Origin of the sequence: Pseudomonas koreensis, from assembly GCF_036668835.1 — a bacterium.
In the GTDB taxonomy this organism is placed as follows: domain Bacteria; phylum Pseudomonadota; class Gammaproteobacteria; order Pseudomonadales; family Pseudomonadaceae; genus Aquipseudomonas; species Aquipseudomonas koreensis_I.
Genome location: NZ_JAZEVW010000002.1, coordinates 855,299 through 911,144 on the forward strand (window position 1 = coordinate 855,299; position 55,846 = coordinate 911,144).

General features: G+C 59.5%; 51 protein-coding genes and 3 pseudogenes (2 of these 54 cut by a window edge). 29 read left to right on the forward strand and 25 right to left on the reverse strand.

What is annotated here, in order from left to right; genetic code table 11:
- The 5 genes from V6F91_RS08870 to V6F91_RS08890 all read left to right on the forward strand — a co-directional run.
- Positions 1-278 carry the end of a MurR/RpiR family transcriptional regulator gene (locus V6F91_RS08870; RefSeq protein ID WP_332763502.1) on the forward strand. 631 nt of this gene lie to the left of the window's left edge, so 278 of the gene's 909 nt are visible here — the last part of the coding sequence; its start codon lies beyond the left edge, outside the window; its stop codon occupies positions 276-278.
- 62 nt (positions 279-340) lie between these two features.
- On the forward strand, positions 341-946 hold the full coding sequence (locus V6F91_RS08875; RefSeq protein ID WP_332763503.1) for a glutathione S-transferase: 606 nt from the start codon (positions 341-343) through the stop codon (positions 944-946).
- A gap of 2 nt (positions 947-948) precedes the next feature.
- Positions 949-2,055: a DNA alkylation repair protein gene (locus tag V6F91_RS08880; protein ID WP_332763504.1), complete on the forward strand. Its 1,107-nt coding sequence runs from the start codon at positions 949-951 to the stop codon at positions 2,053-2,055.
- A gap of 138 nt (positions 2,056-2,193) precedes the next feature.
- Positions 2,194-2,844 (forward strand): hypothetical protein, encoded by a 651-nt coding sequence (locus tag V6F91_RS08885; protein ID WP_332763505.1) that lies wholly within the window; start codon positions 2,194-2,196, stop codon positions 2,842-2,844.
- A gap of 40 nt (positions 2,845-2,884) precedes the next feature.
- Complete coding sequence (locus V6F91_RS08890; RefSeq protein ID WP_332763506.1) at positions 2,885-3,478, forward strand: hypothetical protein; 594 nt, start codon at positions 2,885-2,887, stop codon at positions 3,476-3,478.
- 444 nt (positions 3,479-3,922) lie between these two features.
- Here V6F91_RS08890 and V6F91_RS08895 read toward each other — a convergent pair.
- The 4 genes and pseudogenes from V6F91_RS08895 to V6F91_RS08910 all read right to left on the reverse strand — a co-directional run bounded on the left by V6F91_RS08895 (position 3,923) and on the right by V6F91_RS08910 (position 7,288).
- A pseudogene (locus V6F91_RS08895) lies at positions 3,923-4,581 on the reverse strand (DUF2931 family protein).
- Positions 4,582-4,592: 11 nt separating this feature from the next.
- On the reverse strand, positions 4,593-5,249 hold the full coding sequence (locus tag V6F91_RS08900; protein WP_332763507.1) for a DUF2931 family protein: 657 nt from the start codon (positions 5,247-5,249) through the stop codon (positions 4,593-4,595).
- The gene (locus V6F91_RS08905) at positions 5,249-6,790 is read right to left on the reverse strand and encodes a DUF2235 domain-containing protein (RefSeq protein WP_332763508.1); all 1,542 of its coding nucleotides are present in this window, start codon (positions 6,788-6,790) and stop codon (positions 5,249-5,251) included. Before V6F91_RS08905 ends, V6F91_RS08900 begins: the two co-directional genes overlap by 1 nt.
- Before the next feature lie 135 nt (positions 6,791-6,925).
- Positions 6,926-7,288 (reverse strand): annotated as a pseudogene (locus V6F91_RS08910) (DUF6124 family protein).
- Between the two features lie 887 nt (positions 7,289-8,175).
- On the opposite strand from V6F91_RS08910, the gene V6F91_RS08915 reads away from it, so the two are divergent.
- The 5 genes from V6F91_RS08915 to V6F91_RS08935 all read left to right on the forward strand — a co-directional run bounded on the left by V6F91_RS08915 (position 8,176) and on the right by V6F91_RS08935 (position 13,257).
- The gene (locus V6F91_RS08915; RefSeq protein ID WP_332763509.1) at positions 8,176-9,576 is read left to right on the forward strand and encodes an amino acid permease; all 1,401 of its coding nucleotides are present in this window, start codon (positions 8,176-8,178) and stop codon (positions 9,574-9,576) included.
- A 135-nt stretch (positions 9,577-9,711) separates the two neighbouring features.
- The gene (locus V6F91_RS08920) at positions 9,712-10,545 is read left to right on the forward strand and encodes an oxidoreductase (protein ID WP_332763510.1); all 834 of its coding nucleotides are present in this window, start codon (positions 9,712-9,714) and stop codon (positions 10,543-10,545) included.
- A gap of 30 nt (positions 10,546-10,575) precedes the next feature.
- Positions 10,576-11,517: an AraC family transcriptional regulator gene (locus tag V6F91_RS08925; protein ID WP_332763511.1), complete on the forward strand. Its 942-nt coding sequence runs from the start codon at positions 10,576-10,578 to the stop codon at positions 11,515-11,517.
- 664 nt (positions 11,518-12,181) lie between these two features.
- Positions 12,182-12,925 carry an S-type pyocin domain-containing protein gene (locus tag V6F91_RS27410; RefSeq protein ID WP_423815323.1) on the forward strand — a complete coding sequence of 248 codons (744 nt, stop codon included), beginning with the start codon at positions 12,182-12,184 and terminating at the stop codon, positions 12,923-12,925.
- Positions 12,922-13,257 carry a hypothetical protein gene (locus V6F91_RS08935; RefSeq protein WP_332763512.1) on the forward strand — a complete coding sequence of 112 codons (336 nt, stop codon included), beginning with the start codon at positions 12,922-12,924 and terminating at the stop codon, positions 13,255-13,257. Before V6F91_RS27410 ends, V6F91_RS08935 begins: the two co-directional genes overlap by 4 nt.
- Before the next feature lie 65 nt (positions 13,258-13,322).
- On the opposite strand, the gene V6F91_RS08940 is transcribed toward V6F91_RS08935, so the two are convergent.
- Positions 13,323-13,661 (reverse strand): FKBP-type peptidyl-prolyl cis-trans isomerase, encoded by a 339-nt coding sequence (locus V6F91_RS08940; RefSeq protein WP_332763513.1) that lies wholly within the window; start codon positions 13,659-13,661, stop codon positions 13,323-13,325.
- 139 nt (positions 13,662-13,800) lie between these two features.
- Here V6F91_RS08940 and V6F91_RS08945 point away from each other — a divergent pair, with 139 nt between their 5' ends.
- Positions 13,801-14,847 (forward strand): M4 family metallopeptidase, encoded by a 1,047-nt coding sequence (locus V6F91_RS08945; RefSeq protein WP_332763514.1) that lies wholly within the window; start codon positions 13,801-13,803, stop codon positions 14,845-14,847.
- Between the two features lie 14 nt (positions 14,848-14,861).
- Positions 14,862-15,173, forward strand: coding sequence for a protealysin inhibitor emfourin (locus V6F91_RS08950; protein WP_332763515.1), 312 nt, complete (start codon positions 14,862-14,864; stop codon positions 15,171-15,173).
- A gap of 21 nt (positions 15,174-15,194) precedes the next feature.
- Here the strand turns inward: V6F91_RS08950 and V6F91_RS08955 are convergent, their stop codons facing one another.
- Entirely contained in the window at positions 15,195-15,503 is a 309-nt protein-coding gene (locus tag V6F91_RS08955) for an RcnB family protein (protein ID WP_332763516.1), read from the reverse strand.
- Between the two features lie 781 nt (positions 15,504-16,284).
- On the opposite strand from V6F91_RS08955, the gene V6F91_RS08960 reads away from it, so the two are divergent.
- Positions 16,285-17,577, forward strand: a complete 1,293-nt coding sequence (locus tag V6F91_RS08960; protein WP_332763517.1) for an MFS transporter — start codon at positions 16,285-16,287, stop codon at positions 17,575-17,577.
- Between the two features lie 12 nt (positions 17,578-17,589).
- Complete coding sequence (locus V6F91_RS08965) at positions 17,590-18,360, forward strand: substrate-binding domain-containing protein (RefSeq protein WP_332763518.1); 771 nt, start codon at positions 17,590-17,592, stop codon at positions 18,358-18,360.
- Here the strand turns inward: V6F91_RS08965 and V6F91_RS08970 are convergent.
- Positions 18,350-19,264, reverse strand: coding sequence for a LysR family transcriptional regulator (locus V6F91_RS08970; RefSeq protein WP_332763519.1), 915 nt, complete (start codon positions 19,262-19,264; stop codon positions 18,350-18,352). The two genes, V6F91_RS08965 and V6F91_RS08970, sit on opposite strands and share 11 nt — an antisense overlap.
- A gap of 247 nt (positions 19,265-19,511) precedes the next feature.
- Between V6F91_RS08970 and V6F91_RS08975 the strand changes: the two genes are divergently transcribed.
- Complete coding sequence (locus V6F91_RS08975; protein WP_332763520.1) at positions 19,512-21,320, forward strand: monovalent cation:proton antiporter-2 (CPA2) family protein; 1,809 nt, start codon at positions 19,512-19,514, stop codon at positions 21,318-21,320.
- 120 nt (positions 21,321-21,440) lie between these two features.
- Here the strand turns inward: V6F91_RS08975 and hcnC are convergent, their stop codons facing one another.
- The 4 genes from hcnC to V6F91_RS08995 form a co-directional block, all read right to left on the reverse strand.
- Entirely contained in the window at positions 21,441-22,700 is a 1,260-nt protein-coding gene (gene hcnC / locus V6F91_RS08980; protein WP_332763521.1) for a cyanide-forming glycine dehydrogenase subunit HcnC, read from the reverse strand.
- Positions 22,693-24,102 carry a cyanide-forming glycine dehydrogenase subunit HcnB gene (hcnB, locus tag V6F91_RS08985; RefSeq protein ID WP_332763522.1) on the reverse strand — a complete coding sequence of 470 codons (1,410 nt, stop codon included), beginning with the start codon at positions 24,100-24,102 and terminating at the stop codon, positions 22,693-22,695. The genes hcnC and hcnB overlap by 8 nt, the downstream gene beginning before the upstream one ends.
- Positions 24,099-24,413 carry a cyanide-forming glycine dehydrogenase subunit HcnA gene (gene hcnA / locus V6F91_RS08990; RefSeq protein WP_332763523.1) on the reverse strand — a complete coding sequence of 105 codons (315 nt, stop codon included), beginning with the start codon at positions 24,411-24,413 and terminating at the stop codon, positions 24,099-24,101. Before hcnA ends, hcnB begins: the two co-directional genes overlap by 4 nt.
- Positions 24,414-24,902: 489 nt before the next feature.
- Positions 24,903-25,832, reverse strand: coding sequence for a hypothetical protein (locus tag V6F91_RS08995; protein ID WP_332763524.1), 930 nt, complete (start codon positions 25,830-25,832; stop codon positions 24,903-24,905).
- Positions 25,833-26,130: 298 nt separating this feature from the next.
- Here V6F91_RS08995 and V6F91_RS09000 point away from each other — a divergent pair, with 298 nt between their 5' ends.
- Both V6F91_RS09000 and V6F91_RS09005 read left to right on the forward strand, forming a co-directional pair.
- Complete coding sequence (locus V6F91_RS09000; RefSeq protein ID WP_332763525.1) at positions 26,131-26,814, forward strand: response regulator transcription factor; 684 nt, start codon at positions 26,131-26,133, stop codon at positions 26,812-26,814.
- A complete protein-coding gene (locus V6F91_RS09005; RefSeq protein WP_332763526.1) occupies positions 26,792-28,186 on the forward strand; it encodes a HAMP domain-containing sensor histidine kinase in 1,395 nt (464 codons plus the stop codon). Before V6F91_RS09000 ends, V6F91_RS09005 begins: the two co-directional genes overlap by 23 nt.
- Before the next feature lie 130 nt (positions 28,187-28,316).
- On the opposite strand, the gene V6F91_RS09010 is transcribed toward V6F91_RS09005, so the two are convergent.
- The 3 genes from V6F91_RS09010 to V6F91_RS09020 all read right to left on the reverse strand — a co-directional run bounded on the left by V6F91_RS09010 (position 28,317) and on the right by V6F91_RS09020 (position 30,134).
- Positions 28,317-28,727 (reverse strand): SRPBCC family protein, encoded by a 411-nt coding sequence (locus V6F91_RS09010; RefSeq protein ID WP_332763527.1) that lies wholly within the window; start codon positions 28,725-28,727, stop codon positions 28,317-28,319.
- Positions 28,728-28,997: 270 nt separating this feature from the next.
- Positions 28,998-29,666 carry an HAD family hydrolase gene (locus V6F91_RS09015; RefSeq protein WP_332763528.1) on the reverse strand — a complete coding sequence of 223 codons (669 nt, stop codon included), beginning with the start codon at positions 29,664-29,666 and terminating at the stop codon, positions 28,998-29,000.
- Between the two features lie 54 nt (positions 29,667-29,720).
- A complete protein-coding gene (locus tag V6F91_RS09020) occupies positions 29,721-30,134 on the reverse strand; it encodes a response regulator (protein WP_332763529.1) in 414 nt (137 codons plus the stop codon).
- A 200-nt stretch (positions 30,135-30,334) separates the two neighbouring features.
- Here V6F91_RS09020 and V6F91_RS09025 point away from each other — a divergent pair, with 200 nt between their 5' ends.
- Entirely contained in the window at positions 30,335-31,276 is a 942-nt protein-coding gene (locus V6F91_RS09025; protein WP_332763530.1) for a class I SAM-dependent methyltransferase, read from the forward strand.
- 59 nt (positions 31,277-31,335) lie between these two features.
- Positions 31,336-31,638, forward strand: a pseudogene (locus V6F91_RS09030) (hotdog fold domain-containing protein); the annotation flags it as partial.
- A 162-nt stretch (positions 31,639-31,800) separates the two neighbouring features.
- On the opposite strand, the gene V6F91_RS09035 reads toward V6F91_RS09030, so the two are convergent.
- From V6F91_RS09035 to V6F91_RS09045, 3 genes are all read right to left on the reverse strand, one after another.
- The gene (locus V6F91_RS09035; RefSeq protein ID WP_332763532.1) at positions 31,801-32,487 is read right to left on the reverse strand and encodes a GNAT family N-acetyltransferase; all 687 of its coding nucleotides are present in this window, start codon (positions 32,485-32,487) and stop codon (positions 31,801-31,803) included.
- A gap of 75 nt (positions 32,488-32,562) precedes the next feature.
- Positions 32,563-33,120 (reverse strand): YceI family protein, encoded by a 558-nt coding sequence (locus tag V6F91_RS09040; protein ID WP_332763534.1) that lies wholly within the window; start codon positions 33,118-33,120, stop codon positions 32,563-32,565.
- Positions 33,121-33,203: 83 nt separating this feature from the next.
- The gene (locus tag V6F91_RS09045; RefSeq protein ID WP_332763536.1) at positions 33,204-34,559 is read right to left on the reverse strand and encodes an MATE family efflux transporter; all 1,356 of its coding nucleotides are present in this window, start codon (positions 34,557-34,559) and stop codon (positions 33,204-33,206) included.
- A gap of 195 nt (positions 34,560-34,754) precedes the next feature.
- On the opposite strand from V6F91_RS09045, the gene V6F91_RS09050 reads away from it, so the two are divergent.
- Positions 34,755-35,315: a chorismate mutase gene (locus V6F91_RS09050; RefSeq protein ID WP_332763538.1), complete on the forward strand. Its 561-nt coding sequence runs from the start codon at positions 34,755-34,757 to the stop codon at positions 35,313-35,315.
- Positions 35,316-35,452: 137 nt separating this feature from the next.
- A complete protein-coding gene (locus tag V6F91_RS09055) occupies positions 35,453-37,096 on the forward strand; it encodes a diguanylate cyclase (RefSeq protein WP_332763540.1) in 1,644 nt (547 codons plus the stop codon).
- Between the two features lie 54 nt (positions 37,097-37,150).
- Here the strand turns inward: V6F91_RS09055 and V6F91_RS09060 are convergent, their stop codons facing one another.
- Together V6F91_RS09060 and V6F91_RS09065 are read right to left on the reverse strand one after the other, a co-directional pair.
- Positions 37,151-37,537, reverse strand: coding sequence for a cytochrome c family protein (locus V6F91_RS09060; RefSeq protein WP_332763542.1), 387 nt, complete (start codon positions 37,535-37,537; stop codon positions 37,151-37,153).
- A gap of 51 nt (positions 37,538-37,588) precedes the next feature.
- Positions 37,589-38,920 carry a PLP-dependent aminotransferase family protein gene (locus V6F91_RS09065; RefSeq protein ID WP_332763544.1) on the reverse strand — a complete coding sequence of 444 codons (1,332 nt, stop codon included), beginning with the start codon at positions 38,918-38,920 and terminating at the stop codon, positions 37,589-37,591.
- Between the two features lie 91 nt (positions 38,921-39,011).
- On the opposite strand from V6F91_RS09065, the gene V6F91_RS09070 reads away from it, so the two are divergent.
- Positions 39,012-39,905 carry a DMT family transporter gene (locus V6F91_RS09070; protein WP_332763545.1) on the forward strand — a complete coding sequence of 298 codons (894 nt, stop codon included), beginning with the start codon at positions 39,012-39,014 and terminating at the stop codon, positions 39,903-39,905.
- Here V6F91_RS09070 and V6F91_RS09075 read toward each other — a convergent pair whose 3' ends face one another.
- Positions 39,906-40,724, reverse strand: a complete 819-nt coding sequence (locus V6F91_RS09075) for an AraC family transcriptional regulator (protein WP_332763546.1) — start codon at positions 40,722-40,724, stop codon at positions 39,906-39,908.
- A gap of 206 nt (positions 40,725-40,930) precedes the next feature.
- Between V6F91_RS09075 and V6F91_RS09080 the strand changes: the two genes are divergently transcribed.
- Both V6F91_RS09080 and V6F91_RS09085 read left to right on the forward strand, forming a co-directional pair.
- Positions 40,931-41,449 (forward strand): carboxymuconolactone decarboxylase family protein, encoded by a 519-nt coding sequence (locus tag V6F91_RS09080; protein WP_332763547.1) that lies wholly within the window; start codon positions 40,931-40,933, stop codon positions 41,447-41,449.
- Between the two features lie 189 nt (positions 41,450-41,638).
- Positions 41,639-43,870, forward strand: coding sequence for a response regulator (locus V6F91_RS09085; RefSeq protein WP_332763549.1), 2,232 nt, complete (start codon positions 41,639-41,641; stop codon positions 43,868-43,870).
- Here V6F91_RS09085 and V6F91_RS09090 read toward each other — a convergent pair.
- Entirely contained in the window at positions 43,838-45,283 is a 1,446-nt protein-coding gene (locus tag V6F91_RS09090; RefSeq protein WP_332763550.1) for a SulP family inorganic anion transporter, read from the reverse strand. The genes V6F91_RS09085 and V6F91_RS09090 overlap by 33 nt on opposite strands.
- Positions 45,284-45,437: 154 nt before the next feature.
- Between V6F91_RS09090 and V6F91_RS09095 the strand changes: the two genes are divergently transcribed.
- The gene (locus V6F91_RS09095; protein WP_332763551.1) at positions 45,438-45,740 is read left to right on the forward strand and encodes a DUF7693 family protein; all 303 of its coding nucleotides are present in this window, start codon (positions 45,438-45,440) and stop codon (positions 45,738-45,740) included.
- Positions 45,741-45,824: 84 nt separating this feature from the next.
- Here V6F91_RS09095 and V6F91_RS09100 read toward each other — a convergent pair whose 3' ends face one another.
- Together V6F91_RS09100 and ggt are read right to left on the reverse strand one after the other, a co-directional pair.
- Positions 45,825-46,361 carry a cysteine hydrolase family protein gene (locus tag V6F91_RS09100; RefSeq protein ID WP_332763552.1) on the reverse strand — a complete coding sequence of 179 codons (537 nt, stop codon included), beginning with the start codon at positions 46,359-46,361 and terminating at the stop codon, positions 45,825-45,827.
- A gap of 66 nt (positions 46,362-46,427) precedes the next feature.
- On the reverse strand, positions 46,428-48,155 hold the full coding sequence (gene ggt, locus V6F91_RS09105) for a gamma-glutamyltransferase (RefSeq protein WP_332763553.1): 1,728 nt from the start codon (positions 48,153-48,155) through the stop codon (positions 46,428-46,430).
- Between the two features lie 149 nt (positions 48,156-48,304).
- Between ggt and V6F91_RS09110 the strand changes: the two genes are divergently transcribed.
- Positions 48,305-48,820, forward strand: coding sequence for a methylated-DNA--[protein]-cysteine S-methyltransferase (locus V6F91_RS09110; RefSeq protein WP_332763555.1), 516 nt, complete (start codon positions 48,305-48,307; stop codon positions 48,818-48,820).
- Between the two features lies 1 nt (position 48,821).
- Here V6F91_RS09110 and V6F91_RS09115 read toward each other — a convergent pair whose 3' ends face one another.
- Positions 48,822-49,412 carry an NUDIX domain-containing protein gene (locus V6F91_RS09115; RefSeq protein ID WP_332763557.1) on the reverse strand — a complete coding sequence of 197 codons (591 nt, stop codon included), beginning with the start codon at positions 49,410-49,412 and terminating at the stop codon, positions 48,822-48,824.
- A gap of 195 nt (positions 49,413-49,607) precedes the next feature.
- Here V6F91_RS09115 and V6F91_RS09120 point away from each other — a divergent pair, with 195 nt between their 5' ends.
- Both V6F91_RS09120 and V6F91_RS09125 read left to right on the forward strand, forming a co-directional pair.
- A complete protein-coding gene (locus V6F91_RS09120) occupies positions 49,608-54,455 on the forward strand; it encodes an RHS repeat-associated core domain-containing protein (RefSeq protein ID WP_332763559.1) in 4,848 nt (1,615 codons plus the stop codon).
- A gap of 2 nt (positions 54,456-54,457) precedes the next feature.
- A complete protein-coding gene (locus tag V6F91_RS09125; RefSeq protein WP_332763560.1) occupies positions 54,458-54,868 on the forward strand; it encodes a hypothetical protein in 411 nt (136 codons plus the stop codon).
- A gap of 88 nt (positions 54,869-54,956) precedes the next feature.
- On the opposite strand, the gene V6F91_RS09130 is transcribed toward V6F91_RS09125, so the two are convergent.
- Positions 54,957-55,397 carry a hemerythrin domain-containing protein gene (locus tag V6F91_RS09130; RefSeq protein ID WP_332763561.1) on the reverse strand — a complete coding sequence of 147 codons (441 nt, stop codon included), beginning with the start codon at positions 55,395-55,397 and terminating at the stop codon, positions 54,957-54,959.
- Positions 55,398-55,543: 146 nt separating this feature from the next.
- Here V6F91_RS09130 and V6F91_RS09135 point away from each other — a divergent pair, with 146 nt between their 5' ends.
- On the forward strand, positions 55,544-55,846 hold the 5' portion of the coding sequence (locus V6F91_RS09135; protein ID WP_332763562.1) for a GNAT family N-acetyltransferase. It continues 123 nt past the right edge of the window; 303 of the gene's 426 nt are visible here — the first part of the coding sequence; the start codon lies at positions 55,544-55,546; the stop codon falls past the right edge of the window.

Genomic DNA, 55,846 nt, shown 5'->3' on the forward strand with positions numbered 1-55,846 from the left:
TCATCGCCATCAGCTTCGTCCCCTACGCCAAGGAAACCCAACACTGCCTGCGCTTCGCCCGCGAGCAACAGGCCAACACCCTGATCCTCACCGACAGCCACCTCTCGCCGCTGGTCAAACAGGCCAACAGCGTGCTGCTGGTCAACGAAGGCCGCGCCCTGGCCTTTCGCTCGTTGAGCGCGACGCTGTGTTTGTGTCAGGCGCTGTTTGTCGCAGTGGCGTATCGGTTGGGGCTGAATGTTGAAGAGATTCACGAGCAGGCCGGATTCGACGACTGACAATTGCCGCCACCTCGGCTAGGTTATGCCTACCCCACCGGTTCGACTTGAAGGAACGCGTCATGAAACTGATCGGCATGCTCGACTCCCCTTACGTGCGCCGCGTGGCGATCTCCGCCAAATGCCTGGGCATCGACCTGGAACACCAGTCGGTCTCGGTGTTCCGTCACTTCGAACAATTCCAGCAAATCAACCCGGTGGTCAAAGCCCCGACGCTGATCCTCGACAACGGCCTCGTGCTGATGGACTCAACGCTGATCCTCGACTACCTCGAAGCCAGTTCCGGCAAGACCCTGCTGCCGACCGAACTGAGCCAACGCGCCCACGCCCTGCGCCTGATCGGCCTCAGCCTCGCCGCCTGCGAAAAGGCCGTGCAGCTCTATTACGAACGCAACCTGCGCCCGGCCGACATCCAATACCAGCCGTGGGTCGAACGCGTCGAAGGCCAACTCGCCGCCGCCTTCACCGCCCTCGAACAGGAACTGGAAAAATGCGCCTTGCCCACCGACGGCGCCCTCCCCCAAGCCGGCATCAGCCTCGCCGTGGCCTGGAGTTTCACCAACCTTGTCGTCCCCGATCAAATCGACGCCAGCCGCTACCCGCACATCGCCCAATACACCGCGTACGCCGAAACCCTTGAAGCGTTCGTCAGCACGCCGATGACCTGAGCATGAGTGCGCCCGAAACCGCCGCTCCGGCGTTAAAGGAAATCTTCAACGCCGAACGCCTGCAACACATCGCCAGCGAAATGAGCGCGGTGTACCCGGCGTTCAAGGCCAAGGCGTTTCTTGAACATGCCCAGGACGGCCTCGCAGAATTATCCGTGATGCAACGCATGGCGCGTGTCAGCGAAAGCCTGCATGCCACGCTGCCGATGGATTACGAAGATTCCCTCGAAAGGCTGTTCGAACTCGCCCCGCGATTGAACAACGGCTTCGTCAGCATGTGCCTGCCGCACTACGTCGCCAGCTACGGCGCACACGCGTTCGATACATCGATGAACGCGCTGAAATACTTCACCACCTTCGGCTCCTCCGAATTCGCCATCCGCCACTTCCTGCGAAGCGACCTCGAACGCACCCTGGAACACATGCACGACTGGGCCCACGACGAAAACCACCACATCCGCCGCCTCGCCAGCGAAGGCAGCCGCCCTCGCCTGCCGTGGTCGTTTCGACTGGAACCGATTCAAGCCAATCCACAATTGACCGCCGGGATACTGGATCGGTTGAAGGCAGATGAGAGTTTGTACGTGCGCAAGTCCGTGGCGAATCATTTGAATGATGTGACGAAAGTGCATCCGGGGTGGGTGTTGGACGCGATTGAAGGTTGGTCGATGGAGAACAAGCACACGGCGTGGATTGCGAAGCATGCGTTGCGGAGTTTGATTAAGCAGGGGGATTTGCGGGCGCTGACGGTGATTGGTGCGGGGGCGAAGGCTGAGGTTGAGTTGTTGGATGTGCGGGTTGAACCGGCGGTGGTGCGGTTGGGGGATGCGATTACGTTGTCGTTTGTGGTGAGGTCGACGGTGGCGCATAAGCAGCGGTTGGTGATTGATTATGCGATCGACTATGTGAAGGCGAATGGCGGGGTTTCGCGGAAGGTTTTCAAGTTGAAGATGGTGGAGTTGGCGGGGTTTGGGAGCGAGGTGGTGAAGCGGAGGCAGGTGATTAGGGATTTTACGACGCGGAAGCATTTTGTGGGGCGGCATGGGGTTCGGGTGATGGTTAATGGGGAGGTATTGGGTGGTACTGCGTTTGACATCGTTGCTGGATAAGGACACGGATGGATTCCGTTGATCTGGCAGTGCTTGGACATATATGGAATTACGGATGGGGCCGCTTTCGGGAGAGTGTCGATTTTTTCGGCCAAAAAGCAGCCATTCAATGCTCTACAACAGCAGGGGTAATTCACAATGCAGGATCACGTACTCAAGCGAATCGATGAACTGATCTCGCGGGGCAATGCCGCCGCCCGTTCACAATCATCGCAAGACTACTGGATGAAAGACGTCGTAGAGGCGCAGAGTTGGTTCTCGTCCGCGGCTAACGCGATACACCAAGTCGCCCCACCGGGCAGTTTCTACACAGCAGAGTTGCAGAGGATCGTCGAACATGAGGAGCTCAAAAGCGGCTTCCCTATTTCCTCCATCGAAAAACTCTTGGGCCTGCTTCATTCGGTGCAGCTTGAAGCGCACGCAGGGTTACTGGTCAAGCTCGAGGACCAAGTAGTCGCCTCAGCATTCGATGACTTCCTTGATCACGCGACGCAGTATCACAAGGCCGGCAAGGTCAACGAAGCTGCTGTCCTTGCTTCTGCAGTGCTTGAAGACACTATCAAGCGCATAGCGCGGAAATTCGAGATTGCGGTTGGTGGTGTGTCTCTTGAACCTCTAATTGATGAACTGACAAAGCGCAGCGTCTTTACGCAGGTAAAGGCGAACCGTTTGAAATCATATGCAGCGGTCCGCAACCACGCTCTTCACGCGGAGTGGGAGAAATTGGACATCAGAGACGTTGGCGCGCAGCTCTCTGGGCTTCGTGAACTCCTAGACGAGCATCTTTGACGCTGACGCAAAACACGTCGTATCAGTAATTGAGGAAGAAATGAAAACAATTGATTCGATTCAAAGGGTGGTTGACGAAGAGATGATTGAGGTTATGTGTCGGCTAGAAGCCGCGAATAACACTAAACTAGCTCTGCTTCTTCAGGATATCGGCAAGGATGAGCTCGCCCTCATCGGTGAGCTTATCCAGATGTATTGCATGTCGGACGCGTTGTGCAGAGGATTGACTGCAATGCTTCGAGAAAAGCGGCTTGGCTCTCCAAGTGATTTTGCATTCCTTCTCAATGATGCGGACGTTTTACTCCATACCAAAAAAGAGGCCAAGCAAACCGATCTTAATATAGATACCGCAGGGATTATCTCAGCAGTAGAAACTATCGAAATGCATAGGATTTTTCGACATACCTTCTCTCATTGGGTCGTCAAAAGTTACATTGATGAACGGTTCCTTGTGGCATTCACTAGGAGCAAGTCCGATGCGGAAAAACGCGATGGCGCTACTTTAGATGATGGCAAAGCCAAGTTGATGGTTTTTCGGATTGATGACTTGCTCACCGAGCTCAAAAAAGTCAAAGGGCACTGTAGGTTTCTGTCAGAGCTTCACCTTTATCTGGAGAACTCTACGACCACCTGACGAACAATTATAAAAGCGGGGACAGGCCTATTTTTTAAGTATCAACCCGTTCAGATCTATCTCTTCATAGCCACCAATCTCCCCCTTATAGAGGTAGATCGAGGATGCATTCAGTTCGGATTGTAAAAAATCAACAAGCATTCTGAGGTTGCAGTTTTTATACATAGAAGTCGGGCGTACTACCGTTGCCTTACCGGGGTCACCATCGTAAGTTCTGACGTGAAACTCATCCATTTCATTCCGAATCACGTAGTTGAAACCACGGCACCCATATCCCGCGTCGTGGTCGACATCATCGAAGCGTGTAGCTTTTTCAATTCTCACAATAAATTTCCGTGATTCGACCTGCGCCAACCAAACGTGATGCGACGCTCAGGTGGCGTACGAGAACAGCCTCGTTAGGCGCTTCATTAAGGATGAGGTTGGAGGTCAAAAGCACGCTACTCACCAACTACCGTAAGGGATACCGTACTTCTCGATATACCGCTTTGCCTTTTCACTCACCGGATAAGCGTAACGCCCTTCGTTCTTACCTTGACTCGCCCCCATCGGCTCAATTTCAGCCTGCGCTTGAGCGACTTTGATCGGGTGGTGAAAAGAGTCTCTTACCCAAACCTGCACAACACCACCGGGGGCCAACCCTAAATAAACCGACGCCATAAATCTCGCTTCCTGATCAGGCGTCTGCTCGCAACGTTGGTTGACGGACGCCACCATCAACTGTCTGGTTCCTCTGGGATTTCTACCCATGCCTGCCACGTTTTCTGTTCGACAATCGATTGCCAACGGACCCAGATGCGAAAAGGTAAATCTGCACCCAGCACTCTCCTTCCGCTGCCACCTACCCCACCTTTCCAACCTCGGGCGGACTCCGTTCCATCTTCAGGCTCTCCCCCCGCAGCGGTGCCGCCGCCGGTTTTGTAGAAAATCCTGCCGTTAATGTCTTGAACAGAACTGTTCTCTACCCAGACCTTCATGTAGTCCGGCTCCGTAAAAGCCAGTTCCCACCATTCGGATTTCGGGTCGTTTTTGGCTGAAAGTGGTTCAGCAACCTGGCATCCAGTGCTCAGCAAGATGCACAGCATCGTAATGAGTTGCTTCATTGGCTGACGGTTTACCAACTCCCGTACGGAATGCCGTACTTGTCGATATACCGCTTCGCCTTTTCACTCACTGGATAGGCGTAACGACCACCGTGTTTTCCCTGCTCCGGGCCTAACGGTTCGATCTCTCCCTGGGCATGGGCAACTTTTATTGGGCGGTGGCATGAATCTCTGACCCAAGCTTGAAGCACACCGCCAGGGGCTAGGCCCACATACAACGTGGCCATATATCGGGCGGCTCTTTCTGGAGTCTCCGGGCAGCGATGATGTGTTGACTTCACCATCAGTTGCCTCGCTTCTTCTGGAATTTCTATAAAGCCTTTATAGGTTTTTTGCTCTGATATGGACTGCCAACGGACAAAGATCATCCTTGGAAGATCAGCGCCGGTAACCGGAACCCCGGAGCCACCTACAGTTCCCCAACCTCGGGCAGACTCCGTCCCATCTTCTGGTTCGCCTCCAGGGGCGGATTTTGCGCCGACTCTGAAAAACATCATGTTATTGATGTCGAGGACTGAGCTGTCTTCCACCCAGATTTTCATATAACTCGGTTCAACGAATCCTAGTTGCCACCAAGGAGACTTAGGGTCATTTTCTCCACTTTCGGAACCTCCGGTTTGGCAGCCCATCAACAGTAGAACGCAGAGCAACGCTATCAAGACCTTCATTACCAAAGCTTCCAATCAGGTACATGGGGGTGTTGTACACGGATCGCGTCCTGCGTCGGGGCGTTGATGTAAACAGCATCAATACCGCTTCCGTCTCTTCTTCCGAGGGGGTGATTCCAGTTCGCGGAGGCGTGGATGTACTTGAGCTTAAGCAGAGATTCGTCCTCTGGAGTGGTTCTGTAGTCTCCGGCGAGAAATCGGTCACACAGGGATTGGAGTTCTGCGGGGACGGAGTATTCGTCATCTTCGGGTATGTCGGAAAACTGAACACCCTTTTCTTTTGCCAGTTGATGCATGACTCTCAGGTAGATCCTTGAGAGCTTACCGCTGACGGGACGTTTTAGTTGTAGAGCGGCGAACACGCGCTTCTGCCCCGGCGAAAGCCTGTCTTGATGCTCTTGGGGTATTTCGAAGGAAGCGGGGGTGACAATTTCCAGTAGATGAGCCGGCCATCCTTTAGCAATCCACTTGTTCTTCGCACGTGCAGCATCTTGATAAATCGACGTGGTTGAAACGTCGACATACAGCGGTACCGCGAGAGTTTGCATAGGACTGACTAGAACGCACTCCTCGACTTCATTGAGATAGCTGCCGCCTATATCCGAATGGACACCGGGAAAGGCGTACTCGGGGTGGGCGGGTTTTACTCGGCTGAGGGCAAAATTGGCGCGGCATTCATCACGGGCTACGAGATGGACTACATCCGTGAAGTATTGACGATCCAGGTAAAGCCTCACACCAGGAGCGATGGGGCTCTTCACTCGTCCAAAATTGGTAAAACCGGCTATGGAGGGCACCGTATCGAATAGCCCGATAAATCCCATTTTAATGCCGCCTCCGAATTGGCTATCAAAGTTACGGCTGAAATCTCTGGCGTTACTGCTAAGCAGGCTTCCTAAAGCCCCCTGCTTACCCCGCACGACTTCGTTCGAGAAGTGCCGTGCAGCGGCGGCCCCACGACTGAAACCGAATGCATCAAAAGTCAGAGAGGCTATCTCACAGTTGGGATTTTCTTGCAGTGCCTCTTCTATTGCCTGTTTTATTTGCGTAAAAGACGACTGCACACGCCCCACGACACCAGTCTCACCCCGCCCCATTGCGGAGCCCACGACGCTGTCTTTCTTATTGCTGTCGGTGCCTATACCTTCGACATAAATCGGGCTTGATACGTCCTTTAGAAAGCCATCGCCCTCGGCTTTCTGGGTCTTTTTATACAAGGAGAATAATTTCTTCACATTGGTCGGCCCAGCACCATAACTGCTATCCGGATCCTTCATATAAGGCTGACAGCTAGCCGGAATATCCTCCGGCGCAATCGGATGCTGCGCCCCACACAGCAACCCAGCCGCTGTGTTATTCGCATTATTCCCCGTCCCATCAAAAAACACTCCAATCCGCAACGCTATCCCAACCTTCTCAGGCTCGGGGGCTGGTTCTTTGCCATGTTTTTCGTATTCCGCCCAGTGCTGGGCGTGGAGGTCGACGGGTTTGGCTTGTTCGTAGCGGTAGTTTTTCGGGGGGTTGGGTACGTAGCCACTCATCCTTGTTTCCTTGTTCCTGATCCTTGAGAACAGCGCGAAGCGTGACAGTCAGGGCTGCGCGGCGCAAGGCGTGGCGGTGTGCCAGCGCGGTTGCTTCGATGCTGAGACGAGGGTTTCCCCTCGTCGTTGTTGCGGTCAGCTGGCGACTTCGACGTTTGTCGAGTGCCTGATTGACGGCGAGTTCGCCGAGCATCACGACCTGGGCGATGCCCAGTGCGGTTTTGCGGTGTTGGGGGTCGAGCATGGCGGCGAAGTTGACCAGCATTTCGCTGGCCGAGCCGAGGGTTTCGCTGGCGTTGGCGAGCAGGGATTCGCTGTCGAATTTCGGGTTGGCGAGGTACATGCGTTCGGGTTCGTTGACGCTGGCCATGATCTGGCTGGCGGGTTTGAGGTAATGGTCGAGGGCGCGCTCGGCGGCGCGGTGGAAGCGCTTGGAATCGGGGGATTCGAGGGGGATGCGGGGTCGGTTTCGGGTGGGTTGGGCGTGACTTTGAACATAGATGAAGCTCCTAACACATTGACTGGAGGCTTCACCCTTTCGCTACCAAACGAAGGGTGGCGGCCATGCACAGGTTGGTAGACCGGGTGTTAGGATCCGGCGCGCACTAGGACGCCCTGTGCATGGCCACCATAAATCCGAAAACGAAGAATCTCGGCGATGATGGAGCTGCACATCTAACACCGGGCTACCAAACCCGATCACTGCTTTTTCAGTGACCGCCAAACGATAGAGCCCGCGTACTAGACGCACAAGCCGGCGGATTCTGGCGTAGTCGTAGGTAACGGCGCAAGGCGTTGTAGGGTTTGGGTGGTGTGCGTATTTCGCTTTTAAACGAATGCTGGATTTTGCGTTTAGTACTTTGCTGGATGGTTTTGCCCTTGCCTGTTTGTGAACAGGTATTGCCCATTGGGGCACATCGGACGGTGGCAATTCGGAAGTTGCGGCGGGGGCTGATATGGCTGCCCTCACCCTAGCCCTCTCCCGAAGGGAGAGGGAACCGACTGGGGGAGATTCGAGAGCTTCGCCGACCTGATCGATCTGCTATGAATCCATGAATGTTGCGATCGCCAGATCAATTTTCGGCGACCGCTCACCCTTCATAAACACACTTTGCCACCCCATGACCAACCAGTTCTCACTTCAAACAATCCCCCACCCCAATGTCGATATCAGACACAACCGTGGCGTGATCAGGCATCTGGTTCGGCGGGCAAGCCGGGTAAGGTGACGCAGCTTTTGCGCAAAACCCCCGTCTGCCGTGGCGGATTCAATAAGCACTGCGACGTTCAAAACGGCCGGTTTAGAGCTGTTCAGCAAACACCCTTGGTAATCCCCCGGCCCTTTTCATTCGCTTGAACGTCGATCAGCAGAGAATAAGAAAACAATGATCAGCCCCACCTCCAAGGATTCGACTGGCCACTTGGCGCAGGGCTTCAAGCCTCGTCATGTGACGATGCTGTCCATCGCCGGGATCATCGGCGCCGGTTTGTTTGTCGGTTCGGGGCATGCCATTGCGGCGGCCGGGCCGGCGGTGTTGCTGGCTTATCTGTTTTCCGGGTTGCTGGTGGTGCTGGTCATGCGCATGCTCGGCGAGATGGCGGTGGCCAATCCGGACACCGGGTCGTTTTCCACCTATGCCGATCAGGCCATCGGGCGTTGGGCCGGGTTTACCATCGGTTGGCTGTACTGGTGGTTCTGGGTGCTGGTGATTCCGATCGAAGCGTTGGCAGCCGGGCACGTGTTGCATCAGTGGTTTCCACAGGTGGATGCCTGGCTGTTCGCCTTGGGCTCGATCATTGCGCTGGTGGTGACCAACCTGTTCAGCGTGTCGAAATATGGCGAGTTCGAGTTTTGGTTTGCCATGGCCAAGGTGGTGGCGATCATCAGCTTTATCGGAGTGGGTTTTGCGGTGCTGATGGGCTGGATTCCCGACCGTGAAGTCAGCGGTTTGAGCGGTCTGATGGCGGCGCACGGTGGCTTTGCGCCGAACGGTTTGTCGGCGGTGGTCGGTGCGTTCATCACCATCATGTTCAGTTTCATCGGCACCGAAGCGGTGACCATCGCCGCGGCGGAATCGAATAACCCGGCGCAGAACATTGCCAAGGCCACGCGCTCGGTGATCTGGCGCATCGGTGTGTTTTATCTGCTGTCGATCTTCGTGGTGATTTCGGTGGTGCCGTGGAATGACCCGCTGCTGGCCTCGGTCGGGTCTTATCAACGGGCGCTGGAAATCATGAATATTCCGCATGCCAAATTCATGGTCGATGTGGTGGTGTTGATCGCGGTGGCGAGTTGCATGAACTCGTCGATCTACATCGCCTCGCGCATGCTCTATTCGCTGGGTCGGCGTGGCGATGCGCCGAAGGCGTTGAAAGTGACCTCGTCCGAAGGCGTGCCGCGTGCGGCGGTCATCGCCAGCACCGTGCTGGGCGCGGCGATCACCGTGTGGAGCTATGTGATGCCGGCCGGGTTGTTCGAGTTTTTGCTGGCGAGTTCGGGGGCGATTGCCTTGCTGGTGTACCTGGCGATTGCCGTTTCACAACTGCGCATGCGGCGCATGTTGCGTCGGCAGAACGTCGAACTGACGTTCCGCATGTGGCTGTTTCCATGGCTGACCTGGCTGGTCATTGCATTCATCTGCGCAGCGCTCGCAGTGATGATGATCACCCCGGAACACCGCACCGAAGTGAGCACGACGATTGGACTGGCGCTGGCGATATCGCTGATTGGTTTGCTGACCTCTCGGCATCCTGCGCAAACAGTCAGTGTCACGCCTGCCGGATGAAAATGTGCCGGAGTCAATCCGGCACCCGCCAACCTCGCTGATAGGAACAGGCAATACTCAGATCCGATTCGGCATCGTCCCCCGCCCGCCTTCGCCCTAGCATGTTCGCACCTTGTCTGTTCTGGAGTGTGCGACATGAAGACTGCAAAAACCCTGTTCATCACCGGTGTCAGCAGCGGCTTTGGCCAGGCGCTGGCGAAGGAGGCGCTCGCCGAGGGCCACCGGGTGATTGGCACCGTACGCAGCGAATCAGCGGTGGCGACGTTCGAAGCGCTGGCGCCGGAACGCGCCCATGGCGTGCTGCTGGACGTCACCGATTTCGAAGCGATTGATGCGGTGGTCGCCGCCGTCGAAAACCGATACGGGCCTGTGGATGTGCTGGTGAATAACGCCGGTTACGGTCACGAAGGGGTTTTCGAGGAATCGTCGTTGGCGCAGATGCGCCGTCAGTTCGATGTGAACGTGTTTGGCGCAGTGGCGGTGACCAAGGCGTTCGTGCCGTATTTTCGCCAGCGCCGCGCCGGGCACATCGTCAACATCACCTCCATGGGCGGCTACATCACCATGCCCGGCATCGCCTATTACTGCGGCAGCAAATTCGCTCTGGAAGGCATCTCGGACACCTTGAGCAAAGAGCTCGCCCCCTTCAATATTTTTGTCACGGCAGTGGCGCCCGGGTCTTTTCGCACCGACTGGGCCGGGCGTTCGATGCAGCGCACGCCGCGCAGCATCAGCGACTACGATCAAAGCTTCGACCCGGTGCGCAAGGCCCGCGAAGAAAAAAGCGGCCATCAACTCGGCGATCCGCAGAAAGCCGCACGGGCCATGCTGACACTGATCGCCAGCCCTGCTCCGCCGGCGCATTTGCTGTTGGGCAGCGATGCCGTCGCGCTGGTGCGTGACAAGTTGCAGCGCACGGCGGAGAGTATTGAGCAATGGCAGGCGCTCAGTTGCTCTACCGATGGCTGAGCTGTCGCGTGAAAAAAAAAGGTGCGGTGAATGGCGAAATCCAAAGACCTGACGGCGGCGCGCATGGTGCAGCTGATGAGCGAACTCGCGCCGCTCGAGGGCTACAACCTGAGCGTGCTCGACGACGTGCGGTTTCTGCGTTCCAACCGTCCGTTGACGCGCACGCCGGTGTTGTACGAGCCGGGTATTGTCATCCTCTGTCAGGGCCAGAAACGCGGCTATCTGGGCGACGAGATCTACGTCTACGACGCCCAGCATTATCTGGTGGTTTCAGTGCCGGTGCCGTTCACCATGGAAACCGACGCCAGCGAGGATCAGCCAATGCTGGCGGTGTATCTGCGTCTGGATTTCGCCCTCGCCGGCGAGCTGATTCAACAAGTCGATGAGGTCCGCGGCTTCGACGCCACGGTGCCACGCGGCATGTACGCCTCGCCAATGGATGATGCGCTGCGCGAGTCGACCTTGCGCTTTCTGCAAATAATGAACGACCGCAACGACGCGCAAATCCTCGGCCCGGCGATGTTGCGCGAGCTCTACTACCGCATCCTCACCGGCGCCCAGGGCGGCACGCTGCGCGCGGCCATCGCCCAGCAAGGCCAGTTCGGCAAAGTGACCCGCGCGATTCACAAAATCCACAGCTGTTATCACGAGCACCTCGACGTCGAGGCGCTCGCCGAGGAAGCGCAGATGAGCGTGCCGAATTTTCATCTGCACTTTCGCAAGGTCACCGACACCTCGCCGATGCAGTACCTCAAGTCGACGCGCTTGCATCAGGCGCGGTTGCTGATGCTGCGTAACGACTTCACCGCCGCCCGCTCAGCGTTTCTGGTCGGCTACGAAAGCGCCTCGCAATTCAGCCGCGACTTCAAACGCTTCTTCGGCCGCACCCCGCTGGCGGAAGTGGCGTGGATGAAACGCACGTATGCGTTGCCGGCACCGAGTACGCCTTCGCTGTTTGTGTCGTCGCATTGAGAATGCAGGGTATCCGCTTTATTGAGAATGACGAAGCCAGCGCTTTCGGAAGCAGGCCAGCTGTTTTTTTTACACTTGTAACGACGCGCGAATTTCAGACCCGTCCTACATCCTATGAATGCCCTTTGATATAGCGTCCGCCTCGTTTTGTGAAACGAACAAGGACGCTCATGGTGCGCAGAAAAGACATACCCAAAGTACAAAATCCACCCGCCGGTGATGGGCACCACATAACTAGCCGATACATGACCACCACTAAGCTGGCAGAGCGAGAAGCGCGGCAAAAAGCGTACGATGACATGCTCGCCAGACAATATGCATACGAAAACAAACTCATCAAACAACCGCAGCCGCGTATGCCCGATGCGAAAGGCTGTGTGTTCGCTAAAAGCTGCCAACTCCCGAACGGTGTAATCAACCATGGCAGTACTGCCGGTTTTATCCCGGTCGAGAAACTGGCTGATTTTGGAGAGTTATGCTTGTTAGGCGGCAGGGAGTGCGATACCGCAGGAAATATCCCGCTGAGAAGAATAGGCGGCCGCGATTTACCTGCGGCGGCAGGAACGCTTCTCTTGGGTACATCCACAACTTTAAGTCTGGGCACAAATGCCATAAGTGGAGCCATATACTGGCGGCAGGTATTACCACCGGTGCATTGCTTGGCATGGTCGCTCTGCTCTGGCCGTCAAACTTGGGTGACAGCTCTCTGTACACAGAAGAACAACTCAAATCACTTGATGAAGGTCGTACCCGTGTTCGCTTGCATCTAGAACAACAGGCTGACGGCACATTGAAGGGATACGGGTACAACACTCAGACACGCAGCGATTGGGAGATGATCCCTGTCATACGATTCGTAGAGCAAGGTGAGCAGCAAGTCGCAGACTTCGGCAATGGAGCCACACTCATCTGGACGCCAGCCGCGCGCCCCTCCAGCATCCCGATAGTTCCGCCGTTGGAAAGCGCGCCAAAGATACCCCAGCTCTGGATTTATCCGCCCACCGAACAGGCAGACAAGATCATCGTCAACCCGGTATATCCGCCTGAATACCAAGATTTCATTCTCGTCTTTCCGGCAGGCTCAGGAATCAGGCCTCTTTATATTGTTCTGGCGCTTGAATTCGACGCAGCCAGTTATCACGGCAGGACCGACACTCCTGTAAAAAGTAAAGGACCAACCAATGGACAGGAAGTGTTGGAAAACTCTGTTCAAGTCAAACCTACCTCACCACGCAGAGTCGGCGTAGATCCTGAGACAAATGAACTCGTCGTGTTTGATCGAACGGGTGGTGATGTTTATCACGGACACGTAAGGCCATGGGATAAACTTCATCAAGACATGAAAAATGCACTCATCAAGGCAAAACAAGTCGACAGCAAGGGCCGAATCCTGGGAGATAAGAAGTGAGTCTGATTTATCAAGATCCATCTATGAGTCATGCGGATGCCAAAAGACTTCTTGGCAGCGACACGGATGCAGACGTGATTGCTGCACTCGTATCAATTGGCCTGAATGAAAGCGACGGAAACTGGGCTCAGAATATTTGCCTTGAATATCTGACCCACAATACCGAGGCGATTATCGCCGCTGCGGTCACCGCCATAGGCCACATCGCTCGCCGTCATGGGGCAATGGAAACTGAGAGAGTTTTCCTGGCACTCGAATCAGTCAGGCGCGAACATCCTTCCTTGGAAGGAGTAGTCGATGACACGCTCGATGATATCGACGCGTTCACCTGATCGACTCTAGCCCTATCTCACCTGGATGAAGTACCCGCTTCATCCAGCGTAATTTTTCTGAAAACTCAATCCTCCCGCGTCAAAACCTCCAGCAACTCGATCTCGAACACCAGATCCGAGTTCGGCGGAATCTTGCCCATCGTTCGCTCGCCGTAGCCCAGATGCGCCGGTACGAGCAATTTGCGTTTGCCACCGACCTGCATGCCCATCAGGCCCTGATCCCAGCCTTTGATGACCCGACCCGTGCCGATCACGCATTGGAAAGGTTTGCCGCGGCTCCAGGAGGAATCGAACTCGGTGCCGTCTGGCAGCCAGCCGGTGTAATGGGTGGTGATCAGCGCGCCTTTGACGGCGGCTTTGCCGTCGCCCGGTTGCAGATCGATGATTTGCAGTTCTTCTGACATGTGGTTGACTCGTTAAGAATGGCCCTGATGGCGCGGACGGTTTTTTCGCAGAATTGCGCGTCGATGGCAATCGATGGAACCGAAATTCGCGCCGCGGCTCACATGGATATCGACATCGTATGACGACAAGGATGCTTTGATGACCGACTCCCGTTCACTGCGCAGCTTTATTCCGCCCTACATCCTCAACCGGATCATTGCCCACGGTTCGGAGCCGCAACGCAACGCCGCGATGCAGACGCTCAACCATGTACGCAGCCTCTTGCCCAACCCCGGCCGACCTTCGCAGCCTCCAGCGCGGGCGGTGTTGCCACAGGCGACCAAACCGGGCCTGGCCCGGCGCAGCGTGCACGATGCGCAGAACAAGATGCTCCTGCCGGGCATGCCGGTACGCTTGGAAGGCCAGCCGCCGTCGGGGGATCCGGCGGTCGACGAAGCCTACGACGCGTTGGGCGCCAGCTATGATTTCTTCTGGAAAGTACTCGGGCGCGACTCGATCGACAATCAGGGTTTTGCGCTGATTGGCAGCGTGCATTACGGCCAGGGTTACGAAAACGCGTTCTGGAACGGCGCGCAAATGGTTTTCGGTGACGGCGACGGCGAAATCTTCCAGCGCTTCACCCGCTCCCTCGACGTGATTGCCCACGAATTGGCGCACGGTGTCACCGAGAGCGAGGCTGGTTTGATTTACGCCAACCAATCAGGGGCACTCAACGAATCGCTGTCGGACGTGTTCGGCGTGCTCACCAAGCAATACACCCTCGGTCACACGGTCGAGCAGGCCGACTGGCTGATCGGCGCCGACCTGCTGATGCCGAAAATCCAGGGCAAAGGCTTGCGCTCGATGTCGCATCCCGGCACCGCATACGACGACCCCTTGCTGGGCAAGGACCCGCAACCGGAGCACATGCGCAAATTCGTCATCACCAGCGAAGACAATGGCGGCGTGCACATCAACTCAGGAATCCCTAACCGCGCGTTCTATCTGGCGGCTCGGGCACTGGGCGGTTTTGCCTGGGAAAAGGCCGGGCGGATCTGGTATGACACGCTATGCGACGATCGCTTGAGCCAGGACGCAACGTTCGACGCGTTCGCAAAACTGACCATCGACCACGCCGGCCAGCGCTTTGGCGTCAAGGAAGTTGAAGCGGTGCAGCAGGCCTGGACGCAGGTCGGTGTTGAATAAGCTGAGGAGGTTGTATGAAAACGCTACCCGATTTAGGTGACGATTCCGTTCTGCGTGTATCTCGCCAGGGTGGCGTAGCCGCAATTCACAGCCTGAGCCGCCCGCGCGAAATCGAATTCGCGCAATGCGACATCAGTCAACGTTCACGGATCTGCTCAGTGCTTGAGGGCTGCCTGCCTTTAGACAGCAGCGACTCCGGACGCGGGGATCAACGCTTCTATCAGATTGAAGTGCGTTATCAGTCAGGGAAGATGGTGTTGAAAGTGCCGGAGGACCGGGCACCGGGGGAACTGGTGCATCTTTGGGACAAGGGAGAGCTTCTGTAAACGCTCTCCCGCCATCCGGGTTTAACGCTCGACCGGCTGCATCTCGACAATCGTGCCGTTGGTGATCATCACCATCACGTACTTATCATTGATCTGCACCCATTGCGCCTGTTCGATTGGCGCCTTCAGACCTTTGGCCTTCCAGTTCTGCAACGCCTTGTCCTTGCGCTGATACATCTCCGGCGCGCGGTCGTTGACCTTCAACTGACGATCGCTGGTCGGCGACTGAACGGAAGGATCGCTTGAGGTTTGCGCCGCTTGAACAAGGGGGCTGATCCCGGCAACGCCGGCAACCAGCGCCAGACTGGCGATAAGGGTCTTGCTGTTCATCGGTGAACCTCCTGAATTGGGTAATACCTGAACTCCGACTGCGTGGGGCGCGAATCATTCCTTTTTTTGCTGGGGGTGGCTGTCTACGGGGTTTCGGGTTTGTGTGTCATGGAAACAGAAGCAAAATCAAGAGCTCCCTCACCCTAGCCCTCTCCCGGAGGGAGAGGGAACTGACGGTGGTGGATGCGAGAGATACGTCGACGTGAAATACCGAGTCGAACACAAGTTTGAATGGCCCACAAATCGGCTCCCTCTCCCTCGGGAGAGGGCTGGGGTGAGGGGCGAATCCACCGAAGATCTCAAGCCATGCGGCGCTTCTCACCACTCAACAATGAGCGTTAGCTCGAGTGCTCTTGATTTTGATCCACCGGCGACGTCGGAAGGCTGAGCGCAGGGATTGATCCGGGCGTGGGAGCGCAGCGACCGTCTGGCGCAGCCAGACACAGCGGAAGGAGGTGCAGCGCAGCAAACCGTAGCCGCTGCGCCCGGAGCGATCCCGGAGCGAAGGGACCCGAGCCTGCGAGGGCCGTACGTAGGAGCAAGCGCTTTTTGCTTACTTTTTTTGGCGCTTGTAAAAAAGTAAGTCGCCGTCAGGCGAAACCGCCAGCCGCAACACCCGCAGCAACGGATATGCACCCAAAACCATTGATCCGCTATGAACATCAATCCATGCCAACAATGCAATTAACAGATTGTTACATCTGCGCCACCATCCACCTCAATAAAAACCGTGCGCCGCCCTCCCGTAGCGCACGTCATAAAAGCGGTGGAGTCCTTAACTATGACAGCCTCAATCCCACACGGCGGCTCACGCGCCGGTGCCATTTTCCGGGTCACCTCGGGCAACTTCCTCGAACAGTTCGACTTCTTCCTGTTCGGCTTCTACGCCACACAGATCGCCGCGGTTTTCTTCCCGGCAAGCAGTGAATTCGCCTCCCTGATGATGACCTTCGCCGTGTTCGGCGCAGGCTTCCTCATGCGCCCGCTCGGCGCCATCGTGCTCGGTGCCTACATCGACGACGTCGGCCGGCGCAAAGGCCTGATCGTCACCCTGTCGATCATGGCCAGCGGCACGATATTGATCGTGCTGGTGCCCGGATACGAAACCATCGGCCTGTTCGCCCCGGCGCTGGTGCTGATCGGGCGCCTGCTGCAAGGCTTCTCCGCCGGCGCCGAACTGGGCGGTGTGTCGGTTTACCTGTCGGAAATCGCCACGCCCGGTCGCAAGGGTTTCTTCACCGCATGGCAATCGGCAAGTCAGCAAGTGGCGATCATCGTCGCTGCCGCACTCGGCTATGGCCTGAACCAGTGGATGGCACCGCAGGCGATCGCCGACTGGGGCTGGCGCATTCCGTTTTTCGTCGGTTGCATGATCGTCCCATTCATCTTTTTCCTGCGCCGCAACCTGGCGGAAACCGAAGAGTTCGCCGCGCGCAAGCACCGTCCGAGCATGGGCGAAGTGTTCCGCACCCTCGGCCAGAACTGGCGCGTGGTGCTGGGCGGCATGTTGATGGTCGCGCTGACCACCACGGCGTTCTACCTGATCACCGTGTACGCACCAACTTTCGGTAAAACCGTGCTGCACCTGAGCACTTCCGATGCGCTGCTGGTGACGCTGCTGGTCGGTGTTTCGAACTTCTTCTGGCTGCCGATTGGCGGCGCGCTGTCCGATCGCATCGGCCGTCGCCCGGTACTGATCGCTATGGCGTTGCTGGCGCTGGCCACAACCTATCCGGCGCTGTCGTTTTTGGTGCAGTCGCCAAGCTTCACCAACATGCTGCTGTCGCTGTTGTGGCTGTCGTTCATCTACGGCCTGTACAACGGCGCAATGATTCCGGCCCTCACCGAGATCATGCCGGTGGAAGTGCGCGTCGCCGGTTTCTCCTTGGCCTACAGCCTGGCCACGGCGATTTTCGGCGGGTTCACCCCGGCGATGTCGACCTTCCTGATTCAGTACACCGGCGACAAAGCCGCGCCGGGTTACTGGATGAGCATCGGTGCGCTGTGTGCGTTGTGCGCCACCCTTTATCTGTACCGCCGTGCCGGTGGTCGTCTGCAACCTGTCGCGGCCTGAGGAAAACCTGCCATGAAAAAACTCTTTACCGTCACCGCCCTCCTCGCCAGTCTGGCGTTCAACCTGAGCGTCCACGCCGCAGAACTGAGTGTGATGACTTCGGGTGGCTTCACCGCCGCCTACAAAATCCTCGGGCCGAAATTCGCTGCCGCCAGCGGTAACACGTTGACCACCAGCCTCGGCCCGTCGATGGGCAAGGCCCCGGAGGCGATCCCTAATCGTCTGGCGCGCGGCGAGCATGCCGACGTGGTCATCATGGTCGGCTACGCTCTCGATGAGTTGATCAAACAAGGCAAGGTCGACCCGGCTTCGCGGGTCGAACTGGCGGATTCGCGGATCGGCATGGTGGTGCGCGAAGGCGCGGCGAAACCGGACATCAGCAGCGTCGACGGCTTGAAGAAAACCCTGCTCGGCGCGCAGTCGGTGGCGTACTCCGACAGCGCCAGCGGCGTGTATATCGAGCAGCAGCTGTTCAAGAAACTCGGCATCGAAGATCAATTGAAGCCGAAGGCCAAGATGATCGCCAAGATCCCGGTGGGCTCGGTGGTTGCCAGCGGTGACTATCAACTGGGCTTCCAGCAGGTCAGCGAATTGCTGCCGGTGCCAGGGGTGAGCTTCGTCGCGAAGATTCCGGAATCGGTGCAGTCTGTGACCCGTTTCGCTGCCGGCATTCCGGTCAAGGCCGAGCATCCAGAAGAAGCCAAAGCCCTGCTCGCCTACCTTGCCGCGCCTGCCGCCCAGGCTGACGTCAAGGCCACCGGGCTGGATTCGGTCAAGCGCTGATCGGTGGCGGCTGGACTTTCATTTGCACCACCAGCCGCTCCAGTTCCAATGCCGCCGGGGTCAGCGTACGACCCCGGCGCTTGAGGATGCCGACACTGCGCATCACTTGCGGAGCGGTCAGCGGCACCCGTGTCAGGATCGGATGATCCGGCCCCGGCAGCGCCATCAACGGCACCGCTGCCACGCCCAATCCCGCCTCGACCAGGCCAATCATCGTCGTCACATGCCGCGTCTCGCAGATGCTCTGACGCTGCGGCACCACCCCGCCCAACGCCTGATCCAGCAGAAAACGATTGCCGGAAGTCTTGTCCAGGCCGATGTAATCCTGCTGATAGAACTCGTCCCACGTCACGCTGCTGCGCTGCGCCAACGGATGATCGCGGCGACAGGCGACCACGTAGCACTCCTGCACAAGCGGTTCGAAGTCGACTTTGGCATCCTGCGTGCCGAGAAAACTCAAACCGAAATCCGCCTCGCCATTAACCACTGCGCTCAAGACATCGTGGGCGCTGGAGTCGAGCACCTTGACCTTGATCCGCGGGAACTGCTGGTGATAACGCGCGATGACCCGCGGCATGAAGTAGTACGCCGCCGACGGCACGCAGGCGACGGTGACATGGCCCAGCCGCGTCGACGCCACTTCGCTGATACCCAGCAATGCGACGTCGAGATCATCCAGCAGACGCTCGACACTGGGCATGAAACCGCGCCCGGCCTGGGTCAGGCTGACCTTGCGCGTGGTGCGCTCGAAGAGCTTGACGCCGAGCGCGTCTTCGAGCTTTTCGATGCGCCGGCTCAGCGCCGGTTGCGACAGGCGCACGGTGTCGGCGGCCTTGCGAAAGCTGCCCTGCTCGACCACTGCGCGAAAGGCTTGCAGGTCGTTGAGGTCGAAGTTGATGGCCATGGTGTTTCCGGAAATTGATGCGCAAGGGTTATAAATGTAACCATTTGATGCAAATTATTACAGCCACGACGCTAATCCTCATGTGGGAGCGAGCCCGCTCGCGAAGGCGGTGTATCAGTCAACGATGCATAGCTGACCCTCCGCATTCGCGAGCAAGCTCGCTCCCACAGGGTTCTGCGGTGGCAATCAATTTGATTCAACCCTTATCCTTGTCGCCCCCCGCCGTACCGTTGTCAGGAGTTGACCCATGCCCCATGAAGGCAATCTGTTGCAAGCCGCTGTCGTGTTTCTGTTCGCGGCGGTGCTCACCGTGCCTTTGGCCAAACGTCTGCAACTGGGCGCGGTGCTCGGTTATCTGTTCGCCGGGGTGATCATCGGCCCGTCAGTGCTCGGCCTGATCGGCAACCCGCAGAGCGTTGCGCACATTTCCGAACTCGGCGTGGTGTTGCTGCTGTTCATCATTGGCCTTGAGCTGTCGCCGCGACGCTTGTGGGTGATGCGCAAATCGGTGTTCGGCGTCGGCCTGGCGCAGGTGTTGCTGACCGCGTCGGTGATCGGCGTACTTGCGTTGTCGGTGTTTGGCCAACCGCTGAACAGCGCGATTGTGCTGGGCCTCGGGCTGGCGCTCTCCTCCACCGCGTTCGGCCTGCAAAGCCTGGCCGAGCGCAAGGAACTGACCAGCCCTCACGGGCGGCTGGCGTTTGCAATTCTGTTGTTTCAGGACATCGCGGCGATACCGTTGATCGCACTGGTGCCGATGCTCGCCGGCGTCGATCATCACACCAGTACCGCCGACGATATCCGTCACAGTCTGCAGGTGCTCGGCGGCATCGCGGTGGTGGTGATCGGTGGACGTTATCTGTTGCGTCCGGTGTTCCGCGTGGTGGCGAAAACCGGTCTGCCGGAAGTGTCGACGGCCACAGCGTTGCTGGTAGTGATCGGTACGGCGTGGCTGATGGATCTGGTCGGCGTGTCGATGGCATTGGGCGCGTTTCTCGCCGGTCTGCTGCTGGCGGATTCGGAGTATCGGCATGAGCTGGAAGCGCAGATCGAACCGTTCAAAGGCCTGCTGCTCGGGTTGTTTTTCATCAGCGTCGGCATGGGCGCGAATCTGAGTCTGCTGCTCAGCGCGCCGATCACCGTGCTGGCGCTGACGCTGCTGTTGATCGGTCTGAAATTGCCGCTGCTGTTTGTGGTCGGGCGTCTGGCGGGTGGTTTGAACAAGATCAGTGCGGTTCGCCTCGGCATCGTTTTGGCAGCCGGTGGTGAGTTCGCTTTCGTAGTGTTCAAGATCGGTCGCGATCAGGGCCTGTTCGAGCCGCGCCTGTATGACCTGCTGATACTGACTATCACATTGTCGATGGCGGTGACGCCGTTATTGCTGTTGCTTTGCGCGCGGCTGGTCAGCCCGAAAGTGCAGCCGGTGGAAGTGCCGGAGAAATTTCGCGAAATCGATACCGAAGCACCGCGCGTGGTGATTGCCGGCATGGGCCGGATGGGCCAGATCGTTGCGCGGATTCTGCGCGCGCAGAATATCAATTTCGTTGCGCTGGATACGTCGGTGGAAACCATCGAACTGTCGCGCAGTTTCGGCGGCGTGCCGGTGTTCTATGGCGACCCGATGCGCCCGGAAATCCTCCATGCGGCGAAGGTCGGCGAGGCGGAATATTTCGTCATCGCCACCGACGATCCGGACACCAACATCAAGACCGCCGAGGTGGTGCGCAAGCTCTATCCGCATATGAAAATCATCGCTCGCGCACGTAACCGTCAGCACGTGCACCGCTTGATCGATGTCGGCGCCGAGGCGATCCGGGAAACCTATTATTCGAGTCTGGAAATGAGCCGACGCACGCTGGTCGGCCTCGGTCTGACCCAGGAACAGGCCGATGCGCGAATCAAGCGATTCAAGCATCACGACGAACAGGTGCTGGAGGCGCAGCACGCGGTCTACGACGACGAGGCCAAAGTCCTGCAGACCGCTCAGGAGGCCCGGGCAGAACTGGCCAAACTGTTCGAGTCGGATCAACTGGAAGAACAAGCCCGCAACCCCTGACTGCTTTGCACAGAACCAAATGTGGGAGCCAGCCTGCTGGCGATGGCGTTGTTTCAGACAACACATCTGAAACAGACAAACCGCTATCGCGAGCAGGCTCGCTCCTACAGGGAGTCGGTGTCAGGCCAGTTCCAGCGCCGGCGCTTTTTCGGCCGCTGTCAGTGCAAAGCGATCCGCCAGAAACGGGGCGATATCCAGCGGCAGCGGCTCGTCATTGACCAATTTGTCCAGCAACACACCAGTGATCGCCGAAGTCAGGATGCCGGTGCGAAAGTGCCCGCAAGCATTCAGGTAACCCTCCACCCCGCGCATCGGCCCGAGGATCGGCAGTTCGTCCGGAGAGCCCGGTCGCAGCCCGGCCCAGGTGCGCTTCAGATTCACGTCGGCCAGTTCCGGCAGGCAGCGCACCGCGCCCTGCACCAGCCCGGCGATTTCCGGGAAGGTGGTGGTGACGTCGAAACCCTTGTCTTCGGTGGTGCTGCCGATGAGGATTTCGCCGTTGTCCTTCTGCGCCACGTAGCAGTCACTGGTGGTCAGGCAGCCGTTGAGGATCTTCGGCATGCGTTCGGTCAGCAGAATCTGACCCTTGACCGGTTTCACCGGAATGCGAATCCCGGTGGCCCATTCACTCAAATCCGCCGCCCACGCGCCCGCTGCGTTGATCAGCGTCTTGCAGTGAAACACACCCTCCTCGCTCGTTTGCACCCCGGTCACTCGCGTGCCGTGATGCAGCCCCCCGGTGACGTTGGTGTTGACGAAAATGTCCACACCATGCTGCCGCGCGCCTTCCATGTACGCATCGGCGAGGCGGAACGGGCTGACCTGATGGTCGCAAAGGAACTCCAGCGCCCCGCGCGCCTCATGGCTGACGCTCGGTTCGGCTGCGCGCAGTGCGGCCTGATCGAGCCAGCGCACCTGATCGGCCAGATGCGGAATGCAGCCGACGATGTGCTCGGCGTAGAGCCGGTCTTCCTCGTCATAAATGACGAATTTCAGCCCGGTCCGCTCGAACTTGAAATCCATCCCGTGGTTTTCTCTGAGCTCGCGGTGCAAGGCCGGATACAGTGCGTTGGACTGCAAGGCAAAATCGAAAAACGACTTCGGCAGAATGTGCGGCGTGCTCGCATCCACCGCCACCGCCGCGCCTTGAGTTTCACGTTTGCGATTGGCCGACATCATGCGAAAGAAAATCACCCCGCAACCGAGGCCGACCGACTCGCCGATGGCCCACAGACCACCAGCCGACGCACGGGTGGCATTGCCGGGGCGCTTGGCATCGATCAGCGCAATCTTCAGGTTTTTGCGTTTGGACAATTGATAGGCGCAGGAAGCCCCGATCACGCCACCACCGGCAATGACCACGTCGTAGAACTTACTCATGGGCAGCGGCCTCCGTGCCGACAGACTGAAACGCGGAAAAAGGAATCGGATCAATCGGGAAGCGCGGACGCAGCCAGCCGACATCCTTGCGACCGGTGGCCTGGCGCAGACGATCGCTGCAGTAGCCGACGCACATGCGCCCCTGGCAATCGCCCATGCTTACGCGGGTGCGCATTTTCAGGCTGGCGATGTCTTGCACGCCCTGCTCCAGCGCCCGATCGATATCGGCGCGAGTGGCGTTTTCGCAACGGCAGATGACCGTGTCGGCGGCGGGCAACGTGGTCTGACCGACGCCGCGCTCGGTATAGCGATCCACCGCCGCACGAAAGCGCACGATGGCCTTGAGTTTGCTCAAGTAGCGGTCGCGACGCACCCGCGCCAGTTCCTCTTCGAGCACGCCGCGTTGCAGCAGGATCGATGTGGCGGCGATCCGACCGGCGAGCATCGCCGCTTCACCGCCGCGAATCCCGCCCATGTCGCCAGCCAGATGTACGTGCGGCTCGTTGCTTTGCTGCCAGATATTGGCATTGACGCGCAGATAGCCGTCATCACTGAAACCGTGATCGAGGCCCATTTGCTGGCTTAATTGCGTGCGCGGAATAAAGCCATAACCGACCGCCAGGGTCTGCGCCTCGAAGCGCTCGATGCGGCTCAGGTCCGGTTCCCAGGTGGCCGAATACGGCGCGACGCTGACGTTCTTCAGCTCGCCCTCGCCGTGCGCCTCGACCACGCCCCAGCCGTATTGCATGGGGATGCCGTGTAGCTTCAGGTATGCAAGCATGCTCAAGCCATCGAGGAACAGCTGCGGCTTGTTCAACAGCGCCAGACTTTCCCGGGCGATTTTGCCGAATGCGCAGGCCTCATACACGCCCGCAACGCTGACGCCGGAGGCATGCAGCTGTGTCGCCACCAACGGCAACAGCGGCCCGGTGCCGGCAATGATCACCGGCCCCTGCGGCTTGACCACGCCACTTTTGATCTGCAATTGCAGGCCGCCCAGCATGATCACCCCCGGCAACGTCCAGCCGGGAAACGGCACGCTGCGCTCGTGACAACCGGCGGACAACAGCAACTGTGGGTATTCGATCTCGTGCAATTGCTCGTCGCCATCGAGCACTACTAACGCGCGAGTGCCTTCAGCACCGACCACGCGATGGTTGAGGCGCACGTCGACCAGTCTGGCCTGCTCCTGAAATTCGCCGTGCAGCTTGCCCAGCGCTTCGGCGTAACGTGGGCCGAGGTAGTCCAGTTGCACGCCGTCACGCAGCGGCCCGCGATACACCACACCGCCGAGGCGCGACGCTTCTTCGAGCAAGGTGCAGCGCACGCCGTGACGGGCCAGTTCGATGGCGGCGGCCATGCCGGCAGGACCACCGCCGACAATCACCGGTTGCAGGCTCATACGACCTCCTGCGCAGTGATGCGATTGACCTGGGTTTGAATCTGCATGCCGTCGCGCACCAGGGTCTGACAGGCGCGGCGTTTATGCCGACCGTTGATCCGCACCAGACAGCATTGGCACACGCCCATGCCGCAATACGCGCCGCTGATCTGGTTGTGATCGTTGCGGGCGATCTGGCGCAGGCCGAGGGACTGGATAACGCTGAGGACGGTTTCGCCGATGGCAGCGGTGACAGGCTGACCGTTGATGTGCACGGTCATGTCCGCCTGCACCAACGGCTGGATATCGAAGGATCTTTCTAGGCAGTTCATTGCAGTGTTCGTCCGTGAAAATTCAGAAGAGTGTTGCGCCAGCTCCTTGCTGCACTACACCGTGCCGTCCCGTTTTTAATACTTTCAGGGGGACGTGCGGTACTCCGTCAGCGCAACAAAGTGCGCGCGAAAACAATGTAGTCGATCCCGCGGCAAAAAGATTGGATCCATTCAAGGTAAGGAATATCGCGAAGGGAAATATTGATCCAGAGCAGGCACAGCACAAATCCCTGTGGGAGCGAGCCTGCTCGTGAATCTTCGCCGCACCATAGTCATCGAATTCAGGCAGAACGCTTTCGCGAGCGGGCTCGCTCCCACCCCTGTTTTGGTTGCGCCAGACAGCAAAAAGCCGCTTTCACCCGAAGATGAAAGCGGCCGAGGCATCCTGCCTCAGAGGGATCAGTGCACGAACAGGGCGATCAGGATGATGATCGGGATAGGCACGCCGAGGAAAAACAGCAGTAATGAGCGCATGGTTTTGCTCCTTGTTTAACGGACTGGAGTGGTCGTGGTGTAGGTGTCGACTTCGACGTATTCCACCGCGTCGCGACGACGACCGCCGAAAGTAGCGGCGAGGCTGGCGAAGAACGCACCAGCCAACAATGCGACGAACATCCACAGCGAGGTGTAGGCAGCGACTTTGGCGGCGGTGTCGGCGGCTTGCTGAGCTTTCAGTTTGGCGTCGGCGATGGCTTTCTGCGTATTGGCATAGATCTCGTCGACACGACGTTCGGCATCGGCCTGACTCAGGTTGGTTCGCTGGGCAACCAATTGTGCGAGGTAGGTGCGGTCTTCGGGGCTGAGCTGACCGTTGGCCAGGCTCTGGGCGAAGATGCGGGTCACGGTGCCGCGTGCGGCGTCATCGCTGACGGCAGCAGGACGATCGTCGCGGAACAGGCTGTCGACAAAGTAGCCGTACTGATCGCTGTCAGTATTGGCAGCAGCAGAACCCGCCGCCTGGCTCATCGCACCGGCAGCACCGCCGACGACATTGGCACCGGCCTGCACACCGCCGCTGACGACGCTGCTGACCGAGCCGACCACCAAAATCGCGGTGACCAGTGTGGCCACGCACCAGGCGAGGAAACCGTGCGCGGTGTCGCGGAAATACACCTCGTCACCGTGCATGTTCGCCCATTTCACCCGCAGGCGACCGGCGATATAACCGCCCATGCCGGAAGCGATGATTTGCGTCACTGCCAGCCAGATGATGGTGGAGATCCCAAGGCCCTTGGCGCTGACGCCCTCTCCGGCCCATGGTGAAACAGCGGAGAAACCCAGACCGAAGCCGAGCAACACCAGGATCATCGACAACGCCGCAGCTGCCGCAGCGCCCGCAAAGATCGCGCCCCAGGACACACCCGAAACGCTGCTTGATTCTTCAACGGCAGAATAAATTCCATCAGAAGATCTGTTCATTGTTGTTCTGCTCCAGGCATGAAAAATGATGTTACAAGTACTCACGGGGACAATTGCAGTGAGCGTGCCAGTCGCCGGGACAAAATAAACTCATGTATTTCAATAACTTAGAAAAGATGAACTTCCTCAGACCATGCAATTTGCAACAACTGGGCAATAACGGCGGGTTTTCTGCATTGGCTGACGGCGCTGAAATCTGCATTTGTGACAGCCTGAAGATGAAAGTTAATTTAAAGCGTCACCGGAATTTCTTGGCAAAATGCTGCCATTCCGTTTGAACCGATCAGCAGGCCTGCCTATGACTCGTATCTTGACCATCGAAGACGACGCCGTGACCGCTCGGGAAATCGTCGCCGAACTCAGCAGCCACGGGCTCGACGTCGACTGGGTCGACAATGGCCGCGAAGGCCTCGACCGCGCCGTGAGCGGCGATTACGACCTGATCACCCTCGACCGCATGTTGCCCGAGCTGGATGGTCTGGCCATCGTCACCACCCTGCGCACCATGGGCGTGGCGACGCCGATTCTGATGATCAGCGCACTCTCCGATGTCGATGAGCGCGTGCGTGGCTTGCGTGCTGGCGGTGACGATTACTTGACCAAGCCGTTCGCCACCGACGAAATGGCCGCGCGGGTCGAAGTGCTGTTGCGCCGCCAGACCAGCGTCGCCACGCAAGCGACGACGCTGCAGGTCGCTGACCTCGAACTCGACTTGATCAGCCACGAAGCGCGCCGTGCCGATCAGGTGCTGACGCTGTTGCCGACTGAATACAAACTGCTCGAATTCCTCATGCGCAACAGTGGCCAGATTCTTTCCCGAATGATGATTTTCGAAGAGGTCTGGGGTTATCACTTCGACCCCGGCACCAACCTGATCGACGTGCACATCGGCCGCCTGCGCAAGAAAATCGACGCCGCCGGCCACGTTCCGCTGATCCGCACGGTACGGGGCTCCGGCTATGTCATTGCCGAACCCGTCTGACGGCTGGCGTTCCTCCAGCAGCCGCTTGCTGGCGCTCTACAGCTCACTGTTCGTGGCCTGGAGCGCGATCCTCATGGGGGTCATGTATTACGAGGTGTCGGGCTACCTCGACAACCTCGCCAAGCATTCGTTAATGCAACGCCAGCATTTGTTTTCGCACTTTCGCGGTGAGCAACTCGAAGACGCCCTCGCCGCCAGCATGACTTTCGATATTCGTGGCATCGACGCCTATGGCCTGTTCAGCGCCGACGGCGTTTACCTCGGCGGTGCACTGCAACAGATTCCCGAAGGCCTGCCCCTGGACGGCAAGATTCACATGCTCGCCGACTGCGCCGATTCCGACGATCCGACCTTGCCGAGCGACAGCTGCGATGCCGTTGCCACGCAAACCCGCGATGGGCGCTGGCTGGTTTTGTTGCGCGACAACGGTTCGCTGTTCGCAGTGACGCGGATCATTTTGCATGCGTTGTTCTGGGGCGTGTCGCTGACGATTCTGCCGGGTGTCGCCGGATGGCATTTGCTGCGGCGCCGACCGTTGCGACGGATCCGGGCGATTCAGGACAGCGCTCAGGCGATCGTCGCCGGTGATCTGACCCATCGTTTGCCGCTGTCCAACCGCCGCGATGAGTTGGACATGCTCGCGGCCATCGTCAACGCGATGCTGGAGCGCATCGAGCGGCTGATGAATGAAGTCAAGGGCGTCTGCGACAACATCGCCCACGACTTGCGCACGCCACTGACCCGGCTGCGCGCGCAGTTGTATCGCATGCAGCAACAGGCCGGCGAAGGCTCGCGGGAAGCCGCGCAACTGGATCTGGTGCTGGCAGAAGCGGATACGCTGATGGCGCGGTTTCGCGGCTTGCTGCGAATCTCCGAGCTTGAGGACCGTCAGCGCCGCTCGGGTTTCGTGCAGCTCGACCCGGTGCAATTGCTCGAAGAATTGCATGAGTTTTACTTGCCGCTGGCTGAAGAAGGCGAGCTGCGTTTCGAGCTGAACATGCCGGAAACCCTGCCGCCGCTCAATGGCGACCGGGCGTTGCTGTTCGAGGCACTGGCGAATCTGTTGAGCAACTCGATCAAGTTCACCCCGCCCGGCGGCACGGTGCTGCTGCGTGGGGTGAATGTCGGTGGGCAGACGCAGATCGAAGTGCACGACTCGGGCCCCGGCATTCCCGAAGCGGAACGGGAGGCGGTATTCCAACGGTTTTATCGCGCTGAGGGTGGGCAACCGAAGAGTGGCTTTGGCCTTGGGTTATCGATCGTCGCAGCGATTGTCAGTCTGCATGGATTCAGCCTTCAGGTGAGCAACAGCGATCTGGGCGGGGCGAAACTGCTGCTCGATTGTCGGCAAAGCCTGATTGGCAATTCCTGATCGGCTTTTGAAATGCAATCCATGTGGGAGCCAGCCTGCTGGCGATGGCGGTGTGTCAGTCAACGAATGAGTTGAATGATCGATCGCCATCGCTAGCAGGCTGGCTCCCACAGGTTTTCGCGTTGGATGATCAAGCTGGGTAATTGGCGCGCAATGCGTCCAGCCCGCCCTGGTAGATACCGTTGAACAGCGCCACCACTTCCTCCTCACTCACACCGTTGGGAGTAAACCGTCCCGACCACGTCACCCGTGCGCCCTGCTCCTGCGCCTCGACCTTGAGCGTGGCCAGATAATCAGTCGCCGGAAACGGTGCCTGTTCGATCGAATAGCTGTAGGTCATGGCGCCGTTATCGAAGGTTTGCAGGCGCTCGATCACCACGCCGCCGTCAGCGGTTTTCAGGCTGCGCACACGTCCGCCGTCAGTCAGGGTGCTTTCAGTAATGAGCGGCAGCCAGTCGGGCAGCGTGTTGAAGCCGCCGATCAATTGCCAGACCTGCTCGGCCGAAGTCGGGATGTCGATGGTTGCAGAAGCGGTTGCCATGGAAGTGGGCTCTCTGGTCAGTTCAAATATCGTAGCCCCTCACCCTAGCCCTCTCCCGAGGGAGAGGGAACCGATCGGGGAAAATTTGATGAATTGCGCCGACCTGGACGATCTGCACCGAATCGGTAATCGCTTCGGCCTGTACACCGACTGGAAGATTCGCGCTGAATCCATAATCGCTTAGGTCGTTCAGGTCGGCATCTGACGCGGCACGACTCGGTCAGTCCCCTCTCCCTCCGGGAGAGGGCTAGGGTGAGGGTGAGGGTTTTTTCAGTTATCCAACAACCGAAGCAAACCCTGACCATCAACCTCAACCCTGATCGCGTCATAACTGGCAATCGTCGCATGCGGGGTTTCCAGCGGATGCTGATGAGTCGTGGTAATGATCATCAAAGGCGCACCTGCCGCTTCCGCTGCTTGAATGCCCACCGTCGCGTCTTCGAATATCAGGCAATCACGCGGTTCAACCCCGAGGCGTTGCGCCGCCAAGCGATAGCCCGCGGGATCAGGCTTGCCGGCCTTTACGTCTTGCGCCGTAATCAACACCGCAGGCGCGGTAATGCCGGCGGCGGCCATGCGCCGCAAAGCCAGATCGCGCGGTGCCGAAGTGACCATGGCCCAGCGCTCGGCCGGCAGGCTGTTGAGAAACGCCGCGGCGCCGGGAATCTCGACGATGCCTTCGACGTCGTCAATTTCCGCTGCGGTAATGAACGCCGCTTGCGCTTCGGCATCCACCCCCGGCAGGTTCAGACGCGTGATGGTATCGATGGCGCGCGCACCGTGAATAGTCGGCAAAAACGCTTCTACATCGACGCCATGGCGAACCGCCCAGGCCGACCAGATCCGCTCCGCAGCGGCGATGGAATTGAGCACGGTGCCGTCCATGTCGAACAGGAAGGCACCGAACGCGCGGTCGAAAACAGAAATTTCAGCAGACAAAAGGGCAAATCCTCTGACAAGGGCGGGCAAATTCGCCCGCCAATGTAGCACCCGTCAGTGCAATTGCGGGGCCTTGGACTTGAATGCCTCTTCCACGCAATCGAGCAGCTGGCCGATCGCCCAGGGCTTTTTGATGAATGCCACCGAATGCTTGACCCCCGAGGTTTCCGGGGTCTCGTAGCCGGACATGACCATCACCGGTTTTTCCGGCCAGCGGTCACCGACCAGATTGGCCAGGTCGGCGCCATTGAGTGTGCCGGGCATGGTGATGTCGGTCAGCAACAGCGCAACGTCCGCCGCGTGTTTTTCCAGATACAGTGACGCTGCGTCAGCGCTGGTTTGCGGTTCGACCTTGAACCCTTCCTCCTGAAGAATTTCGCAAAGAAACTCCAGAATCAACGGATCGTCCTCGACTACCAGAATCAACCCGCCAGGAAGGTGCGCGCTCGACGTAGGTGTAGGGCACATGAACAGCACTCCCCCGAATTACATTTTTCGATTAGCGGTTTGGATCCGCTGCTTATCTGGTATGAGCCACACGCTCTGCAGAAATTCACTTTTGATACAGGACTTTTCGACAACGAGCTTTTCAGCGGTTATAGGTCGACGTTCGCAACCTGGCAATTGTGGTTAAAATGCTGGCCCATTCTGCTTGCCGATCCTGCCCGATGACCCCTGAAGCCCTCTCCACCCTCCACGCCCATTTGCTGCCGGCACTTGCCGCCGCCCCTAGCGAAACCCGTCGGCTGTTTCATGGGCGCGGGCGCTGCTGGCCGGGGCTGGAGCAGTTGACGGTGGACTGGCTGCAGGGCGTGGTGCTGGTGTCACTGTTCAAGGAACCGGCGCCTGAGCAACTGGCATATCTGAAACGCTTGCTGCTGGACATTACTGCCAGTGACGAGTGGCGCAAGTGCGGCGCGCACACCCTGCTGATCCAGCATCGCTACCTGCCGCAAAGCACCGCCGAATGGCTGCTCGGCGACGAGATCGAGGAAATGACCATCGTCGAGGGCAGCTTGCAGTACCGCGTTGACCTTGGGCGCAAGCAGAACGCCGGGCTGTTTCTGGACATGCGTTACGGGCGCAACTGGGTTCGCGAGCAGGCCAGCGGCAAACGCATACTCAATCTGTTCGCGTACACCTGCGGTTTTTCGGTAGCGGCCATCGCTGGCGGCGCCAGCCATGTGGTCAACCTCGACATGTCCCGCGCGGCGCTGAGCCGCGGTCGCGACAATCATCGCCTGAACGGCCATGACCTGAGCAAAGTCAGTTTCCTCGGCCACGATCTGTTCAAGTCCTGGGGCAAGGTGATCAACAGCGGCCCGTACGATCTGGTGATCATCGATCCGCCGTCGTTTCAGAAAGGCAGCTTTCTGCTGACCAAGGATTACCAGCGCGTGCTGCGGCGCCTGCCGGAATTGCTCACGGCGCAGGGCAGTGTACTGGCGTGCATGAACGACCCGGCGTTCGGCTCGGACTTTCTGATCGATGGCGTGATGCAGGAAGCGCCGCAGTTGCGTTTTGAACAACGGCTGGAAAATCCGCCGGAGTTTCCGGACATCGACCCGGAGAGCGGCTTGAAGGCGCTGGTTTTCCAGCGCAACGCCTGACACAAAAATTGTCTGAACAACGCCCATTTCCTGTGGGAGCGAGCCTGCTCTCCAGGTAGCCGTTTCGCAAGGAAATCACCAACCACCTCGGCACGGTCCATGCGATTGCCATGTGCAATGCAGCAGAACTCGCCGGCGGCATGATGACCGATGTCTCGATCCCGGACGGCGCGCGCTGGATTCCCAAGGGCATGACTGTGGAATACCTGGCCAAAGCCAAAACCGACGTGACGGCGGTGGCCAGCGCGGAAGGCGTGGATTGGCAAAGCGAGGGCGACAAGGTGGTCACCGTCGATATTCACGATACCGAGGGCAAAAAGGTCTTCACGGCGCGGATCACCATGAATGTAAAGCTTGGCTGAATGGACGGGTGTAGCGTGAGCCTGACCTCACCCCAGCCCCTCACCCGGCGGTAAGGGCGCCGATCCCGGTTGCCTGCCGACCTGATCGTTCCCACGCTCCGCGTGGGAATGCAGCCCCGGACGCTCTGCGTCCATAGCGTCACGAGGGATACTCCGGCTAACTCAGTGCAACGTCAGCCGCTGGCGGACAAATTCTTCGGTATGCCGGGTCGTCTGATCCAGGTGCCGGTCGCGCTGTTTCTCGGCGTCGAGCATCGCGCGCTTGCCGTTTTTCTGCAGCAGATAGGTATGAATCTGCTGAACCTCGAGTGAGCGATAAATCGGGGTGGTATCGATAAATCCGCGCAAGCCGTTGCTGCGATAGTGTCGGGTACTCATCAGCACCTGGGTTTCGCGCGAGCCGATCACCTCAAAGCCCAGCGCCTCGAAATACGCGACCTTGCCAACGCTACACGTCAGTTCGGCATGCGGGTATCGCCCGACCATCTCGCCGAGCATCGCCCGTGCCACACCCTGGCGCCGATGCCCTTCGCGCACCGCCATGTAGGCGACGCTGCACGCTTCCCAGTCGCCCTGCACCGGCAGGTACAGAACAAAGCCGATGACCTGCTCCGGGTCGTCCTCGGCGGTCGCGACCAGCAATTCCACTTCGGTACCCTTCTCGCCGTTCAACGCTTCCAGATACAGATGCACCTCATAACCCACCGCGTACTGATAGACGTTGTACAGCAGGTTGCTCGGCCCCAGGCCGACGGCGCTGATGTCGGTCAGGTAGTCGACGACCATTTGCAGAATCTGGCTGTTGACGCCTTCGGGACATGGGGTCTTGTAGTGGGTGATGCGTGGCATGACAGGCGAACTCCGGCGGAAAACCGCGACATCATACCTTGTGGATCGACAGAATCTGCTGATGGCAGCTCACCGTCACTGCTGCGGCGCTACGACCTTGAACTTGATCGCGATCTCTGTGGACACCAGCGAGTCCGCCCATTCCCCCGCGCCGAGGCCGAACTCGTCGCGCTTGAGGATCATCTCGCCGTCGAACACACCGATGCCACTGCCCGGTTTCAATTCCACCGGCACCTGCACAGCACGAGTCATGCCTTTGAGGGTGAGCTGGCCGTCGACCAGATAGCGATGCTCGGCCACTTCGGTGAAGCGCGTCGACTGAAACACCGCAACAGGAAATTGTGCAGTGTCGAACCACGCCGGTTTCACCAGTTCGGTGTTGGCGTCTTCACTGCCGGCATCGATGCTGCCGAGGTCGATATGCAGGGTGGCCCGGGCGTTGTCGAGGTGGGCGCTGTCGAAATCCAGCACCGCCTCGAACTTGCCGAACGTGCCATACATCGGTGCGCCCATTTGTTTGTAGGTAAAGCTGATCTGGCTGGCGGTGGTGTTGACCCGGTTGTACTCGACGGCCTGTGCCACAACCGAAACGCACAGGGAAAACGCGGCAGCCAGCAGCAATCGAATCAACATGACATTCTCCAGGCTGGGCTCGCTATCGGAAGGCTTCGATTGACTTAAGCAAACAACTGACCGTTACGCCAACGCTAACCGGGCTAAACCAACCGCTCGATCTTCTGATGCCGCCAGACCAGTTTGTAATACAGCGTTTGCAGCACCAGCATGCCCAGATACGCCACCGGAAACGCCATCCACACGCCCTGCAAACCAAACTGCCCGTCGAGCCAATACGCCGCCGGCAGTTGCACGCCAACCACGCAGATAATTGCAATAACGACCGGCACCAGCACTGTGCCGCTGGCGCGCATGATGCCGCCGATGATCGCCTGGAAGCCGAACACCAGCAGGCTCCATAACATGATGTGCAACAGATGCTCGGCCATCGCTCGGGTCGAGTCGTCGGTAAGGAACAGCCCGAGCAACCAGTGCGATAGCACGTAACCGAGAACGATCAAACCACCGGTCAGGCACACGTTGATCACAAGGCCCGTGCGCAGGATCGGGCCCATGCGCTCCAGCCGTCCGGCACCGATGGCCTGTGCACCAAGAATCGATGCGGTGATCGCGATCGACAGCGCCGGAAACTGCACGTAATTGACGATCTGCGTCACCGCGCCATAGGCCGCTGTCGCTTGCGAACCGTGCTGGTTGACCAGAGCCAGAATTACCAGCTCCGACAGCGACAGCACGATCATCTGCACGCCGGTCGGCAGGCCGATGCGCAGCACCTTGCCGAGAATCGCCCCGTCGAGTCGCAGTGCGGCAAAAAATTCCCGGTCCGGCGCCAACGGATGCCCGTTGCGAATCAAGCGCCACGCCAGCCACGCCATCGCCGACAGGTTACCGGCCAGTCCGGCATAGGCCGCGCTTTGAATGCCCAGTTGCGGCAAGCCGAACCAGCCGCGGATCAATGCCGGCGTCAGCGCCAGACCGACGCAGGTCGAGACCATCAGTGCCAGCAGCGGTGACAGCGTATCGCTGACCCCGCGCAGCAATTGCGTGAACAGCACGAATACCAATAGCGACGGCAGAATCCACAGCATCACATGGGCGTATGCCACGGCATCGTCCAGCACATCCGCCGGCGTTCCCAGCCCGGTCAGCGCCTGTCGCGCAAACACGCTGCCCAGCACCGCCGCCAGCAAACCGATCAACACGCCCAGCAGCAGCGTCGCGCCGGCAATCGCCTTGACCATGTGCGGTTCCCGCGCGCCCCAGGCCTGACCGATCAGCACACCCGCCCCCGCCCCAAGGCCGATGACCAACGCGATGAAAAAGAACACCACCGGAAACATCCCCGACACCGCCGCCAGCGCCTGGGTGCCGAGCATCTGGCCGATGTAGATGCTGTTGACCGTGCCCGACATCGATTGCAGAAAATTCGACAGCACCATTGGCGCAAGGAACAGCAGATAGGTTTGCCAGAGCGGGCGGTGGTCGGCGACTTGCATTGAGGGGTGGTCCATCTCTACGGCGGGAGGGTTGATGGAGGATAGCTTCGATGACATGCGGGCGGTGTGCAATTAACATTTCCGTTCGCTGTTTATCAGCGATCCAAACACCGTGTAACCGCCACTGACTGTAGGTAGCGGTTCGCACCTGTGGTAAACAACACGCATGCCAATCTTCCTGATAGAGGTCTGTTTATGCCGCACGTTGCCAACTTGCTGACCGGCACCCTTCTCGTCCTGCTCGCCACCACCGTTCACGCCGCCGCGCCCGCCGAAACCTTGAAGCCGTTGGTGCAGACGCTGAACGAACGCCTGAACATCGGCGACCTCGTGGCGCTGACCAAATGGGACAGCGGCAAGCCAATCCAGGACAGCCCGCGAGAAGCGCAAGTCATCGCCAATGCGCAAACGCTGGCCACAGAACACCAACTCGATCCGGAAGATGTCGCGCAATTGCTCGCTGCGCAAATGGAGGCGAACAAGCTGGTGCAGTATGGTCTGCTGGCCCAGTGGCAAGCCGCCGGGGCCGCGCCGGACACGCCGCGTCCCGATCTGGGCAAACAGATCCGCCCGCGTCTGGATCAATTGCAAACGCGGCTGTTGCAGCAGTACGCCGACTTCGCGCCGTACCGCCATGACGCCGATTGCCCGCAGTGGCTGGCCAACGCGCGCAACGGCCTGACCGAGGATGCGCTGCATGACCTGGCGCTGACCCGTGCGACCGGTGAGCTGTGCATTCGCCCGGTAGCGCCGTAATCACCAGCGTACACACCGCGTCCAAAAGCACGGGTAAGCCAACCTGAAACTGCCGGGGGCAATCCACACGCGACTGGCCCCCGCCGCCCATTGCGCATACCATTCGCCGACAAAAATCAGAACAGACCCTGCCTGCCATGCTCAAAGCCAGTCTGCGTAGCCACCTCACCCTCTGGTTCGCCGGATTGTCTTTGCTGACACTGTTGAGCGTGGGCTTCTATGTCGGCCACATCGCCACCGAGCAGATGAAGCAGGCCAGCGGCAATGCGCTGCTCAATACCGCGCGCGCGGCGGCCTCCTTGTTGGGCGAGCAACTGCGCGAACGCCAGCTGGAGGTTTATCTGCTCAGCCGTGCGCCGCATCTGGAACGTGGCGATCTCGACAATCCGACCATTCTCAAATCGATGCAACTGCGCACCGAGGCCCGCGCCGAGTATGCGTGGATGGGCGTCACCGATGCCGAGGGCAAGGTGCGTCAAGCGGTGGACGGTTTGCTGGTCGGTCAGTCAGTGCAGCAACGGCCGTGGTTCCGGGCCGGGCTGGACGGTGAGTACACCGGTGACCCGCATGAAGCCGTGCTGCTGGCGAAAATGTTGCCCGGTCTGGCCAACGGCGAGCCGCTGCGTTTCATCGATTTCGCCGCGCCGATCCGTAACGCTGAAGGTCAGGTGATCGGCGTGCTGGGCGCGCATGCGCACTGGAGCTGGGTGACCCGCATGGTCGAGTCGGCGGCGTTTGCGCATAAACATTCTGCGCCGGACATCGAAGCGTTGATCATCGATCACGATGGCAAGGTTCTCTATCCGGAAGCATTGGCTGGCCAGCAAGTGTCGACGCCCGACGAGGAGCTGCAAGGCTGGACGGCGAGCAATGGTTTTCTGACCAGCACGGTCAGCGTGCCGACCCCCTCCAGCACGGCACTGACCTGGTCGATTACCGTACGTCAGCCATTGGAAACCGCACTGCAGCCGGCACGCCTGCTGTTCTACAAACTGCTGATTCTCGGCGTGTTCGCGGCGCTGATTTTCGGCCTGGTGGCTTACTATCTGGCACTGTATCTGAGCCGGCCGATCGAGCAACTCGCGCACTCGGCCCGGCAGGTGCAGAACAAACAGACCGGCGCGCAATTTGCCCTGCAACACCCGGTACAGGAAATCGCCCAGCTCGGCCAGTCGATCGAGGCCATGACCCAGTCGCTGCTGGCCAAGGAGCGCGAGCTGCAACAAGCCAATGCCTCACTCGAAGCCACCGTCGCGCAGCGCACTGCGGCGCTGACCCAGGCCAATGCCGAACTGCTGAGTCTGGCTACCCACGATGCCTTGACCGGCGTTTATAACCGCCGTCGTTTCGATGAAAAACTCACCGAGTACACGCTGCTGTTTCGCCGCACCGGCCGGCCGTTCTCGCTACTGCTGATCGACGCTGACCACTTCAAGCGCATCAACGACACGCACGGTCACGCAGTGGGCGACGCCGTCCTGCAACAATTGGCGCAATTGATTCAGGCCAGCGTGCGCAGCACCGATTTCGTCGCGCGTTACGGTGGTGAAGAGTTCGCCGTGCTGCTGCCGGAAATCGCCACTCCCGACACACCGGAGGTGGTCGCCGAAAAGATCCGCGCGGCCATCGCCAGCGCAGATTTCCCCGGCATCGAGCAGGTCACTGTAAGCATCGGTATCGGTCTGGCTGACCCGGCCGACAACAGCCATGCCGCGCTGCTCAAACGTGCTGACCAACAGCTCTATCAGGCCAAGGCGAACGGTCGCAATCGGGTGGCGTGAGCAGGCGTTGCTCAGATATTGCTTCTGCTTTGTAGTTGGAAACTGCCGCAGAACTTACTGCGAAAACGTCTGCAGATACGCCAGCAGATTATCCAGCTTCTCCTCGTCACTCAGTCCCCAGAAAATCATTCGCGTGCCAGGCACTACGCCTTTCGGGTCTTTCAGGTAGGCAATCAGCGTGTCGCGATCCCAGGTCAGCCCTGAGCTTTTCATGGCGTCGGAATACACATAGTTCGCTGAGGTTCCGGCCGGTCGACCGATAATGCCATTGAGTTGCGGACCGAATCCGGGGCGGGCCGATTCGCCGACCTGGTGGCAGCCGCCACACAGGCGCGGGAAGATTTTTGCGCCGGCTTCAGGATCGCCTGCGGCCTGCGTGAGAGGACTGACCAGGCCAGTGCCGAGCAGCAGCGCGAGAGTCAATGCAGCAGTGTTATTCATCGCAAGTTCCGGTTCCATTTCAGCGGACGGCGCAAGGTTAGCATTTTGCGTTTATAGATAAGCACCGAGGATCTGGCGGATCTTCTTCAGCGCCTGGCGTAGCACATCGATGTCGACCGAACCCAATGCCAGACGAATCGCGTGCGGCACATGGCTCGCCACGGCAAACGGCTCGGCGCTGGTAACGGAAATCTGCTCACGCATCAATTCGACGACGACTTGGTCCGCACGCACATCTTCCGGCAGCGGTAACCAGAGGAAATACGAGGCCGGATGGCTAATACAAGGCAGGCCTTTGAGCACCTCGGCGGCCAACGTTTGTCGGGCCTTGGCGTCGTTGCGCTTCTGCTCTTCAAGCAACGTCACGGTGCCGTCGTCGAGCCAGCCGCAGGCGATAGCGGTCATCACGCCCGGAGTGTTCCAGGTTGTGGCGCGGATCACCCGCTCCAGCGCTGGCACCCGCTCGAGCGGTGCGGCGATGAAACCGACGCGCAGGCCCGTGGCGATATTTTTCGACAGGCCCGAGATGTAAACCGTGCGCTCCGGCGCCAGATCGATCAGCGCGCGCGGTGGGTTTTCCACCAGAAACGCGTAGGCCGCATCCTCGATCAACGTCAGATCATGCCGGCGGGCGATCGCTACCAATTGCTCGCGCTGCGCCAACGGCGTTACCCAGCCCAGCGGATTGTGCAGCGTCGGCATGCTGTACACGGCGCGCACCGCGCGGTGGCGGCAGAGTTTTGCCAAGGCGTCGAGGTCCGGGCCCTGATCGCTGGACGGGATCGCGACAATCTCCAGATGCAGCGCTTCGGCCAGGACCTTGAAGCCGGAATAGGTCAATGCGTCGGCGGCGATCACGTCGCCGGGTTTGAGCAGCGCCATCAACGTCACCGCCAGCCCCTGCTGGGCGCCGTTGACGATCAGCACTTGCTCGGCCGTGACCTCGACGCCGCGGCTCAGCAAATGCCGGGCGACCGATGCGCGCTCGTGGGCGCGCCCAGCGTGTGGCTGATAGCGCAGCAGCGCTTCAAGGTCGCCCGACAAGGCCAATTGGCGCAGCGCTGTGCGCAACAGCTCTGCCTGCCCTGGCAATGACGGGTAATTGAAATTGAGGTCGATCATGCCGACCGCCACGTCTTTCTGATCGATGCCCTGCCCCGGCGCCAGCGACGTTTCACGGACAAACGTGCCGCGCCCGGTTTCGCCGCTGACCAGGCCCATGGCCTCAAGCTCGGCGTAAACCCGCGAGGCGGTGACCAGCGCCAGCCCTTCTTGTGTCGCTAATTGCCGATGAGTCGGCAAGCGTGTGCCCGGTGCCAGACGCCCCGAACGAATGTCCGCAGCATAGGCGTCGACCAGGGTTTTATAACGGGAGCGCGGCATGTCGAGGTGTATCCATGACAATTTTTTGATTGTGCTGATTCTCGGCCCTAGCATCGGCGCAACGCCACTCACTTGTCGAGCGTGACTTCGTATGGAACAGACTTCGCACCTGCCCGCCCCGGCAGTGGAAAAAACCAGCGGCTGGATCAATGGTTTCATTGGCGTGCTTATCTTTAGCGGCTCGCTGCCGGCCACACGCCTGGCGGTGCTGGAATTCGATCCGGTGTTTCTGACGGTGCTGCGCGCCGCTATCGCCGGGGTGCTGGCCGTGGTTCTGCTGGGGTTGTTCCGCCAACCACGGCCGGCGCGCAGTCAATGGCTGTCGTTGCTGATTGTCGCGCTTGGAGTGGTGCTGGGTTTTCCGCTGCTGACGGCATTGGCGCTACAACACGTCACGTCGGCGCATTCGATTGTGTTTGTCGGATTGCTGCCACTGGCCACGGCGATCTTTGGCGTACTGCGCGGCGGTGAGCGGCCACGCCCGGTGTTCTGGCTGTTTTCGATTCTCGGCAGTGCGCTGGTGGTCGGTTTCGCCCTGTCGCAAGGTTTGACCGCCTCGCCCACGGGCGACCTGTTGATGCTCGCGGCGATTCTCGCCTGCGGCCTCGGTTACGCCGAAGGCGCGAAGCTGTCACGCAGTCTGGGTGGCTGGCAGGTGATTTGCTGGGCACTGGTGCTGTCGTTGCCGCTGATGACGATAGCCAGTGCGTGGCTGGCGCCCGCCTCGTTCGCCACGATCAGTCTGCCTGCGTGGCTGAGCCTGGGTTATGTGTCGTTGTTCAGCATGCTGATCGGTTTTGTGTTCTGGTATCGCGGCCTGGCTCAGGGCGGGATCGCCGCGGTCGGCCAGTTGCAATTGCTGCAACCGTTTTTCGGCCTGGCGCTGGCGGCGACCCTGCTGCACGAACAGGTCAGCCTCGGCATGCTGGCGGTGACGTTGGGAGTGATTCTGTGTGTAGCCGGGGCGAAGAAGTTTGCCCGGTGATCATTCGAGAGCGGCCTTCCATTCACGCGGGCTGAGACCGGTCTTGCGTCGAAACGCACGAGCCAGCGCTGAAGGACTTTCGTAACCGACCTCCTCGGCAATCAGCGCAATCGGCCGCCCTTCGCGCAGGCGCTTCTGCGCCAGACTGACGCGCCAGCTCAACAGATAATCGGCCGGCGTCTGTCCGACCACCCGACGAAACTGCTCGGCAAAACCGGCACGGGACAGGTTGGCGACCGACGCCAGCTCGGCCACGCTCCAGGGTTTTTGCGGTTGCTCATGCATCAGGTTCAGAGCACGCGACAAGCGCGGGTCGGCGAGCCCGGCGATCATTCCGGGTTGTTGCTCACGGCTGTTGATCAAGTGCCGTAACAGCAGAATCACCAGCAATTCGAACAGCCGATCCATCACCGCCACGCGCCCGCAATGGCCTTCGAAGGCTTCCTTGAACAACCATTCGAGAGTGCTGCCCAGTTCGGGAATGTCGGTCAGCTTCAGCACCAGATAATCCGGCAGCGCCGCCGCCAGGGCATTGCCCGAGCCGCCGTCGAAGGTCAGCGATGCGCAGACCAGCCGGGTGTCCATGGCTTCGTCGGCGAACATGCGATGAGTAAAGGGCCGCGGGAAAAAGATCAGCGACGGCTCGGTCAGCCGCATCTCGCGATCACGACCCGGCTGCAACCGCAACTCGCCCGCCTGCAATAAATGAACATGGCCGACCGGTTCGTCCTCATGCAAGCTGACGCCACAAAACGCGCCGCTGTGAAAGGTGCCGGCATTTACGCCGAAATGGCTGAGCAAGGTTGACAGGCGATCCATGGGCGACTCCGGTTTTGTTGGCTGCTTGGAGTGTTGCAATGCTGGTTCTGCTCGCGAAGGCGGCCGCCCAGTCGATGAATCTTCCAAGCGCTGATCTGGACGATCTGCAGCATATCCTCGACGATTTGCCGCCAAAGCACCAGTCTCTCTCAATAACATGGCCTCCATCCCCGGCGCACTTCGCACCGGTACTTCGGAGAATCACCATGAGCCGCATCAACGCTATCAGCCTCGCCACCGCCACCGACGCCACCCGCCCTGTGCTGGAAGGCGTGAAAAAGAAAATCGGCTTTCTGCCGAATCTGTTCTCCACATTGGCCAAGGCGCCGGTCGCCCTCGACACTTATGTGCAGGCCTCGGCGATCCTCGGCAAGACCTCACTGAGCGCCCAGCAAAAAGAAGCGGTGTACCTCGCCACTTCGCAGGTCAACGGTTGCGACTACTGCCTGGCAGCGCACACCCTGTTCGCCGGCAAGGCCGGACTGTCGGCCGAGGACATCGTCGCCGCCCGTCACGGTGAACTCAACGCCTACGCCGCCCTCGCCCGTCGACTGGTCGAAACCCGTGGGCACTTGAACAATGAACAGATCGCTGCCGCCCGCGCCGCTGGTATCGACGACGTGAAAATCATTGAAGTGATCGCATTGGTAGCGGTGCAGACGTTGACCAACTACCTGAACAACACCGCGCTGACCGACATCGATTTTCCTGCTATCGACGCGTGATAAAAAGTCAGCAACAACGCCGTGGCGAGGGAGCGATACCCTCGCCACAAATCGTTTCGTCCGCTGCATCGTGGCATGATGCGCACAGGTCCGGATCCACAGCTGGCCAACACCACGCCGGCACTCTGAAACCAAACACCGGCACGAGGGTCTTCTTCACATGCTGACGTCAGGATAGACAAGATCCCCATGAAAGACTGGTTGCAGGACAACGGCGCAATGGCCGAGCAGATTCGACGTCACGATTGGGCGAACAGCCCGCTCGGTCCGTTGGAGCACTGGCCCGATGTGCTCAAGACCACGATCTCGCTCTGTCTCGCCTCGCACTTCCCCCAAGCGATCATTTGGGGAGCGGAACTGATCACCCTGTACAACGACGCGTTTGTGCCGATTCTCGGCGACAAACCCGACGCATTGGGCCGCCCCTTCAGCGATATCTGGAAAGAAGCCTGGAGCGAGATCAGCCCCATTGCCGATGCGGCCTACGCCGGACGCGCCACCTATATCGAAAACTTCGCGCTGATGATCGAGCGTGGCCGCGGCCCCGAACAGGCCTATTTCACCTTCTGTTACAGCCCGATTCGCGATTCTCTAGGCAACGTCGTCGGGATGATCGACACCGTCACCGAAACCACTCAGACCGTCCACCTCAACCAGCGCCTGGTGGTTCTCGATGCGATCGGCAAGGCCGTGACAAACGCCACTGACGCCCAGGACATTCTGGCGACGAGCACACGGCTGATGGTCGAGCAGTTGCAACTGTCCAATTGTGCCTACGCTGACATGGATGCCGACGAAGACGGCTTCACCATTCGCGGCGACTACGCGGCACCGGGCTCGCCGAGCATTGTCGGCCATTATCAGTTGCGCGATTTCGGCAAAAAAGCCGTGACCTTGCTGCGTGCCGGCAAGCCGCTGGTCATTCATGACAACCGCAGCGAACTGCCGCCAGAAGAATCGGCGACGTTTCAGGCCATCGGCATCACGGCGACCATCTGCATGCCGCTGATCAAGCAAGGTCGCTTGACTGCCCTGATGGCCGTTCACGACAAGGCGCCGCGGGTCTGGTCGGACTTCGAACAGGCGCTGTTAAGTGAAGTCACCGAACGCTGCTGGGCGCACATCGAGCGAGTTCGCGCCGATGCCAGCGTGCGCGAAGGCCTGAACGCGCTCGCCGAACTGAACGCCACGCTTGAACAGCGGGTCGAGGAGCGCAGCCTGCGCCTGTCCCATGCGGAATCGGCGTTGCGCCAATCGCAAAAGCTCGAAGCCATCGGCCAGCTCACCGGCGGCGTCGCGCATGACTTCAATAACCTGCTGACGATCATTCGTTCTTCGGTGGATTTTCTGCGCCAGCCCAACCTTTCCGAAGAGCGCCGGCAGCGTTATATGCGCGCGGTGTCGGATACAGTTGAGCGCGCTTCCAAGCTGACCAGCCAGTTGCTCGCCTTTGCCCGTCGCCAGCCGCTCAATCCGCAGGTGGTGGATGCCGGCGAGCGTCTGGAAAACATCGGCGAAATGCTCGAATCGGTGACCGGTGCTCAGATTCATGTCTGCGTCGAACGGCCCGATCATCCCTGCTATATCCGCGTCGACCTGAGTCAGTTCGAGACGGCGCTGATCAACATTGCACTCAACGCCCGCGATGCCATGAACGGTCAGGGGCTGCTGAAGCTGCGCCTGGAATGCAACAAGGCACTGCCAGCGATTCGCGGCCACGCCAGTTCCGGCGGGCAGTTTGTGTCGATTGCTCTGGCGGACAGTGGCCCCGGCATTGATGCGAAGACTCTTGAACATATCTTTGAACCGTTCTTCACCACCAAAGATGTCGGCAAAGGCACCGGGCTGGGCTTGTCGCAAGTGTTCGGCTTTGCCAAGCAATCGGGCGGCAACGTCGACGTGTCCAGCGTGCTCGGTGAAGGTTCGGAGTTCACCCTGTACCTGCCTCAAGTACCTGCCAGCGAAGTGGAATGCAACGATGCGGCGGACGATGACGACGCAGAGCCGCTGCACGAAAAGCGCCGGGTGTTGGTGGTCGAGGACAATCTTGAGGTGGGCCGCTTTGCCAATCAGATTCTGCAGGACCTGGGCTACGAGACGGTCTGGGCGACCAACGCCGAGGAAGCGCTGCAACTGGCCGGTGCCGACGCCATGGGCTTCGATGCGGTGTTTTCCGACGTGGTGATGCCGGGCATCACCGGCGTCGCACTCGCCAAGGAGCTGCGCCGGCGTCGCCCGGATCTGCCGGTGATTCTGACGTCCGGCTACAGCGAAGAACTGGCGCGCAGCGGTTACGAGGGGTTCGAGTTCATCGCCAAGCCCTACTCCGCCGATCAGGTCTCGCGCATTCTCGGCAAGACCTGGCTCAAGGACACGAACTGTGAAGGTTCAGTCGTGATCGACGCCGGCACGCTTGAGTAACTTCTTGCAGCGCTCCGACAGGTGAAACACCTGCAAATGCTTGCCGGCCTTGGCGTAGCGTTCGCGCAGGGTTTTCAGCGCGGCGATCGCTGAATAATCGACGAAGCTCAGATGGCGGCAATCCAGCGTCACCCGGAGCGGGTCATTGGCCGGGTCAAACTGGTTGAGAAACGGCGTGGTCGAGGCGAAGAACAACGTGCCGTGCAAGCGATAGAGCTTGCTGCCGTCGGCTTCCAGATGCTCGTCGGCGTACAGTTCGCGCGCCTGCTGCCAGGCGAAGTTGAGCGCAGCAATAACGATGCCGCAGAGCACGGCCGTCGCCAGATCGGTGAACACGGTGATGGTGGTCACGGCGATGATCACCAGCACATCGTTGAGCGGCACTTTGTTCACCACCCGCAACGACGCCCAGGCGAAGGTCTGCTGCGACACCACGAACATCACGCCGACCAGCGCCGCCAGCGGAATCCGCTCGATCAGCGGCGACAGGAACAGAATGAACAACAGAATCAGCACACCGGCGACCACCCCGGACAACCGCCCGCGCCCGCCGGAACTGAGGTTGATCACCGTCTGGCCGATCATCGCGCAACCGCCCATGCCGCCGAATGCGCCCGAGACCATGTTCGCCGCGCCAAGCGCCACGCACTCGCGATCCGGGTAGCCGCGGGTTTCGGTGATTTCGTCAGTGAGGTTGAGGGTCAGCAGGGTTTCCAGCAGACCGACCAGCGCCATCAGGATTGCGTAAGGCGCGATGATGCGCAGGGTTTCGAGATTCCACGGAATATCCGGCAGCGCGAAGGTCGGCAAGCCGCCAGCAATGTGCGCCATGTCGCCGAGGGTGCGGGTCGGCAGGCCAAACAGGTAGACCAGCAGACCGACGCCGAGGATCGCAACCAGTGCCGGCGGCACGGCGCGGGTCAGGCGCGGCAGGATGTAGACAATGGCCATGGTCAGCAGCACGAGGCCGGTCATCAGGTACAACGGCGTGCCGCTGAGCCAGTCTTCACCGCTCTTGAAATGCTCCAGTTGCGCCAGGGCAATGATGATCGCCAGCCCGTTGACGAACCCGAGCATCACCGGGTGCGGCACCATGCGCACCAGTTTGCCCAGGCGTAGCAGCCCGAACGCCATCATGATCAGGCCACCGACCAACACCGTCGCCAGCAGATACTGCACGCCGTGCTGCACCACCAGCGCAACGATCACCACAGCCATCGACCCCGCTGCGCCGGAAACCATGCCCGGCCGCCCGCCGAACAGTGCCGTCAGCGTGCAAATGATAAACGCGCCATACAGGCCCATCAGCGGATTGAGGTGCGCCACCAGCGCGAACGCAATGCATTCGGGCAACAGGGCAAACGAGGTGGTGAGTCCGGCCAGGACATCGGCGCGCAGACGAATCGGTTTCATGGCTTACCTGACTGAGCGGCCGCCGCGGCGACCGCAGGTGTTCGGAAAAAGAGGGGTGCGGATGTTACGGAATTGTTCCGCGTCGGGCCAGTGATCGCTGACAGGTGTCGAGCCCGGCCTTATGCTGACACGCCCTTTTTTCATCGAGCTCGACATGCCTGCATCATTAACCGCCCGCGAGGTGTGCCAGCGTCTGCGTGAAGCGGCGCTGAACGTCCTGACTTTCGAGGTCTGCGCAGGACCCGATGCGACCGGCCTGGTCACGGTCGATATCGAAGGCTGGCGCCTGCTGCTGGATTTTGCCGGTCAACGATTGCATCACTGTGAATACGCCTGCAGTCCCGAAGGCCATGAGGGCGCGCTCGAGTCGTGGCAGCGTTATGGCACGGATCCGGTGAGTCTGCTCAGTACCTGGGAACTGGCGCAGGTTGAGTGGTTGTTGCTGGCGGATCGTTAATCGGCGGCAGCGGTGTGTCAGTCGGTGATGGTTTGGCTGGGCGGACGCCTTCGCGAGCAAGCTCGCTCCCACAGGTGTGGTGTGTTATTTGAACTGGATGGTCGCCGCGGGCTTGACGTCGGTCCGCGCCACGGAGCTGGTGAGGGCGGCGAAGTCCTTGTTGTGTTCGGTAATGATGTCTTCGGCGCTCATCGTGCCGTTGTCGACAGTTGAATGCGCGTCTTGCGCGACGACCACGTCATAGCCCAGTTCATGGGCGCGGCGCACGGTGGCGTTGACGCAGTAATCGGTCTGCAGGCCGCAGATCACCAAGCGTTCGAAATCTTCGCTGGGCAACAGCTTGCCGAGATCAGTCTGGTAAAAAGAGTCCCCGGTGGTTTTGCCAACGCGCAGATCTTTCGTCGAAGTCTGCAGATCTTTGGCGAGTTGCCAACCGTCAGTATTGTGAGCGAACGCGCCGTCCTTTTCTTCATGTTGAACCAGCACCACCGGAACCCCGGCCTCTCGCGCGCGGCGGCTCAGATCATTGATCGTAGAGATCACGCGGTCGATTTCGAAACACTGATATTCACCAGCACACAGAGCCTGCTGGACATCGATGATCAGTAACGCGGTGGTCATGTCGAGCCTTCCTTGATCAGTCCTTGAGAATGGGGCGGACCTGAGCCCGCCCCTTTTTTACTCCGCTCAATAGCCCAATGACAAGCCGGTATTGCGCCGTGGATCGTTGGCACCGTAAAAGCGGTTCTTGCCCACCGGTTTGCCGCCCAGCGCCGGCGCGCCGACCAGAATCGCAGCGATATGGTTAGGGTCCTGCGGGCCGGCGAATTTGTGGCCCCAGCTCTCGAGTAACTTTTTCGTATCGGGGCTGGCGGCGAAGTCCTCGAGGTTGGTTTCCTCGGGCATCCACTGCTGATGGAAACGCGGTGCGTCGACGGCTTCCTGTAAGCCCATGCCGTAGTCGATGACGTTAAGCATGGTCAGCAAGGTCGCCGTAATGATCCGGCTGCCGCCCGGCGTGCCGACCACCATTACCACTTTGCCGTCCTTGGTGACGATGGTCGGGCTCATCGATGACAACGGCGCCTTGCCCGGCGCAATGGCATTGGCTTCGCCCTGCACCAGGCCGTACATGTTCGGCACGCCGACCTTGGAGGTGAAGTCGTCCATTTCATCGTTGAGGATCACCCCGGTCTTGCTCGCCATCACGCCCGCGCCGAACCAGTCGTTGAGGGTGTAGGTGACCGACACCGCATTGCCCCACTTGTCGACGATCGAGTAATGCGTGGTGTTGCTGCCCTCATGTGGCGCGACGCCGGGTTTCAGTTCAGCCGATACGCCAGCCTTCTGCGGCTGGATCGCGTCACGCAGTTTAGTCGCGTAATTCTTGTCCAGCAGATGTTCGATCGGGTTTTTGACGAAATCCGGATCGCCGAGATAGCTGTTGCGATCAACATAAGCGTGGCGCATCGCTTCGATCTGATAATGCATGCCCTGGGCGGAATGGAAGCCCAGATCCTTCATCGGATAGCCTTCGAGGATGTTCATGATCTGACAGATCACCACGCCACCGGAACTGGGCGGTGGCGCCGAAACCACGTGGTAACCGCGGTAATCGCATTCCACTGGCGCCAGCTCGCGGGTCTTGTACTTGTCGAGGTCGGCCTGAGTGATGATGCCTTTGTTAGCCTGACTGGAGGTCACGATCGCATGCGCGACCCAGCCTTTGTAGAAGCCGTCGGCGCCTTTTTCGGAAATGCTGCGCAGGGTTTTGCCAAGGTCCTTCTGCACCAGTTTTTGCCCGACCTGCATCGGTTCGCCGTTATGCAGGAAAATCGATCCGGAGTCACGCATGTCCTTTTTGAACACGTCCGTGGCGTACTCCAGCAGCTCGACATCGCCCTGCTCCAGCGCAAATCCGTCTTCGGCCAGTTTGATCGCCGGTGCGATCATGTCCTTGCGCGATTGGGTTCCGTACTTGCTCAGTGCCAGCTCCATGCCGGACACAGTCCCCGGCACGCCAACCGCCAGATGACCGCGGGTACTCAGTTCAGGAATGACGTTGCCGTCCTTGTCGAGGTACATGTTCGCCGTTGCCGCCAGCGGCGCTTTCTCGCGGAAATCAAGAAAGGTCTTGCGTCCGTCCGCCAATTGAATGGTCATGAAACCGCCGCCACCGAGGTTGCCTGCCGCGGGATACACCACCGCCAGCGCATAGCCCACCGCGACCGCCGCATCGACGGCATTGCCGCCGCTCTTCAACACATCGACGCCGACATGCGTGGCCAGATGTTGTGCGGTGACCACCATGCCGTTTTCCGCAGCGACCGGTGCCACCGACGCGGCGTGAGCCATGAGACAGCTGAGTGCCAGGGACGTCGCAATCAGCGACCTGGCCAAAGGTTCGTACTTCATGAGTCGTTCTCTTTTTGTTTTAGGGGACGGCGCAAAACCATGTACAGCGTTTCAAGCGCAATCAGCAGTATGGTCGGCTTTACGTATTGCGCCTCTCTGTTGCGCCGGTATGCTGGACGCTGTTCACACTTTCCGCCGGGGTTGCACTGATGCCTTACACATTCATCACCCTGCCCTCGCCGGTCGGCGAGCTGAAGCTGGTCGCGAACGGTTCGCGACTGGCGGCCATCCTCTGGGAAAACGACAAACCGAACCGGGTACGCCTCGGGCCGATGAGCGAAGCGCCGGACAATCCGCTCCTGCAAAACGCTGCGCGGCAACTTGACGAATATTTTTCCGGGACTCGCGTTCGCTTCGACCTGGAACTGGATTTCGCTGGCACGCCTTTTCAGAAACAAGTCTGGGCTGCGCTACTGACCATTCCATTCGGCGAAACCCGCACCTACAGCCAGATTGCCGAGCAGATCGGCAACCCCACTGCCGTACGGGCCGTGGGCGCGGCGAACGGGCGCAATCCGATTTCCATCGTCGCGCCATGTCATCGGGTGATCGGCGCGTCGGGGAAGCTGACCGGTTTCGCCGGCGGGCTTGAAGCAAAAGAGCGGCTGCTGACCCTTGAGGGTGGCCAATGGTCGCCGATTGGCCAAACCGGCGAGCTGTTCTGATTCACCCGCCAAACAGATTGTTCATCGCTGCGTACTGCAACAGCATGATGGTCTTGGCATCGCAGATCTCACCGCGCTGAAACGCCGCCAGCGCCTCGTCAAACGCCCATTCCAGCACTTCCAGCTCCTCAGTCTCCTCCTCCAGCCCGCCGCCGTCGCTGACCTTTGAGGTGGCGTCGTATTCGGCGATGAAAAAATGCAGCTTTTCCGTCACCGAACCCGGGCTCATGTAAGCCTCGAACACCTTCTTCACATCGTGCACGCGATAACCGGTTTCCTCCTCGGCTTCATCGCGGATTCGCTGTTCCGGAGCCGCGCCTTCCAGCAGCCCGGCCGCCACTTCGATCAGCAAACCGTCATGCCCGTTGACGAACACCGGCAAGCGGAACTGCCGGGTCAGCACCACCGTGCGTTTATCGCGGTTGAACAGCAGAATCGCCGCGCCGTTACCGCGATCGTAGACCTCACGGGTCTGACGCTGCCATTCACCATTGTTGCGGTGATAGTCAAAGGTGATCTTCTTCAACAAATACCAATCGTGGGACAACACCTGAGTGTCGACGATATTGACCCGCTCGGCTGTGTTGGACATGACGCCTGATCCTTTAGTCATTGATGGCCTCCGGGCCTGCAAATGCCCGGTTATTTGAACGAAAAAACCCAACCATATATCGCCCTACAAAGCATGTCGAACCGTCCTACAGACACTGCCTACTTCCCCGACTTCTTTCTCGTTTGATCCCCCGCAAAGTCCCCGCACCTTTTTGATGTGCGCGAGCGACTGCGAATGTTTGAACCTGATCGGCTCCTGGACCTGAACAACAGCATCGGTTTGCTGGTGGTGGCCGCGCTGAATCCCGAGCAACCGGATTTCGAAGCCCTGCTCGGCGAATTCCGCCTGTGCCTGAACAACTACGACGCCTGGGCCGAGCAGTTCTGGACCGGCACCGCGCTGGACATCGAGCAGGTGTTTAGCATCGGCAACGACGTGCGCCTCAGTGCGCCGATCACCTCGCGCCAGCCGCTCAGTTCATCGGTGGTCATGTGCCCGGCCAGCGGGCCGCTGACGTTGGTACACCTGTTCGAAGCCGCGCGTTTTGTGCCGATCGGCAATACACCGGTGATGCTTGAACCGCTGCTCGGCGAAGTCGATGGCGTCCCGACGTTCGGCGAACCGCTGCACCACACCATCGGCCCCAGCGGCATTCTGCAAGTGACCGACTGCCAACAGGGCCAGCGTTATCGCATCACCTTCTTTCCCGATGTTTCCACTGCGCAGGTGCAGGCGCTGTACGCCTCTTATGAAGGGCTTATCGCGGAACTGGAAGGCTGGTTGCGCGGTGAGTGGGCCGGGTTTCAGCCGCAGTGGGCGGAGTTTTCCAGCGCGGGTTTTCTTGAGCGTTATGGGCAGTTGCAACGGGCCGACTGGCGCGGTTTCGAGAATGCGCTGAACGGCGTTTGGGACGACGTCAAACAGGTCTTCGCCCTCCTCGCCGACCTGCAGCTCAACAGCGAAAAACTCCTCGAATACCTCAGCGACATCGAACTGGAGGCGTTGCTCGCGGCTTCCAGCGAGGCCATCGCCAACGCGCTGTTGATGCTCAGCGACGAGCCGCTGCTGTTCATTCATCTGGCCGCGTTTACCAGTTGGCTGAAGATGTTGCCGCCGCAGTACCTCGCCGAAGTGGTGGCCGAGGTGCGGGTCGAGTTGCTGGTCAGTTTTTTGTTGATGCGCGTGGCCGGCGGTGCCGGTGTGTCGCTGCGTTTGAGCAGCAAGGTGCTGGACAAGATCAAGTCGCCACGAGCGCGGCAATGGCTGGCGGCCTCGGCACTGCGCCTGGCGGAGTTGACGTCGACGACGCCGGAACTGAACAAGCATGCGAGCGTGTTGAAACCGCTGGTGTTGCATGCGCGTGACGTGGCGTTGAAACCGGCGCCTTCCATCCCGCTGAACATTCGTCAGGCCGATTCGGTGGTGCTGACGGTGCCGAATCCGGCGCCGCTGGCGCGGGCTAAATCTGGCGGCTCGACGCGGATGGAGCGCCACGAACCTCGCGACGACTCCCCCGACCAGGCGAAAAACCCCAACGGCGACAGCGCCGATTGCGTGCCGCTGACCTGCACCAATGGTTGCCCGGTGTCGATGGTTACCGGTGAGGAGCTGCTGACGCTGACCGATGCGGTGCTCGATGGTGTGCTGCCGTTCGAGTTCAGCCGTTTGTATCGCAGCAGTGCGGCTGAAATCGATGTTGGATTGGGGTTTGGCTGGAGCCATTCGTTGGCGCATCGGCTGGAGTTTTCCGCTGATGAAGTGGTCTGGGTCGACCACGAAAACCGGCGTACGCGGTTTCCGTTGCCCAGTGCGACCCGGCCGGCGATTCACAACAGTCTGTCGCGGGCGGCGATTTTTCTGGGGGATGAACCGGAAGAGCTGATTCTGGCGCTGGCCGGGGAAGCGGCGCGGTTTTATCACTTTCGTGCCGGGCGGTTGGTGGCGGTCAGTGATGCCTATGGCAATCGGCTTTCGGTGCATCGCGATCGGGCTGATCGGGTGCAGCGGCTGGATAACGGCGCCGGTCGTTCGCTGCTGTTGCGTTATGACCGCGCGCAGCTAATTGGCGTGGATTATCAGGTGTTTCGTGAGGGTGCCTGGCACACCGAACAGACGCTGGTCAGTTACCGCTACGACGCCTATCAAAATCTGATCGAAGCCACCAACGCGGTCGGCGACAGCGAGCGTTACGACTACGACGACGCTCACGTCATCCTGCAGCGGCAACTGGCTGGTGGGGCGAGTTTCTTCTGGAAGTGGGAACGCGCAGGGAAAGCGGCGCGCTGTGTCCGGCATTGGGCCTCGTTCTCGCAGATGGACACCCGTTACGTCTGGGCCGACGACGGCAGCGTCGCGGTGCAGTACGTCGACGGCACCGAAGAAACCTACGTCCACGACGAGCGCGCGCGGCTGGTGCGCAAGGTCGAGGCGGATGGCGGCGAACACCTCAAGGCCTATGACGCTGAAGGCCGCTTGATCGCCGAACAGGACCCGCTCGGCGCCGTCACCGAATACCGCTACGACGAGGTCGGACGGCTGATCGCGCTGATTCCGCCGGACGACGCGCCAACGTCCTACGAGTACCGCAACGGTTTTCTCTACCGGCGCACCCGTGGCGATGCGGTGTGGATCTACCGGCGCAACGCCGAGGGTGATGTCACCGAAGCGGTCGATCCTGACGGTCAGGTCACTCATTACTACTACAACGTGCGCGGGCAACTGCTGTCGATCCGCTACCCGGACAGCAGCCGCCATAAGCTGGTGTGGAATCCGCTCGGCCAGTTGACCGAAGAAACCCTGCCCGATGGCGGTGTGCGACGCTTTTCCTACGACGCGTTGGGGCGAAGGACCACCACGGCCGACGAACACGGCGCCATCACCCGCCAGCAATGGGACGCCGTTGGCCGACTGATCCAGACAACTTTTCCTACCGGCAGCAGCCGAGCCTACAGCTACGGCGCCTACGGTCAGGTCACCGCCGAACGCGATGAACTCGGGCGCATCACCCGTTACGAGTATGACGATGACCTGCACCTGGTCTCGCGGCGGATCAACCCCGACGGCACGCAGGTGCAGTACCGCTATGACCATGCGCAGCTGCTGCTCACCGAGATCGAAAACGAGTCGGGAGAAAAATACCGGCTGGACTACACGCCGAGCGGATTGATCCGACAGGAAACCGGCTTCGACGGGCGGCGCACGGCGTATGTCTATGACCTCAATGGGCATCTGCTGGAGAAGACCGAGTTTGGTGATGACGGCTCGCAGCTAGTCACCGCCTATAAGCGCGATGCGGCGGGCCGCCTACTGATAAAGACCCTTCCCGATGGTGTGAAGGTCGAATATTCCTACGACCGCCTCGGCCGTTTGATCGCCGTCGATGACGGTAACAACCACCCGCTGGCCTTCGAATACGATCGCCAGGATCGGCTGATCACCGAACATCAGGGCTGGGGCACCCTGCGCTACGCCTACGACGCCTGCGGTCAACTCAAGCGCCTGCGCCTGCCGGACAACAGCAAGCTCGACTACCACTACGCCAAGGGCGGCGCGCTGAGCGCAATCGACCTCAACGGCACGCCACTGACCCGCCACGTCTACCAGTTCGGCCGCGAAGTGCAGCGCCAGCAAGGCCTGCTGCTCAGCGAATATGCCTACGACGAACAGGGAAGATTACTGGCCCACGCCGTAGGCCATCAGCGCGATTCGGTCTACCGCCGCGATTATGCCTACAGCGCCAACGGCAACCTCGCGCACATCGCCGACAGCCGCCACGGCCAGCGCACCTACGGCTACGACGCCCTCGACCGACTGATTCGCGTCCGCCATTCGCGTGACGAACTGCCGGAGTCCTTCGCCCACGACCCGGCCGGCAACCTGCTGATGCAGGACCGCCCCGGCCCGAGCCAGGTCAAAGGCAACCGCCTGCTGATGCAAGGCGACCGCCATTACGACTACGACGCCTTCGGCAACCTGATCCGCGAACGCCGCGGCAAAGCACAAACACTCGTCACCGAATACCGCTACGACAGCCAGCACCGCCTGATCGGCCTGACCCGCCCCGACGGCCAGACCGCCACTTACCAATACGACGCCTTCGGCCGGCGCATCCGCAAAACCGTCGACGGCCAGACCACCGAGTTCTTCTGGCAAGGCGACCAAGTCGTCGCCGAAAGCAGCCAAAACGAATACCGCAGCTACGTCTACGAACCCGGCACCTTCCGCCCGCTCGCGCTGCTCGACGGCAAAGGCCCGAAAAAAGCCTGCCCGTTTTACTACCAACTCGACCACCTCGGCACCCCGCAGGAACTCACCGACTACGGCGGCGACATCGTCTGGTCCGCGCAATACGACGCCTACGGCAAAACCGCCTCACTGACGCTCGCCGGCGAGGATTACCTGAACCAGCCGCTGCGCTTCCAGGGGCAGTACTTCGATGCCGAAAGCGGATTGCATTACAACCGGCACCGGTATTACGACCCGAGGCTGGGACGCTATCTGACGCCGGATCCGATCAAGTTGGCCGGTGGGTTGAATCAGTACCAGTACGTGCCGAATCCGACGGGGTGGGTGGATCCGTTGGGGTTGAGCTCCAATTGCCCGCCACCGAAGAAGCCGGGTTGTGAGGTGCCGGGGGCGAGTGATGGGGTTAAGGTAGATGAGGGGGATGCTGAGCTTCCTGCGCCTCAGAAAAAAAACTACTACCTCTATCGTGGCGATGATCGAGAGCCTTGGGAAATTTTTGAAGCTGGATTCGAGCCATGGGGCGAAAGTACTGATCTATATCTGCATGCGCTGGATAACAAAAGCCCGCCTAGCTGGTTTGTCAGCACCTCAGTACTGGAAAAAGAAGCCGTGAAATTCGCAACCGGTCATGGTTTTGAGGACGGATACATTTATGTCCTGAAAAATATACGCGGCATTAACGTCAATGAAGCATTGGGAGCAATGTCGCCACACCGCCGCGAGGTAGAGATAGCTTTTCCCGGCGGCATTAATAACAGGGACATCGTTGGCGCTACGCCGGTAACAGCGGATGGAGAGTACATTGGATACTCTATTCCTAATCCCTTTAGGAGATAGAAATGAAAAAAGTCGAAATTCAAATAATCCAAAATGATGTAAAAGAAAGTGCAATTTTAGAGGTGGATAGAAAGACAAAAACGTTGACCTTCTATACAAAGGATGGGCTATCAAAAACACACACCGCCGAAGACCTCTACGAATGCTTCGGCTTGATCCGAGCAGATTTTCCCGACATCACGTTCTTATGCAAAGGCGCGAAAATCAACGTCCACCCTTCCCGCATGACTTCGCAGATGTCAGCCGGCCTGGTTGCTTACGAAGTCAAGGCCGGGCAGCCGACCGAGGAGGAGGACGTGGTGCGCATTTTCGATTACGAAGAGCGCGATCTAACTAACGATATAGAAGCCCAAAAACAACACTATCGACAATGGATTGAATCGATCCGCGCTGGCGATCAGTTACCTATCTGAGGCAGTAACCATTTTCGTAAACATGAACCCGGCAGCGCTACCGGGCTTGTCTATCAGCCACTAGCGAGCCTTGGACCGCGGCCACTGGCTATTCAGACAACTGCGCCTGAAACTCCTTCTCATACTCCCCAGCCAACTGCTCTTTCTGCTTCTCATCAAGCAATTTCCCGGCCATCTGAAAGAACTTATGCTCTTCTTCCTTGAGATGATGGTGAACCTTGTCCGACAGCTTCTTCGCCGTCGCCAGCCAGGCCGGGCTGGACATCTCGGTCTCGTCGAGTTCTTCCATCATCTCGTCCATTTCATGGTGCTCGGCGATGGCATGACGGCTCAGGTCGACGCCTTCGTCCATTGCCATCAACGGAATATAGAAATGGCGCTCTTCAGCAGTTTCGTGGGCTTGCAGTTCTGCTTTCAGCTGTTTGTAGGCCTCGACCCGCTCCGGACTGTCGCCGCTGGTTTCGATCAGGGCTTTGGCGTAGCTGCGCTGGCGCTCGTGGCTTTCACGCAAGGCTTCAAAAATATTCATGGGGGTCCTTGTTGGCGGCGTTCGGAAATGACGCGGTAAAGGCTAGACCCCGGCGCAAGCGAAGCGGTTCCAAAGCGTAGGCCAGCGCTTGGAAAATGAGCGCCGGGCAGGATAGGCTGCGAGTTCCTAAAACAAGGAAGTCCCGTATGAATCTGCGCATTGAGTTGTCAGAAAATCCTACAGAAGACGAACGACAAGCCATTTTGGCCCCGCTGCATGCCTACAACGTGGCAAAGGCTGGAATTGCGGTGGCAGAGCCCCTGACCCTGCTGGTACGTGACGATGACGGCCAGATTCTCGGCGGGCTGTATGGACGGCTGGCCTGCCAATGGCTGTTCGTCGATCTGCTCTCAGTGCCTGAAGCGGGTCGCGGTCAAGGCATAGGATCAAAGTTGATGCGCATGGCCGAAGACCTTGCGCGGGAGAAAGGCTGCATCGGCGCCTGGCTC

What these genes read in the sequence shown, in the direction of transcription:
- V6F91_RS08875 (WP_332763503.1), top strand. Translation starts at nt 341, where the DNA reads ATGAAACTGATCGGCATGCTCGACTCCCCTTACGTGCGCCGCGTGGCG.
- V6F91_RS08880 (WP_332763504.1), top strand. Translation starts at nt 949, where the DNA reads ATGAGTGCGCCCGAAACCGCCGCTCCGGCGTTAAAGGAAATCTTCAAC.
- V6F91_RS08885 (WP_332763505.1), top strand. Translation starts at nt 2,194, where the DNA reads ATGCAGGATCACGTACTCAAGCGAATCGATGAACTGATCTCGCGGGGC.
- V6F91_RS08890 (WP_332763506.1), top strand. Translation starts at nt 2,885, where the DNA reads ATGAAAACAATTGATTCGATTCAAAGGGTGGTTGACGAAGAGATGATT.
- V6F91_RS08900 (WP_332763507.1), bottom strand. Translation starts at nt 5,249, where the DNA reads ATGAAGGTCTTGATAGCGTTGCTCTGCGTTCTACTGTTGATGGGCTGC.
- V6F91_RS08905 (WP_332763508.1), bottom strand. Translation starts at nt 6,790, where the DNA reads ATGAGTGGCTACGTACCCAACCCCCCGAAAAACTACCGCTACGAACAA.
- V6F91_RS08915 (WP_332763509.1), top strand. Translation starts at nt 8,176, where the DNA reads ATGATCAGCCCCACCTCCAAGGATTCGACTGGCCACTTGGCGCAGGGC.
- V6F91_RS08920 (WP_332763510.1), top strand. Translation starts at nt 9,712, where the DNA reads ATGAAGACTGCAAAAACCCTGTTCATCACCGGTGTCAGCAGCGGCTTT.
- V6F91_RS08925 (WP_332763511.1), top strand. Translation starts at nt 10,576, where the DNA reads ATGGCGAAATCCAAAGACCTGACGGCGGCGCGCATGGTGCAGCTGATG.
- V6F91_RS27410 (WP_423815323.1), top strand. Translation starts at nt 12,182, where the DNA reads ATGGTCGCTCTGCTCTGGCCGTCAAACTTGGGTGACAGCTCTCTGTAC.
- V6F91_RS08940 (WP_332763513.1), bottom strand. Translation starts at nt 13,661, where the DNA reads ATGTCAGAAGAACTGCAAATCATCGATCTGCAACCGGGCGACGGCAAA.
- V6F91_RS08945 (WP_332763514.1), top strand. Translation starts at nt 13,801, where the DNA reads ATGACCGACTCCCGTTCACTGCGCAGCTTTATTCCGCCCTACATCCTC.
- V6F91_RS08950 (WP_332763515.1), top strand. Translation starts at nt 14,862, where the DNA reads ATGAAAACGCTACCCGATTTAGGTGACGATTCCGTTCTGCGTGTATCT.
- V6F91_RS08955 (WP_332763516.1), bottom strand. Translation starts at nt 15,503, where the DNA reads ATGAACAGCAAGACCCTTATCGCCAGTCTGGCGCTGGTTGCCGGCGTT.
- V6F91_RS08960 (WP_332763517.1), top strand. Translation starts at nt 16,285, where the DNA reads ATGACAGCCTCAATCCCACACGGCGGCTCACGCGCCGGTGCCATTTTC.
- V6F91_RS08965 (WP_332763518.1), top strand. Translation starts at nt 17,590, where the DNA reads ATGAAAAAACTCTTTACCGTCACCGCCCTCCTCGCCAGTCTGGCGTTC.
- V6F91_RS08970 (WP_332763519.1), bottom strand. Translation starts at nt 19,264, where the DNA reads ATGGCCATCAACTTCGACCTCAACGACCTGCAAGCCTTTCGCGCAGTG.
- V6F91_RS08975 (WP_332763520.1), top strand. Translation starts at nt 19,512, where the DNA reads ATGCCCCATGAAGGCAATCTGTTGCAAGCCGCTGTCGTGTTTCTGTTC.
- hcnC (WP_332763521.1), bottom strand. Translation starts at nt 22,700, where the DNA reads ATGAGTAAGTTCTACGACGTGGTCATTGCCGGTGGTGGCGTGATCGGG.
- hcnB (WP_332763522.1), bottom strand. Translation starts at nt 24,102, where the DNA reads ATGAGCCTGCAACCGGTGATTGTCGGCGGTGGTCCTGCCGGCATGGCC.
- hcnA (WP_332763523.1), bottom strand. Translation starts at nt 24,413, where the DNA reads ATGAACTGCCTAGAAAGATCCTTCGATATCCAGCCGTTGGTGCAGGCG.
- V6F91_RS08995 (WP_332763524.1), bottom strand. Translation starts at nt 25,832, where the DNA reads ATGAACAGATCTTCTGATGGAATTTATTCTGCCGTTGAAGAATCAAGC.
- V6F91_RS09000 (WP_332763525.1), top strand. Translation starts at nt 26,131, where the DNA reads ATGACTCGTATCTTGACCATCGAAGACGACGCCGTGACCGCTCGGGAA.
- V6F91_RS09005 (WP_332763526.1), top strand. Translation starts at nt 26,792, where the DNA reads ATGTCATTGCCGAACCCGTCTGACGGCTGGCGTTCCTCCAGCAGCCGC.
- V6F91_RS09010 (WP_332763527.1), bottom strand. Translation starts at nt 28,727, where the DNA reads ATGGCAACCGCTTCTGCAACCATCGACATCCCGACTTCGGCCGAGCAG.
- V6F91_RS09020 (WP_332763529.1), bottom strand. Translation starts at nt 30,134, where the DNA reads ATGTGCCCTACACCTACGTCGAGCGCGCACCTTCCTGGCGGGTTGATT.
- V6F91_RS09025 (WP_332763530.1), top strand. Translation starts at nt 30,335, where the DNA reads ATGACCCCTGAAGCCCTCTCCACCCTCCACGCCCATTTGCTGCCGGCA.
- V6F91_RS09035 (WP_332763532.1), bottom strand. Translation starts at nt 32,487, where the DNA reads ATGCCACGCATCACCCACTACAAGACCCCATGTCCCGAAGGCGTCAAC.
- V6F91_RS09040 (WP_332763534.1), bottom strand. Translation starts at nt 33,120, where the DNA reads ATGTTGATTCGATTGCTGCTGGCTGCCGCGTTTTCCCTGTGCGTTTCG.
- V6F91_RS09045 (WP_332763536.1), bottom strand. Translation starts at nt 34,559, where the DNA reads ATGCAAGTCGCCGACCACCGCCCGCTCTGGCAAACCTATCTGCTGTTC.
- V6F91_RS09050 (WP_332763538.1), top strand. Translation starts at nt 34,755, where the DNA reads ATGCCGCACGTTGCCAACTTGCTGACCGGCACCCTTCTCGTCCTGCTC.
- V6F91_RS09055 (WP_332763540.1), top strand. Translation starts at nt 35,453, where the DNA reads ATGCTCAAAGCCAGTCTGCGTAGCCACCTCACCCTCTGGTTCGCCGGA.
- V6F91_RS09060 (WP_332763542.1), bottom strand. Translation starts at nt 37,537, where the DNA reads ATGAATAACACTGCTGCATTGACTCTCGCGCTGCTGCTCGGCACTGGC.
- V6F91_RS09065 (WP_332763544.1), bottom strand. Translation starts at nt 38,920, where the DNA reads ATGCCGCGCTCCCGTTATAAAACCCTGGTCGACGCCTATGCTGCGGAC.
- V6F91_RS09070 (WP_332763545.1), top strand. Translation starts at nt 39,012, where the DNA reads ATGGAACAGACTTCGCACCTGCCCGCCCCGGCAGTGGAAAAAACCAGC.
- V6F91_RS09075 (WP_332763546.1), bottom strand. Translation starts at nt 40,724, where the DNA reads ATGGATCGCCTGTCAACCTTGCTCAGCCATTTCGGCGTAAATGCCGGC.
- V6F91_RS09080 (WP_332763547.1), top strand. Translation starts at nt 40,931, where the DNA reads ATGAGCCGCATCAACGCTATCAGCCTCGCCACCGCCACCGACGCCACC.
- V6F91_RS09085 (WP_332763549.1), top strand. Translation starts at nt 41,639, where the DNA reads ATGAAAGACTGGTTGCAGGACAACGGCGCAATGGCCGAGCAGATTCGA.
- V6F91_RS09090 (WP_332763550.1), bottom strand. Translation starts at nt 45,283, where the DNA reads ATGAAACCGATTCGTCTGCGCGCCGATGTCCTGGCCGGACTCACCACC.
- V6F91_RS09095 (WP_332763551.1), top strand. Translation starts at nt 45,438, where the DNA reads ATGCCTGCATCATTAACCGCCCGCGAGGTGTGCCAGCGTCTGCGTGAA.
- V6F91_RS09100 (WP_332763552.1), bottom strand. Translation starts at nt 46,361, where the DNA reads ATGACCACCGCGTTACTGATCATCGATGTCCAGCAGGCTCTGTGTGCT.
- ggt (WP_332763553.1), bottom strand. Translation starts at nt 48,155, where the DNA reads ATGAAGTACGAACCTTTGGCCAGGTCGCTGATTGCGACGTCCCTGGCA.
- V6F91_RS09110 (WP_332763555.1), top strand. Translation starts at nt 48,305, where the DNA reads ATGCCTTACACATTCATCACCCTGCCCTCGCCGGTCGGCGAGCTGAAG.
- V6F91_RS09115 (WP_332763557.1), bottom strand. Translation starts at nt 49,412, where the DNA reads ATGTCCAACACAGCCGAGCGGGTCAATATCGTCGACACTCAGGTGTTG.
- V6F91_RS09120 (WP_332763559.1), top strand. Translation starts at nt 49,608, where the DNA reads ATGTTTGAACCTGATCGGCTCCTGGACCTGAACAACAGCATCGGTTTG.
- V6F91_RS09125 (WP_332763560.1), top strand. Translation starts at nt 54,458, where the DNA reads ATGAAAAAAGTCGAAATTCAAATAATCCAAAATGATGTAAAAGAAAGT.
- V6F91_RS09130 (WP_332763561.1), bottom strand. Translation starts at nt 55,397, where the DNA reads ATGAATATTTTTGAAGCCTTGCGTGAAAGCCACGAGCGCCAGCGCAGC.